Here is a 55,315-nt window from a genome sequence, read left to right on the forward strand (position 1 = left end):
CTTCAGCAAAAAGTGTTCTGTCGCAAGTCCAATTTTCGCTGAAAAGATGGGCATTTCGTGTTTAAAACGCCGGAGACGACCCAAGCCTCATCGGTGGATCAAGGCTAAGCCTGGCCCGTGGGGGCCGGCCCTGCCGACCGGCATGGCCTATATCGCACGCCGTGCGGCGCGCCGGGGAAGGCGCGCCGGACCACACTGGCGCAATGAGGAGGCGTACGGCACAATAAGAAGCGCGCCCGGCAACTTTCACGTGTCGCTTGATGCTCTTGAGCATTGAGCTCCACCGAGGAACCGGGCACTAGCTTAATAGTCTGGCAAGGACCACCCGTATCACGGCGGACCTGCGCAACAGACGGACATCCAGGCAGAGGTCGTTGGGGAAGACGTACCTACAGCTATGGAGGATGGAATGTCTGTTGCACTGACCCGCGGTGTGTTGTTCGTTCACTCGGCCCCAACTGCCCTGTGCCCCCACGTTGAGTGGGCCATAGGTTCTGTTGTGGACAAGCGGACGGATCTTGAGTGGACTGCTCAGCCTGCTGCGCCCGGAATGTTCCGGGCCGAGCTGTCGTGGACCGGAAACCCGGGCACGGGGGCCCAATTGGCGTCCGCTCTCCGGGGCTGGGCGCACTTGCGCTACGAGGTCACGGAAGAGCCCAGCCAGGGCGTTGACGGCGGCCGCTGGTCGCACACGCCGGAGCTGGGTATTTTCCACGCTGCCACGGACGTGCACGGCAACATCATGGTCTCCGAGGACCGTATCCGCTACGCCTACGAATCCGGTGCCGGCGACGCCTCAGCGGTCTACCACGAGCTCTCCCTCGCCCTCGGCGAGGCCTGGGACGAGGAACTCGAGCCCTTCCGGCACGCCGCCGAAGGCGCACCGGTGCGCTGGCTCCACCAGGTCGGCTAGAACACCAGGTCGGCTAGGCCGCAGCGTCCCGCTGCAGCACATTCCATGGCGGTGCCAAACGACAGATGGCGGCAATGTTCACGAAGAACATTGCCGCCATCTGTCATTCCGGCGTGGACGGGGTGGCGGGAGCTAGATGCTCCGCACCGCGATCACGGCATTGTGGCCGCCGAAGCCGAAGGAGTTGCTCAGCGCCGAAATGCTGCCGGACGGCAGTTCACGGGCCGTCGTGACGACGTCGAGCGGGATCTCCGGATCCTGGTTCTCAAGGTTGATGGTCACGGGCGCCTTGCGGTCGTAGATGGCCATGACGGTCAGGACGGCTTCGACCGCACCGGAAGCGCCCAGCAGGTGCCCCATCTGCGACTTGGTGGCTGAGACTGCGACGCTGTCCAGCTGCTTGCCCAGGGCGGCCTTGAGGGCCGCGTACTCGGGCTTGTCGCCGACCGGCGTGGAGGTGGCGTGCGCGTTGACGTGCACGACGTCCTCCGGCTGCATCCGGCCGTCGAACATGGCAGCCTTCAGCGCCCGGGTGGCGCCCAGGCCCTGGGGGTCCGGGGCGGTGATGTGGTAGGCGTCGGCGGTGACCGACGTGCCGGCAAGTTCGGCGTAAATCCGGGCGCCGCGGGCCAGGGCGTGCTCCTCGGCCTCCAGCACCAAGGCGCCGGCGCCCTCGCCCATGACAAAGCCGTCGCGGCCAAGGTCGTAGGGCCGTGAGGCGTGTTCGGGATCGTCGTTGCGGCGCGAGAGTGCGTGCATGGAGGCGAACGCGGCGATCGGCATCGGGTGGATGGCGGCTTCGGCGCCACCACAGACGACGACGTCGGCCTTGCCGGAGCGGATCAGGTCCAGGCCCATGTGAACGGCCTCGGTGCCGGACGCGCAGGCGGAGACGGGGGTATGGGCGCCGGCGCGGGCACCCAGGTCAAGGCTGACTGCCGCAGCCGGGCCGTTGGGCATCAGCATGGGCACGGTCATGGGCAGGACGCGGCGGGGGCCCTTTTCGCGCAGGGTGTCCCAGGCGTCCAGGAGGGTCCAGACGCCGCCGATGCCGGTGGCGAAAGCCACGGCCAGGCGGTCGTGGTCGACCTCGGTGATGCCGGCGTCGGCCCAGGCCTCGCGGGCGGCGACAACGGCGAACTGCGTGGACGGGTCCATGCGCTTGGCTTCGACCCGGCTCAGGACCTCGGTCGCGGGGGTGGAAGCGCGGGCGGCAAAGTGGACGGGCAGTTCGTACTTGGCCACCCAGTCGTCCTCGAGCGTATGCGCTCCGGAGACGCCCTTCAGCGCATTCTTCCACATTGTGGGGACATCGCCGCCGATGGGTGTGGTGGCACCCAGACCGGTAATGACTACTTTGCGTGCCATGGGATCACTCTCTGTCGGTGCGCCTGCCGTGTCCGGGACTTGGGAAAGGTTGCCGGGGCCTGCGTTTGAAAAACTCTAAGGTGGTGCGCTGGATGGTGCTGCACATGGCGCGGTCCGGAGGTGCGATTGCGCCCCCGGACCGGCCGGGGCCGAAATTAGGCCTGTGCGCTGGAGATGAAGCTGACGGCATCGCCGACGGTCTTGAGGTTCTTGACCTCTTCGTCCGGGATGCGCACACCGAACTTCTCTTCGGCGTTGACGACGATCGTCATCATCGAGATGGAGTCGATGTCCAGGTCCTCGGTGAAGGACTTGTCCATTTCGACCGCCTCGGTGGCCAGACCAGTCTCTTCGTTGACGATTTCAGCCAGGCCGGCCAGGATCTCTTCGTTGCTAGCCATTGATGGCTCCTTTTCTTGTGATTGCCGTGGGCTGCCGGTGTGCCGGCAGCTTCGGGCGTAAATGGTTCAAACCGAGGGTTCGGTTTGCTGTGGGATTTAAAGCTGGGGGAGATGAGGACGCCTACGGAAGCACGATCACCTGGGCACCGAAGACCAGCCCGGCACCGAAGCCGATCTGCAGGGCAAGCCCGCCGCTGAGCTGCGGGTTTTCCTGCAGCAGGCGGTGGGTGGCCAGGGGGATGGAGGCTGCGGAGGTGTTGCCGGCGTCGGCAATGTCCCGCGCGACGATGACGTGCTCGGGCAGTTTCAGCTTCTTGGCCATCTCGTCGATGATCCGCATGTTTGCCTGGTGCGGGATAAAGGCTGCGAGGTCATCGGCGCTGATGCCGGCAACGTCGAGAGCCTGCTGGGCGACTTTGGCCATCTCCCAGACGGCCCAGCGGAACACTGTCTGGCCGTCCTGGCGCAGGGTCGGCCAGAGCGCCGCGTCGGTGACGGCGGCTTCCTCGGCGCTCAGCCCGCCGCCCTGCTTGCCCGCAGTAGTGAGCTCGCGGAGGTCCAGCATGGAGTTGGTCATGCCGATCGCGTTCCACTTGCTGCCGTCCGAGCCCCACACCGACGGTCCGATGCCCGGGGTGTCGGAGGGGCCGATCACCACGGCGCCGGCGCCGTCGCCGAGCAGGAAGGAGATGCTGCGCTCGGTGTTGTCGATGACGTCGGAGAGCTTTTCCGCACCGACCACGAGGACGTAGTCGGCCGCGCCGGAGCGGACCAGCGCGTCGGCCTGGGCGATGCCGTAGCAGTACCCGGCGCACGCCGCGGAGATATCAAAGGCCGGAGCCGGCGTCGCGCCGAGCCGGTCGGCGAGGCTGGAAGCGGCAGACGGGGTCGCGTAGGGGTGCGTCACTGTGGAGATGATGACGGCGCCGAGCTGGGAGGCCTCGATGCCGGCCTTCTGCAGGGCCTCGCGGGCAGCGCCCTCGGCCATGTCGATCACGCTGACGTCGGCGGGGGCGCGGTGCCGGGTGATGATGCCGGTGCGCTGGCGGATCCACTCGTCAGAGGAGTCGATCCACTGGCAGACGTCATCGTTGGTGACGATCACGTCGGGCCGGTAGGCGCCGACTCCCATGATGCGGGTGTTCTCGTGCAGGGGGGCCTGCTTCAACGTGGGCACACTCATGCCTGTCCTTCCAGTTCTGCGAATAGGGCCAGGGCGGCGGACAGGTCATCCGGAGTCTTGACAGTTACGGTTTTCACACCCGGCATGCCGCGCTTGGCGAGGCCGGCAAGCGTCCCGGCCGGAGCCAGTTCAATCACGCCGGTCACGCCGCGTTTCACAAGCGATTCCATGCAGAGGTCCCAGCGGACCGGGCGGGACACCTGGGCGATCAGGCTCTCGACGGCGGCGGCACCATCGGTGACTTCCGCGCCGTCGAAGTTGGAGAGCAGGGGGACCTGCGGGTTCCGCGGGTGCAGCGTGGGCCGGAGGGCCTGCAGCGCCGCGACGGCGGGGGACATGTGCCGGGTGTGGAACGCTCCGGCGACCTTCAGCGGGATGACGCGCGCCTTGGCCGGAGGGTTCTCCGCGAGGGCCTTGAGCTGGTCCAGGGTTCCGGCCGCGACGGTCTGGCCGGCGCCGTTGACGTTGGCTGCCGTGGCACCGCAGGCCTCGATCGCCGCCAGGACCTCCGCCGGGTCGCCGCCGACAACGGCGCTCATGCCGGTCGGAGTGGCCGCAGCGGCAGCCGCCATACTGTTGGCGCGTTCGCGGACGAAGGTCATCGCTTCGGTTTCCGTCAGTACACCGGCCAGGGCTGAGGCCGTGATTTCGCCGACGGAGTGGCCGGCGAGGATGACCGGCAGGGTGCCGAGCTCGACGTCGAACAGGGACGCCGCCGCCACCAGTCCGGCCGCGACGATCAGCGGCTGCGCAACCGCGGTGTCCTTGATGGTCTCCTCATCGGAGGTTGTTCCGTGGGCAGCGAGGTCGATACCTGCGATTTCGCTGAGGGCGGCCAGTCGGCCCGCGACGGGAGGCAGTTCCAGCCAGGGGGCGAGGAAACCAGGGGTCTGGGAGCCCTGTCCAGGGCAGACGATTGCAAGCACGTATCCAGCTTTCCAAACTACGGCGAGAATATCGGTGCATTCATGCACCAAGCTCACAGGGTCAATTTGTAGGAAGTCTACAACTTTTCAGGAGCTGTTCCGCGAAGGCTGCCGTTCCGTGGCGGGCTTCGGCGGGGCCGCAAGCCGGCCGACGACGAGGGCGGTCTGGAGCACAAAGGCCTCCCGCGGCAACAGCGGATCCCAGCCTGTGACGTCACAGACGCGCTTGAGCCTGTAGCGCACGGTGTTGGCATGGACGAAGAGTTCGCGGGCCGTTGCCTCGAGCGAATGGCCCAGTTCGAGGTAGGCGCCAAGGGTCTCGACCAGGCCGTTCGAGGCCGCGAGCAGGGGCCGGTAGATGTTCTTGACGAGGCAGCGCCGGGCGGCATCGTCACCGGAGATCACACGCTCCGGCAGGAGGTCATCGGCCGCGACCGGGCGCGGTGCGGCGGGCCAGGCGCGGGCGGCGGTCAGCCCGGCGAACGCGGACTGGGCGGAGCCGCTGGCCTCCAGCAGGGAACCCGCTTCGGCGCCGTAGACCACCGGGCCCGGCGCGAAGAGCTCGGCAAGCTTCAGGTAGGCGGTTTCGCGGTCGTGGACCCCGCCGAGGATGAGGATGAGCCGGTCGCCCTGGATCCCGACGAGGGCGTCTTCGGCGAACCGGCCGGCCGTGCGGCGCAGTTCGCTGACGTAGCTGGCGTTCGGTTCCGACGGTGAATTGCCGACCATAACGGTGAAGCGCTCCTGCGCCTTCCAGCCGAGCGCGGCAATCCGGGACCGCAGGGCATCGGTGTTTTCGCCCCGCAGGATTGCATCCACAATCAGCGCCTCCAGCCGGGTGTCCCACGAACCGCGGGTTTCGGCAGCACGGGCGTACACGTCAGCGGCAGCGAAAGCCACCTCCCGGGAGTACCGCAACACCGCCTCGCGCAGCGCGCCCTGGTCCGCTTCCGGAGCGATCACGGGTACCTGGTCCTCCACCACCTCCACGACGATCCGGATCAGCTGGAGGGCCTTTTGCAGGCTGATGGAGCGGGTGAGTTCAGTCGGTGCCGTGCCGAAAACGTCGGACAGAATCCACGACGGCGAACTGGGGCGCTCGTACCAGGTGACGAAGGCGGCGATGCCGTTCTGGGCCACCATGCCCAGGGCTGAGCGCTCGTCGGAATTAAGCCGGCTGTACCACGGCAAGGATTTCTCGAGCTGGCGCAGTGTCGTCGTGGAGAGCTGGCCGACGCTCGCCCGTAGCTTCTTGAGGGTGTCAACCTTCTCCGGAGACATCGCCGCCTTGGCGGGCTTGCGTATTGCGGGCGTGGTGATCGGCTCGGCCATGCATCGAGCATACGGGGCCTGCCGCCCAAGCTCCATTTGTGCGAAGGCTACAACGCACTTTGTGCTGGATCACAGTGCTGAAACGGGACCGGGGCTTAAACGCCGACGGCGGCCCCCGCCTCTCGGTGGGGACCGCCGTCGTATTTGCCGGGATGACCCTAGGAGTCGCCGCCGGCGTTGCCGGTGGTGCCGGCGTTGACGTTGTGCAGGCGGTACTTCTCGATCGCCTGGGCCGGAGCCTGGGCATCCACCTCGCCGCGGCGGGCCAGCATCTGCAGCGAACGGACAACCACGGAGTGGATGTCGTTTTTGAAGAAGCGGCGGGCTGCGGCGCGGGTGTCGGAGAAGCCGAAGCCGTCGGCGCCGAGCGAGGCGAACTCGTTCGGCAGGAACTGGCGGATCTGGTCCGGCACGGCCTTCATGTAGTCCGTCACGGCCACAATCGGTCCGGTTGCGCCGGCGAGCTGTTCGGTGACGAACGGGACGCGGGCCGGCTGGCCGGGGTTGAGGAAGGCCTCTTCCTCCGCGGCCATGGCGTCGCGGCGCAGTTCTGTCCAGGACGTCACCGACCAGACGTCGGCGGAAACGCCCCAGTCCTCGGCCAGGACCCGCTGGGCCTGCAGGGCCCACGGAACGGACACACCGGAGGCAAGGATCTGCGTGCGCGGGCCGTCAATCTTGGCCGGCGCCAGCAGGTAGATGCCCTTGATGATGCCCTCAACGTCCAGCTCCGCCGGTGCTGGCGGCTGGGAGATCGGCTCGTTGTAGACGGTGATGTAGTACATCACGTTCCGCGAAGGGTCGTTGTCCGCCAGGCCCGGACCATACATGCGGTTGAGGCCGTCGCGCATGATGACGCCGATCTCATAGCCGTAGGCCGGGTCGTACGTGACGACGGCCGGGTTGGTTGCGGCCAGGATCGGGGAGTGCCCGTCGGCGTGCTGCAGGCCCTCTCCGGTCAGGGTGGTGCGGCCGGCGGTGGCGCCGATGATGAACCCGCGGGTCATCTGGTCCGCGGCGGCCCAGAAGGAATCACCCGTGCGCTGGAAACCGAACATCGAGTAGAAGACGTAGATCGGGATCAGCGGTTCGCCGTGGGTGGAGTAGGACGTGCCCGCGGCGGTGAAGGCCGCCACCGAACCGGCCTCATTGATACCGGCGTGCACAATCTGGCCGGAGATGGACTCCTTGTACGCCAGGACGAGCTCGCGGTCCACGGACAGGTAGTTCTGGCCGTTCGGGTTGTAGATCTTCGCCGTCGGGAAGAACGCGTCCATACCGAAGGTGCGGGCCTCGTCGGGGATGATCGGAACGATCCGCTGGCCGAATTCCTTGTCCCGCATGAGGTCCTTGAGCAGGCGGACGAAGGCCATGGTGGTGGCTGCCAGCTGCTTGCCGGAGCCGCGGTTCGCGACTTCGTAGACCTTCTCGCCCGGGAGGGTGACGTCGGTGTGCTTGGAGCGGCGTTCGGGGACGAAGCCGCCGAGGGCGCGGCGGCGTTCCATGAGGTACTGGATCTCGGGGGAGTCCATGCCGGGGTGGTAGTACGGGGGCCGGTAGAGGTCCGCTTCGAGCTGGTCGTCGGTGATGGGGATGCGCAGGTGGTCGCGGAAGGCCTTGAGATCCGCGAGGGTGAGCTTCTTCATCTGGTGTGTGGCGTTGCGGGCCTCGAAGTGGGTGCCCAGGCCGTAGCCCTTGACCGTGTGGGCCAGGATGACGGTGGGTTTGCCCTTGAATTCGGACGCTGCCTTGTACGCGGCGAAGACCTTGTTGTAGTCGTGGCCGCCGCGCTTGAGGTTCCAGATCTGGTCGTCGGTCAGGTCCTGGACCATTTCCTTGGTCTGCGGGGTCTGCCCGAAGAAGTGCTCGCGGACAAACGCGCCGGACTCGGCCTTGTAGGTCTGGTAGTCGCCGTCGACGGTTTCGTTCATGATCTTCACGAGCGAGCCGTCCTCGTCCCTGGCCAGCAACTCGTCCCACTCCCGGCCCCAGACGACCTTGATGACGTTCCAGCCCGCGCCGCGGAAGAACGCCTCGAGTTCCTGCATGATCTTGCCGTTGCCGCGCACGGGCCCGTCGAGGCGCTGGAGGTTGCAGTTGATCACGAAGTTGAGGTTGTCGAGCTTGTCGTTCGCGGCGAGCTGGAGCAGGCCGCGGGACTCGGGCTCGTCCATTTCCCCGTCGCCCAGGAACGCCCAGACCTGCTGGTCGGAGGTGTCCTTGATCCCGCGGTTGTGCAGGTACCGGTTGGACTGGGCCTGGTAGATCGCGTTCATCGGCCCGATGCCCATCGAGACTGTGGGGAACTCCCAGAACTCGGGCATCAGCCGCGGGTGCGGGTAGGAGGAAAGGGCGTGGCCTTCCTTGGATTTCTCCTGCCGGAACCCGTCCAGGTCCTCCTCGGTCAGCCGGCCTTCCATGAACGCCCGGGCGTACATGCCGGGGGAGGCATGGCCCTGGAAGAAGATCTGGTCACCGCCACCGGGGTGGTCCTTGCCGCGGAAGAAGTGGTTGAACCCGACCTCGTACAGGGTCGCGGCCCCGGCGTAGGTGGAGATGTGGCCGCCGACGCCGATATCGGCCCGCTGCGCCCGGTGCACCATGACCGCGGCATTCCAGCGCAGCCACGCCCGGTACTTCCGCTCGATCTCCTCGTTCCCGGGGAACGGGGCTTCCTGGTCCACCGGGATCGTGTTGACGTAGTCCGTGGTCGTGACCATCGGAACACCCACGGACTGCGCGCCGGCCCGCTGGAGCAGGCTGCGCATTATGTACTGGGCACGCTCGGTGCCCTGTTCCTGAATCAGCGTATCCAGGGACTCCAGCCACTCGGCGGTCTCTTCCGGATCACGATCAGGCAGCTGGTTAGTCAACCCGCTAAGGATATGGGAGGTCTCTTCTCCTGCAGCCACGTCCAACCTCTCTTTGAGCGCATTCATCGGCGCCCTCAGCCCCGGCAGGGTTGCTGCCTGGCGTGAACGCGACGTGTGCGACGTCTCGGTTACAACTGCCCGGTCATGTGCGCCGGGCAAGGTCCATTCACGACTGTGCCCGCCAGCGTCAGCGGAGCGTTCGCCCTCGCGGGCGCAGTCGTCATCAGCCACTCTAGCTGTGACAGCTCGGGGATGCGTAGCGCTCGCATGGGGGTCCAGCCGTATTTGACCGGCATACTGGACGTGTGACGACGTGCCGCCCGGCGGTGCCCGGATTGCCGTGTGTGACGCAGAATATGGCGGATCGCGGGGCCAACAGCTTGAAGCGCAGGCGCAAAGGGTGTTGGCTTGGAGTAATGGAAATCACTAGAGGTTTTGAAAACATCAAGCATAGGAGCAACACGTGAGCGAGGCCGACGCCGCCACTTCGGTAAATGTGGCGGAAAAACTGGGTTTCAAAACCGGGGACCTGATTCAGGAATTCGGTTATGACGATGACGTCGACTTCGATTTGCGTGATGACATCGAAGATCTCACCGGCTCGGAACTCTTCGATGAGGACGATCACGAGGTAGTCGACGCCGTCATTCTTTGGTGGCGGACCGGCGATGGCGACCTCGTGGACACCCTGGTCGACTCGCTGACCACACTGGCTGAGGGCGGCGTTATCTGGGTGCTGACCCCCAAATCCGGCCGCGTGGGCTACGTTTCACCGGCGGACATCCAGGATGCCGCACCCACCGCAGGCCTGCACTACACCACCTCCGCGGGCGTCTCCAAGGACTGGAGCGCCACCCGGGTCACTCGGAAGAACAAGTGACCCAAGCCGGAGCGGTTCGCACCACCGCGGACCAGGCAACTGACCTGCGGGGCGGGCCCGCCGTCGGGGAGGCAGCACCGGATTTCGAGCTGCTGAACCAGTACGGCGAACCCGTGAGGCTTTCAGAACTCCGGGGACGCAACGTCGTCCTGGTGTTCTTCCCGTTCGCCTTCTCCGGCATCTGCACGGGAGAGCTGTGTGAAATCCGGGACAATCTGGCGCTGTTCGAGGATGCCAACGCCGTCGTGCTGGGTGTCTCAGTGGACAGCAAGTTCGCCCAGCGGGCCTACGCGGAGAAGGAAGGCTATGCCTTCGACCTGCTGGCAGACTTCTGGCCGCATGGTGCCGTCGCCGAGCAATACGGGGTGTTCGATCCCGGAAGCGGCATGGCAAAGCGTGGAACCTTCATCATCGACGCGGGTGGAACCGTGCGTTACGTGGTGGTGAACCCCCGCGGCCAGGCCCGGGAGTTCGCCGCCTACCGCGCCGCCCTGGCGGGACTCGCAGGGAACTGACGCGGTGAGGACGCGGCGGCCCGGGATCGGCATGACTGGCTTTGCCAGCCTGCCCCCGGTCCCTGCCGCGGAACCGGCCGGTGATGATCTTGAGGTCCTGCAGGAAATCCACGGCATTCTGGCGGGGGAGCGGTTCGCGCTGCTGACCGGTGCCGGCCTGAGCACCGACTCCGGCATCCCCGATTACCGCGGACCGGGCGCCGCGCCCCGGGCGCCCATGACGTACCAGGAATTCATCGGCGAGCCGGACAACCGCCGCCGTTACTGGGCCCGCAACCACATCGGCTGGTCCCAGCTGCGCCGGGCCGACCCCAACGACGGCCACGCCGCCGTCGCCCGGCTGGAGCACCGCGGGCTGCTGACCGGACTCATCACCCAGAACGTGGACCGGCTGCATGAGGACGCCGGCAGCGTCAATGTGGTGGACCTGCACGGCCGTTTTGACCAGGTGGTCTGCCTCGCCTGCCACCGGCGTTACAGCCGGACGCTGCTGGCGGGGGTGCTGGCGGAACTCAACCCCGGCTTCCTGGAACGGGCCCTGGCCGCCGGTGTGGTCGAAATGGCTCCGGACGCCGACGCCACAGTCGAGGACGAGGACCTGATCGAGAGTTTTGTCGTGGCCCACTGCCCGGCCTGCGGCGGCACGCTCAAACCGGATTTCGTCTACTTCGGCGAGAATGTCCCCAAAGACCGGGTGGAACGCTCCTACGCGATGGTGGATGAGGCCGGTGCCCTCGTGGTTGCCGGCTCCTCGCTGACGGTGATGAGTGGACTGCGGTTCGCCCGGCACGCGGCCAAACACGGGAAGCCCGTTGTCATCATCAACCGGGGCCAGACCCGCGGGGACGAGCTCGCCACCATCAAGCTCCACGCCGGCGTCAGCGAAGCCCTCACCTGGCTCGCCGCCGAGCTCCCGCCGCTCTGAGCCGTCCGGGGGTCGATTGGCGCTCCGCCGGGTTCATCCGGTACAGTAACTGTTCGTTGGTTCAAGCGCGGAAGCGCGGAATCCGCGCTTTGGGTCTTTAGCTCAGCTGGTAGAGCGCCACGTTTACACCGTGGATGTCATCGGTTCGATCCCGGTAGGACCCACCAGCAAAACCCTGCCAGTGCAGGCCGGAAGGCCTCATGGCAGGGTTTTTTGCTTTGTTCTTCCAGGTTACAGGCCCCGTTATCTGCAGTGGCAGGCCATGGCGACCGTGATGGGCTACTTCTGGATTGCCACGGCATCTTCTTTCGACATTTCGATCATTGCGAACTCCGGATCGTCTTCGTACGACTTCACGCGAGCAACGTGGAAGATGATGAGCCCGTAGACCGCCTTCGCCGCAATGTCAGCGACGGAGTAGCCAACCTGCTTGAACACCCAGGCCTCCGCGCCCGCGATGTTCAGTAATGGGAGAAAATACGCGATGGGGTACACAATCCAACTCGCAAGGAGGAGGAAGCGCAGTCGGCTGAGGTATCCCCGTACCGCGACGGGCTGATTGCCCAGGGACTTAGTGAGTTGCACGAACAGGACGTAAAGGATGTACACGAACGGGATGGTCGAGAGCAGACCGAAGAGTACGCGGATGCTGTTGTCGCCGCTGATTTCGCCCGGGTAGCCGAGGATGATCATGAGTGCGGCAGCCGGGATGAGTTGCCGGATGAGCCGTTTCTGTGCCGATCGCGCGAGCGCAAGAACTGCAATGAGTTCAAATAGCAGCAGCGGCACTGTCAGCAGCCAGTCGACGTAGCGGTATCCCTCGTTGAACGATTGGCCGACTGCCTGCGTGTAGTCACCCTTGCCGCCCACTGCGTCGGTCACGAACGATGCCCGGAAGGAGTCAAAGATCCTGAAGTAGTGGTAGGTGGCGATGCCGCAGATCACGATGGCCACCGTAATAGCCTGCCGGTAACGCGGCAGGATCCGCGGCAACGCGATGAGCAGAAATAGTGCCGTGAACAGCTGTGACGCGATGACCAGTGACAGAAAATTGTAGACGGTGTCGTATTGGCCATTTGTTAGAGAGTCGGGAATCACGGATCCTCCATCGTTGTGGTGTCCGGGCGTGGTCTTCGAGGAACCCGGCCGGATTTGAAGTATAGTTGACTTAGTGGGTAAGTTACTAGATGGCCTAGGGGATCTGTGCTTAGGACTGAACTAGAGACTCTCACAACTGAGGTATGTGCACCTCAAGCGGGAGCGGGAGGGGGTTGGAGTGGAAACACCACGCACAACGCACTCCCTCGCTGGCTTTCCCCATGCAGCCGTCAGGTTCGTTCGAGCACTTGAGCGGAACCGCGAGAAGATCGCCATGGACTATGGTCTGTCGCCTAGTGAACTGCGGGCGCTGTTCTGGATTGCTGAGCAGGCCAGCGTTACACCCAAGCAACTTGCGGAACACATGGAACTCACCACCGGAGCCATTACGGCGATCTCAACTCGACTGGTAAATCTGGGGTGGCTGGAACGGCTTGCCCATCCCAATGACCGTCGGAGCCTCTACCTTGAGCTGACTGTCGACGGGCATTCGGTGGTGGCGGACATGCACACCCAGTTCAACGCGATGATCACGGCATCCACCACGGGCCTCTCCAAGAAGGAAATGGCAGCGTTCGAAGCAGCCCTCCTGACCGTCGCCGAAGAGGTATCGCGGCGCACAAGAATGTAGTGCTTCATCCAGCAGTGCGTGCCGTTCCGGCCCGTTAGAAATCGCAACCGTCCCTTGCCGAGACACGACCTCGACCCCGTGCCGCCAGGCAGAGTTCCGGTGCCCTTTGTGCCGCGAGCACGCCGGGACAGGTGACCTCGAACACCGTGGCGGACACGGCCGGGGCGAGCAGCATCGCCCAGCGCGACTCGGGAACCCGACCCGAGACGAGTCCCGCGCTGAGTGCGAGGGCCATGGTTGCGTGGGGCTCAAAGCTGGGTCAGAGGTCCCCGGCGGATCCACCAGCCCGCCGCGAGCCCCCGCGGCCCGCTCACCGCAACGACGATGGCGGGCCGGGCCAGCGCCGTCGGCGGTTCAAGCGCTCTGGCGGGAGGCAAGTCCGTTCGTCCCGGCCGGCTGCGTTTTTGGCCACCGGGCCATCTTGTCCGCCTCCCGCCGGTACTCCCGCCTGCTGGACCCAGAGATGGGTGCCATCGATTAGGACTTGTCCATTCGGACTACCCGGTGGCTGGGGTCCACACCTCGCGTTCCCGGTGGGCGAATTCAGCGAAGGTGATCGGTTCTCGGCCCAGGACGTGCTCCACGGTATCGGTGAGGCCCGCAGCCATCCCGAGCCGGGCGGTGGCGTAGGTGGCCGCAGTGACTGCGGCCCTGCCCGGGCGACCTGTTCGTGCGTCAGCGCTTCGTTCCCGGTCCCGGTCCAGGCGGCGTGGAGGTGCGCGGCGGGGTCGAGCAGGGCGGCGGCTGCGCCGACGCCGACGTCTTCGCCGTCAACGAACGCGGTTGCGCCCCGGCCCGCGGGGACCACGATCTCGTCGCGGTCCCTGATGTCAGTAGCGAGGGTGGTTGCCAGGTTTGGGTGGAAGAAAGAGGCCCGCACGATGGTCCAGGCGGCACGGGAGGAGCGCAGCCAGGCTTCGATGGAAGCGTGCGGGACAGCCTTGTTATTCTCCGCGACCTGGGGGGAAAGAAACACCAGCTGGTCGACGCCGTGGGTGCGGGCGCAGGCCAGGGCGGGGATGATCTGTGTTTTCGGCCTGCCCAGGTGCGGCGGGCGCATCAGGAATACCTGACGGACCCCCTCGAATGCGGCGGGCCAGGTCGTCTCATCGGTGAAGTCGAGGGCCACGGCCTCACCCCGCTGCCCAAAGACGCGCCTCACCGAGTCCGTGCTGCGGCCAGCAGCACGGACTCTTCGCCCCCGGCCCAGCAATTGGGCCACAACGACCCCGCCGATGTTTCCCGTGGCCCCGGTGACCAGGACTGCCGCCTCATCCGACATCAGGAGCCGTCTTTCTGCTGGTCCCGAGGCTAACAAAAGGACACCGCGGTGGCGACCGGGCCAACCCCTGGAAAGCCTTGCTGCCCGCGGCTGATCACGGGCGGGGAAGCAGCGCCGCGGATATTGTCGGAGCCCCGCCCTAGTGTTGCGGGCATGGAACACGTCATGGTGAAATCGGGCCCGGATGGAAGGCCCCAAACGGTGCTGCGCGCAGGCCGCGAATGGATTGTCGGCGCGGAACCTGTCCGCTGGTTCGAGCGGGTGAGCTGGTGGGAGGCAGAGCGGCGGATGCCCAAAGGGCTGAGCCGGGTCGACGTCGAGGTTTGGCAGGTCCAGGCGAGACTGGGCCGTAATTCGGGGTCTGCCCTCACCACAATGGAAATCATCCGGGACGGCCTGGGCGGCGGCTGGCGGCTCCGGGAGGCGGTCGCGGACGCGGCATAGCCGCCGCATATCCGGCACCGCGTGCCGCAGGTGCCGGGGGATTGGAAAAGCCTTCCACCGCGACTATTGGGGGATGCCGCGGTGGAAGGCTTGATATGAATATACCGTGAATAATTGGAAAATGCGAAACACGCGGCGGCGTGTCCGGGCTGCAGGGCTGCCCATTCGATGGCGTAACCGCGGCTATGTGAAGGCATGGCCCGATGTTGGCCCGGAGGGTCCGGCGGTCCTAGGGCCGCTGGACCGGAACAAACATCCTGGGCTGGTCCTTCCATTCGGGTTCCATTTCCGAGATGGTGTCCCGCATGATCTTCTCCGAGGCCTCGCGGGCTGCTGCGGGGTTTCCGGCGGCGATCGCCTCAGCCACGTCCACATGCCACTGCAGCGCCGCGTCGCGGGGGTGGTCCGGCATCAGGCCGTGCACCGTACGCCCGGTCAGCGTTTCAGTCACCTGGCCCACCATGTTGGCGAACATCTCGTTCCCGGAGCCGGTGAGCAGCAGCGAATGGAAGTGAATGTCCAGCTCCAGGAACCGCGGCACGTCCCCGGCCTGGCCGGCGTCGCGCATTGCATGCGAGACCTCCACGAGTTCGCGGCGGATCTCCTCCGGGGCGTTCATGGCGGCCAGCTCGGCGGCCACGGGTTCGACGGCCGTGCGCAGCTCCGCGAGGGAGCGCAGCTGCGCGCCGCGGCCTTCGCCGGCGAGGCGCCAGCGGATCACCTGTGGGTCGAAGGGGTTCCAGCGGCTGGCCGGCAGCACCCGGATACCCACCCGCTTGGTGGTTTCGACCAGCCCGAGCGACTGAAGCACACGCACCGCCTCGCGGACCACCGAACGGGACACCTTGAGTTCGTCTTCGAGGTGCTCGGCCAGCATGATGTGGCCGGGCGGGAGCTCGCCCGCGACGATGCGGGTGCCGAGGTGCTCGATCGCGAGGTGGTGGAGGGACGGTGACATAGTCGCAAGCATAGTGGGGCGGACGCGGATCCAGCCTCCGTTCCGGCCCGGACAGGCGCCGGCACGCCGGAAATCATAGACTGTTTGTGACGCGCCATATTCCGCCACGTGGGCACTGCTTTCCAGCAACCGGCGGAAATACATATGGTTTATTGACAGCCACTGATCCCAAGAAGACAGTTCCGCCTTCCGCGCGGGACGAACCGCACCTGTCGCACAGAAATGAATTGGAGTTTTGATGTCAGCACACATCGGTGTCACCGGCCTTGCGGTGATGGGGGCCAACCTCGCCCGCAACCTGGCCCGGAACGGCTTCACCGTTGCCCTGCACAACCGGTCCGTCGAGAAGACCGATGCCCTGCTGGCCAAGCACGGCCAGGACGGCGACTTCGTCCGCACGGAAACCCTGCAGGAACTCGTCAACTCCCTGGAGAAGCCGCGCCGCGTGCTCATCATGGTCAAGGCCGGCAAACCGGTCGACTCCGTGATCGAGCAGCTCGAGCCGCTCCTGGAACCGGGCGACATCATCATCGACGCCGGCAACTCCCACTATGAGGACACCCGCCGCCGCGAAGCCGCGCTCGCGGCGAAGGACCTGCACTTCGTCGGCATCGGCGTCTCCGGCGGCGAGGAAGGCGCCCTCAACGGCCCCTCGATCATGCCCGGCGGCTCCAAGGAGTCCTACAACGCCCTGGGTCCGCTGCTGGAAAAGATCGCCGCCCACGTCGACGGCAAGCCCTGCTGCGCCTGGATCGGCACCGACGGCGCCGGCCACTTCGTCAAGATGGTCCACAACGGCATCGAATACGCCGACATGCAGGTCATCGGCGAAGCCTTCGACCTGCTGCGCTCCGGCGCGGGGATCGAACCTGCCGAGCAGTCCAGGATTTTCCAGGAGTGGAACAAAGGCGACCTCGCCTCCTTCCTGATCGAAATCTCCGCCGAGGTCCTCGGCCACGTGGACGCGAAGACCGGCAAGCCGTTCGTCGACGTAGTCGTGGACGCCGCCGGCCAGAAGGGCACCGGCCGCTGGACCGTCATCTCCGCCCTCGAGCTGGGTTCCCCGACGTCCGGGATCGCCGAATCAGTCTTCGCCCGGGCGCTGTCCTCCCAGACGGAACAGCGCAAGCTCGCCCAGGACCTGCTCGCCGGCGGCGAAGCCGACGTCGAGATCCCCGAGAGCTTCGTCGAGGATGTCCGCCAGGCGCTCTACGCCTCCAAGCTGGTCTCCTATGCCCAGGGGCTGGACATGCTCACCTCGGCCGCCACGGAATACGGCTGGGACCTCAAGCTCGACGAGATCGCCTCCCTGTGGCGCGGCGGCTGCATCATCCGCGCCGAACTGCTCAAGGAGATCACCAAGGCCTACGCCGCGGCGGAGAAGCCTGCGAACCTGCTGTTCGCCCCGGCCTTCACCCAGGCGATCGCCGACGTCCTCCCGGCCTGGCGCCGGGTGGTCTCGACCGCGGTCCAGCTCGGCATCCCGGTGCCGGTGTTCTCCTCCTCGCTGGCCTACTACGACGGCCTGCGCCGCAAGCGCCTGCCGGCCGCCGTGATCCAGGGCCAGCGCGACCTCTTCGGCGCGCACACCTATGGCCGCGTCGACGCCGTAGGAACTTTCCATACCCTCTGGGGCGAGGACAAGTCTGAAATTGAGGCAGTGGACACCCACTAGTTCCCCCACCCACGCCGGCGGCCGGGGCTCCCCGTTACTCTGGGAGCACCGGCCGTTGGCGGTATCCCCGGATTCCGTCCCGGCGCTCACGCAGTGTCAGTCACAGCAACCGTTCCCGTCAGCGTCCCAGGAGTGCAGCAGATGACCCAGCCCGTAGCATTTGTCACCGGAGCCTCCACCGGAATCGGTTACGAGACCGCCTGGAAGCTCGCGGCCCGCGGTTTCACCGTCTACGCCGGTGCCCGCCGCGTCGAGAAAATGGAGCCCCTGAAGGCCCACGGAGTGACGGTCGTGGCGCTGGACGTCACCAGCGAGGAATCCATGACAGCCGCCGTCGAACAGGTCCTTGCCGCCCACGGCCGGGTCGACGTCCTGGTGAACAACGCCGGCTACGGTTCCTACGGCTCGCTGGAGGAAGTGGAGCTGGCCGAGGGGCGGCGGCAGTTCGACGTCAATCTCTTCGGACTGGCGCGGATGACCCAGCTGGTGCTCCCCGGAATGCGGACCGCCGGGCGGGGGAGGATCATCAATGTGTCCTCTATCGGCGGACAGATGTATGAGCCGCTGGGTGCCTGGTACCACGCCACGAAGTTCGCCGTCGAGGGCCTGAGCGATTCACTGCGGATCGAACTCAAGCCGCACGGCATCGACGTGTCCATCATCGAGCCGTCCGGAACCGCCTCGGAGTGGGGCGCCATCTCCGGCGACAGCCTGCTGGCCACGTCCGGCCGCGGGCCCTACATGGACCAGGCGAAGGTGGTGGCCGCGGCGCTGGCGTCCACCGTGGACTCAAGCATGTCCACGTCCCCGGACGTCATTGCCGATGCCATCGTCCACGCCGCGACGTCCCCGAAGCCCAAGACGCGCTATCCGGTGGGCAAGGGCGCCCGGGGCATCCTGCTGCTGCGGCGGCTGTTGCCGGACCGGGCCTTCGACGTCGTGATCTGGAACATCTACAAGCGGTTCCCCTCGTAGCGTCCAGCGTCCGCCGGGTGCCGGTTCCGCTCAGATCCGGTATTCGATCAGGTATTCGGCCGGGTCGACGGCGGGCTTGGTCTCCCGCTGGGCGTCCCGGTGCCGCCACGTGGCCGGCACGCCCGTCAGGATCGACTCTGCCGGCGCGTCCTTGACCACCACGGCGTTGGCGCCCACGGCGCTGTCCCGCCCGATGGTGATGGGGCCCAGGACCTTGGCTCCGGCGCCGATCACGACGCGGTCCTCAAGAGTGGGGTGGCGCTTGACCTTGGCCAGGGAGCGGCCGCCGAGGGTCACTCCGTGGTAGATCATGACGTCCTCGCCGATTTCGGCGGTCTCGCCGATGACAACGCCCATGCCGTGGTCGATGAAGAAGCGGCGGCCGATCGTGGCGCCGGGGTGGATCTCGATCCCGGTGCAGAACCTGGCCAGCTGGGAGAGCAGCCGGGCCGGGAAGCGCAGCGCCGGATTCTGCCACAGCCGGTGCGTCAGGCGGTGCGCCCAGATCGCGTGCAGGCCGGGGTAGGCGAAGAAGTTCTCGAAAGAACCCCGGGCCGCAGGGTCGTGCGACCGGGCGGCCTCGAGGTCTTCCTTCAGTCTTGCGAAAAAGCTCACAAAGACCTTTCTACGTAATCTTGGGACAGGGCTGGACTCAGCCGCGGATGTCGTCGTACAGCACGGTGGAGATGTAACGCTCACCGAAGTCGCAGACAATAGCAACAATCAGCTTACCGGCGTTCTCCGGGCGCTTGGCGAGTTCCAAGGCTGCCCAGACGATAGCGCCGGAGGAGATGCCGCCGAGGATGCCTTCCTTGACGCCGAGTTCGCGGGCCACGCGGACTGAGTCCTCGAGGGTGGCGTCGATGACCTCGTCATAGACGTTGGTGTCCAGGATCTCCGGGATGAAGTTCGCGCCGAGGCCCTGGATTTTGTGCGGGCCAGGAGCGCCGCCATTGAGGATGGCGGAGTCCTTTGGCTCGACGGCGATGATCTGGACCTCGGGCTTGCGCTCCTTGAGCACCTGCCCGACGCCGGTGACGGTTCCGCCGGTGCCGACCCCGGCGACGAAGATGTCCACCTTGCCGTCGGTGTCGGACCAGACTTCCTCGGCCGTGGTCTGGCGGTGGACCTCGGGGTTGGCCTCGTTGGCGAACTGCTGGGCCCAGATGGAGTTCTCCGTGTTGGCGACGATCTCCTGGGCCTTTTCCACGGCGCCCCGCATGCCCTCGGAACCGGGCGTGAGGACGATCTCGGCACCGTAGGCGCGCAGCATGACACGGCGCTCGGTGGACATGGTCTCCGGCATCGTCAGGATGACCCTGTAGCCGCGGGCCGCACCCACCATGGCCAGGGCAATGCCGGTGTTGCCGGACGTGCCTTCGACGATGGTGCCGCCGGGCTTAAGGGCACCGGACTTCTCCGCGGCGTCCACGATGGCGACGCCGATGCGGTCCTTGACGCTGTTGGCCGGGTTGTAGAACTCCAGCTTGACGGCCACGGTGGCGTCCAGGCCTTCGGTCAGCCGGTTGAGCCGGACCAGCGGCGTGCCGCCGACCAGCTGGGTAACATCGTCATAGATCCGTGCCATGGGTGTCTGTGCCTGTCTGTTGAAGAGGGAATGCTGAGGTCAGCCTAACGAGGGCCCGCGGGCCCCCGTTAAGAATTAAGCCATGCAGAGTAATATTTCCTGGCCTTGGCCAGCTTCGGATTGATGATCACCTGGCAGTAGCCCTGCTCCGGGAACTTGCCGTAGTAGTCCTGGTGGATTTCCTCCGCCCGGTGGAACACCGGCAGCCGGCTGACCTCCGTCACGATCGGATGCGCCCAGAGCGGCTGGTTCCGTTCGATCGCCTCCTCGAAGAAAATCTTCTCCTCGGTCGTTTCATAGAACATCGAGGAGCGGTACTGCGTTCCGACGTCGTAGCCCTGACGGTTCAACGTGGTGGGGTCGTGGAGGACAAAGAACATGTCCAGGATGACCTCCGCGGGGACGACCTCCTCATCGAACGACACCGCCACCACCTCGGCATGGCCGGTGGTTCCGGAGCAGACTGCGTAGTAGTCGGGGTTGCGGTCATGGCCTCCGGTGTAGCCCGAAACGACCGCGCTGACACCCTTGGTTTTCTGGTAAACGGCGTCGAGGCACCAGAAGCAGCCTCCGCCGAGGACAAAAGTTCTCATGCTCTCTTCAATGGTTGAAGGGCCCCGATGATTCCCGACGTCTGCGGGGCAGACCTGCCTATAGGGTAAAAATGGGGGTATGGAACCTGTAAACACCGACGTTTCAGCTGGCCCTTCCGAAGGAAACGACGCCACCGGCACACGATCCGGCGGCACGCCCGGGACACCCACCCTGGGCATGATCCTGTTGGCCGCCGAGGAGCTCTGGCCCGAATCGCTCGCCGAGGACTGGGACGAAGTGGGCCTCGTGGCCGGCCGCCCCTCCGCCGGAGTGAACAGGATCCTCTTCGCCGTCGATCCCACCCTTGAAGTGATCGAGGAGGCCATCGAATTCGGCGCGGAACTGCTGATCACCCATCATCCGCTGCTGCTCAAGGGAGTCACCTCGGTCGCGGCAACCACCGCCAAGGGCCGGGCCGTGCACCGCCTGATTGAGTCGGGGACCGGGCTGTTGACGGTGCACACCAACGGTGATTCCGCCGTCGGCGGCGTCTCGGATGTCCTGGCCGACGCGCTCGGCCTGCAGAACGTGGCCCCGCTGACCCCGGCCGCCAACGGGCTGCCGGAAGAAGGCATCGGGCGGGTCGGCGACCTGCCGGACGCCCTGACCCTGGGCGAATTTGCTGCCCGCGTCTTCGGCATCCTGCCCTCGGTCGCCGGCGGGGTGCGCGTGTCCGGGGACCGGGACGGGCTGGTCCGCCGCGTGGCGGTCTGCGGCGGCGCCGGGGATTCCCTCTTCGGCGAGGTCCGGGCGAGCGACGCCGACGTCTACGTGACGGCGGATCTGCGCCACCATCCGGCGTCGGAAGCCCGGGAGTCGGCCGTCAACGACAGGCCGTACCTGGTCGACGTTTCCCACTTCGCCAGCGAGTGGCTGTGGCTGCCGGCCGCGGCGGGGGCTCTGGGCAATGTGCTCAGCGACCATGGGCATGACGTCGAGATCCGGGTCAGTACCACCAACAGCGATCCGTGGGACTTCATTCTGACTCCGGGCTAAGCCTGGCGTGCGAGGGGCCCCGGGTGAGCGCAGCGAGGCTGGGGAGTACGCTAGGCGCTAGAGTCTAGGGAGCGCCGAATAGGTGCCCGGCTCCGGCCGGCAGGGAACAAGCGGAGGTAAATAGTGGCCAAGGCAGCACCGGCGGAACAGTTGAAGTTGCTCGAATTGCAGGGACTTGATGCGAAGCTCAAATCCCTGTCCAACCGCCGCCGAAGCCTTGAAAGCGACTCCCGGATCACCGATCTTGAAGCAGCCCTGGGCGTGGCCACCGGTGAACTGGGTGCCGCGAAGGTGGCGGTCCACGACGCCGAACTTGAGCTCAAGCGCGCCGAGGCGGACGTGGAGCAGGTCGCGTCGCGGATTGAACGCGACGAGGCGAGGCTCAACAGCGGCACCGGCCTGTCCAAGGACCTCGTGGCCCTGCAGCGCGACCTGGTGTCCCTGAACAAGCGCCGCTCCGACCTTGAGGACGTGGAGCTGGAAGTCCTGGAGCGGCTGGATTTGCTCCGGCTGCGCCAGGGAAGCCAGCAGCAGATTGTTGACGACATCCAGGGCTCGTTCGGCTCCATCCGCGCCGGGCTGGACGAACAGATCGCGGAGATCGCCGCCGAGGCCACGGTGGTCCGCGGCAAGCGTGCCGCGTTCGCCGAGGGGCTGGATGCCGGATTGCTGGCGATCTACGAGAAGACCCTGGCCAAGCGCGGAGTCGGTGCGGCCCGCCTCTTCCACGGAACCTCTGAGGGCTCGGGCATGCAGCTGAGCCCCGGTGACCTCGCCGAAATCAAGGCTGCGGCCGAGGACGACATCGTGTTCTGCCCGGATTCCGGCTGCATCCTGGTCCGCTCCGCCGAGTGGGCCTAACCACCCACCCGGCTCGCAGTTGTGGCCGTTTGGGCGGGCGTTGTCAGAACGGCCGGAACTGCGAGTTAGTTGGGCAGGATCAGGTTGAGGGTGTGCGGCTTCCGGGCCGTGCCGTCAAGCAGTTCGGCGGTCCACTTCTCGGCAGCCGCCTGCTGCAGCTGGGCGGGAGTCTGCGGCGCCTTGCCCCGGCGGGCCAGCAGGTGCCGGGCGAGTTCGCCCCGGGTGTGCTTCGCGAAGTGGCTGACCACCTTCCGCGCGCCGTTGACCTCGGTGAACACGTTGACGGCGACGGTCTGCGCCGGCGGGGGAGTCCACGCGGCGGCGTAGGTGCTGGAGCGGCAGTCCACCAGCAGTTCGCCTTCCGTGGCGGCCGCGAGGGCCACATTGAGTTGCGGCTTCCAGAAGGACGCCAGGCGTCCGACGTCGGGCAGTGCGGTGCCCATCGACAGCCGGTAGGCGGGCACACGGTCGCCGAAGCGGATGGCACCCCAGAGCGCTGAAATGACCAGTACGCACCCGTCCGCTTTCCTCCGCTGCGCGGGCGTCAGGGAGTTGTAGTCCAGGGCGTCGTACAGCACCCCGGAGTAGACCTGGTGGGCGGGCGCCGCCGGCTCGGCGTGCAGCCGCGTGTTGCGTTCGACGTCGGCCCGCAGCGTGGCGCCGACGCCCAGGAGCGCCAGGGCGTCTTCGTGGGCGCTGACCGTTCCGAGGCCCTCCAGCACCTTGGCCCGGCAGGTGTTCAGCCCGGGGAAACTCAGGGTGGTCCAGTCGACGGCGTCGCCGGCCGTGGCGGGGGTCTTGCCTTCGGAGGGCGGCAGCAGAATCAGCACTGTCCAATCCTAGCGGCGGCCCGCTGCCGGAAGAGCGCAGCCCCGGTGCCCAGGGCCGCGGACTCAGCCGAGGTTGCGGCCGAGGAAGGACAACACCTCGGGCAGGATGGAACGCCAGTAACTGTCGTCGTGACCTCCGGGCTGGAAGCCGCCCTCGGCGGAGCCCGGAAGGTCCGCCCGGTACTCACGGACGGTCGCGGCAAGCCCGTCCCCGGTGCCGCAGTCGATCCGCTTGGGCAGCGCCGCGAGGCGGGGCCGGAGCGCGAACACATCGTGGGCCGCGAAGTCGCCCGGGCTGTCGAAGGCGGTGTCCATGCAGGAGTCGTAGTTCTCCCAGACCGCCGGGCTCATGGCCGCCACGGCCCGGACCCCGGGCAGGTGGCCCTGGGACGCGAGCAGGAGCGAGCCGAAGCCTCCCATCGAGAGGCCGAAGAGGCCGATCCTGCCGAGGTCATAACCCTTGCTGCCGAGGAACGGAACAAATTCCTGTACCAGCATCGCCTGGGTGTCGCTGCCGTCGGCGCGGGGGTGCCACCAGGTGTTTCCGCCGTCCACGGCGGCGAGGGCAAACGGTGCGCCCCCGGCGTCGAGGTGCCGCTGGAGGGCCTTGTGGGCTGCCAATCCATCCAGCAGGGCGGTGTGGCTGCTGCCGAGTCCATGAAGGAACACCGCCACCGGAAGTTCGGGCTGCGTGCCGCCGGGCGGCATTGCAGGTGCGGCCAGCGACCAGTGGCTGGCGATCCCTGGGCGGAAGGCCGAGACGAATGATCCTGTGCTGGTCCGGACCGTCACCGGGCCGGCGGGAGAGGCATGGGACGCCCCCGGCGCGGGCGGGGCCGGTGGCATGGCGCTGTCGGTGCAGGCCGCGAGCGCTGAGGCGCCAAGCCCGATTCCTGCCAGCTCAAGCAGCCGGCGCCGGCTGAGAACGGAATCCTCCATTCCCCGATCATAGGCTCGGCAGCCGGAGGTGTACCCGGACGGGTCCGCGCTGACCGTAGAATGGACAGCGGATGGGTTGACCAGGCGGCCGCGCGTCACGCAAGTGGCTCGAGGAACGTCCGGGCTCCGCAGGGCAGGGTGGTGGGTAACGCCCACTCGGGGTAACCCGCAGGCCAGTGCCACAGAGAACAGACCGCCTGCATGCGGCGCGTGCGTGCACGGGCCGCAGGGCAGGTAAGGGTGAAACGGTGGTGTAAGAGACCACCAGCTTCCCGGGTGACCGGGAAGGCTAGGTAAACCCCACCCGGAGCAAGGCCAGACAGGGCACGTTTGAGGGCTGCCCGCCCGAGTGTCCGGGTAGGCTGCTGGAGGGCGCCGGCAACGGCGTTCGTAGATGGATGGCCGCTACTCCCGCGCTGGCAACGGTACGGGAACACAGAACCCGGCGTATCGGTCAACCCATCCATTCACACCGCAGGGATTGCCCTGCCACCGTTTTCCGCTGCCGAGGGCCTTCTGCCATCGCGGATACGGGCTGACCCGAATGCTTGACATAAACCCTGCGGGACCCGAGACTGCAGGGAGCGTTTCAAGCAACGGTGCAATCAGCGAAATGTTTAGGGGTAACTGTGTCGGACGAGGCAGCATACGACTACGTAATTGCCGGGGGTGGCAGCGGCGGCAGCGTCCTTGCCGGCAGGCTCAGCGAAGACCCCTCCGTCCGCGTCCTTCTGCTCGAGGCGGGCAGATCCGACCGCCATCCGTTCATCCACGTCCCTGCCGGCTTCCCGAAGCTCAAGGGCGGACCGTACCAGTGGGACTACGCGAGCGTCCCGCAAAAGCACAGCAACGGCCGGCGCATCCCACTCGCCCAGGGCCGCGTGCTGGGCGGCGGGGGGTCCATCAATTCCCAGGTCTTCACCCGCGGGGTGGCAGAGGACTATGACAGCTGGGTCACGGACTATGGCTGCGAGGGCTGGTCCGCTGACGAGGTGAACAAGTACTTTGTCCGCTCGGAGTCCAACAGCCGGCTCTCGGCGCCGCACCACGGTACCACCGGGCCGCTCGGAGTCTCCGACCTGCTGCGCCCGCACAAGCTCTCGGCGGCCTTCGTCAAAGCGGGCCAGGAGTTCGGGCTGCCCTACAACAGCGACTTCAACGGAGCCGAGCAGTACGGCGTCGGCTTCTACCAGACCACCACGAAGAACGGCCGCCGGTGCAGCGCGGCCGTCGCCTACCTCCGGCCCGCCCGCAAGCGGCGCAACCTCACAGTCCGCGCCAACGTCACCGTCTCCAAAGTGATCATCAGCAACGGCCGCGCCGTCGGAGTCCAGGCGATCGAAGGCGGCAGCGTGCGGACGTACAGCGCCAGGCGCGAGGTGATTATCTCGGCCGGCGCCTTCGGTTCACCCAAGCTGCTGCAGCTCTCGGGCATCGGCGACCCGGCGGATCTCGCCGCTGCCGGCATTGAGACCGTCCACGCCCTGCCGGGCGTCGGCAAGAACCTGCAGGACCACTGCGACGTCGACATCGTCTACGAACTCACGGACCGCCACAGCCTGGACCGGTTTAGTCAGGTGCGCCCGGCCACGGCCCTGGCCGGCGTCGAATACCTTGCCTTCCGTTCGGGACCGTTCGCATCAACCCTGGTCGAGGCCGGCGGTTTCAGTTACGCGAACAAGGAGGAAAAGACCCCCGACCTGCAGTTCCACTTCCTGCCCGCCGCGCGGGTGGGGACGGCCGCCACGGCATTGAAGCCCGGATTCGGTGCCACGCTAAACTCGTACTTCCTGCGGCCGCGGAGCCGGGGTACCGTCCGTCCGGTGTCCTCGGATCCCAGCAAGGCACCGCTGATCGATCCGAACTATCTCGCCGACGACTACGACCTTGAGATGGCCATCGCCGGGGTGCAGCAGAGCCGCGAGATCATGGAGCAGTCGTCGATGGCGGCGCTCACCAAGGCGGAGCACATCGGCGACGGCAGCCGGGTGGAAACCCGCGACGAGTATGTGAAATTCGTGCGTTCCTTCGGGCGGACCTCCTACCACCCGGTCGGTACCTGCTCCATGGGAACCACCGATGAATCCGTGGTCTCGCCGCGGCTGAAGGTCCACGGACTCGAGGGACTGCGCGTGGTGGACTCCTCGATCATGCCGCGGCTCATAAGTGCCAACACGCAGGCGCCCACGATCATGATCGCGGAAAAGGCCGTCGATATGATCCTCCAGGACGCCCGGTAGGTGGACTAGAGACCGCTGCCGCGAGAGCCCCAATCGTGGACATCGCCCCGGCTCAGCCGGCCCCCAAATCCGTGTGAGTCATTTCACGCACCGCCGGGGGCCGGACCGTGCGGGGCCGCCGGTAGACTGGTGGTGAACGTAGAAGTTCTGCCGCCGGGTCTGCGTTCGCAGCCGGTGGTTTTTCTTTGCTCGACACAGGCGCCCGGGGTGGACCGAATCCCTGCCGGCGCCGAGGTTCCGGACACCCTCCGGCAGCCGACATCCGCATACGACGCCGTATGTGGTGGATTCTAGGAAGGTATTTCTGTGAGCCAGACGTCAGATTCTTGTCTTGATACGTGGATGGGCCGGGAGGCGCTCGCCGAGGCCATGATCCCGGTGATCGGCCGGCTGTACCGCGAGAACAACGTGGTCACGTCCATCCACGGCCGCAGCCTGATCAACAAGTCCACCATGAACATCCTCAAGGCACACCGTTTTGCCCGCCGGATGAGCAAGGAAGAACTGCGTCTTGAGGAGACCGCCCCGCTGCTGGACGCCCTGACCAAACTGGAGCTCGGCGCCGCAGCCATCGACATTGCGCGCCTCAGCGAGAAGTACCGCCTCGAGGGCAACGGCGCCACCCTGGACGCGTTCCTCCGCGAGGAGCTCGCCGACGTTGTCGGCAAGCACGGCCGCGACGACCGCACCAGCACCGACGTCGTCCTCTACGGCTTCGGACGCATCGGCCGGCTCCTGGCCCGCCTCCTGATCGAAAAGGCCGGTGGCGGGCACGGACTGCGCCTGCGCGCCGTTGTGGTCCGGCGCGGCTCGGACAACGACCTCGCCAAGCGCGCCAGCCTGCTGCGCCGTGACTCGGTCCACGGCTCGTTCGAAGGCACCATCACGGTGGACCTCGAGAACGACACCATCACCGCCAACGGCGTCCAGATCCAGGTCATCTACTCGGACAACCCCGCCACGGTTGACTACACAGCCTACGGAATCCACGACGCCCTCCTCGTCGACAACACGGGACGCTGGCGCGACGCCGAGGGCCTGTCCCAGCACCTGTCGAGCAAGGGCGTCTCCCGCGTGCTGCTCACCGCTCCGGGCAAGGGCGACATCAAGAACATCGTGCACGGCATCAACCACGGCACCATCCCCGACTCGGACAGGATCGTCTCCGCGGCCTCCTGCACCACCAACGCCATCACCCCGGTGCTCAAGGCGATCAACGACCGCTACGGAGTGGTGCACGGCCACGTGGAGACGGTCCACTCCTTCACCAACGACCAGAACCTCATCGACAACTTCCACAAGGGCGACCGCCGCGGCCGCTCCGCCGCGTTGAACATGGTGATCACCGAGACCGGTGCCGCCAAGGCCGTGGCGAAGGCCCTGCCGGAACTGCTGGGCAAGCTCACCGGCAGCTCCATCCGCGTCCCCACCCCGGACGTGTCCCTGGCCATCCTGAACCTGAGCCTGGAAAACGGCACCACCAAGGACGAGGTCAACGACTACCTGCGGGAAATGTCGCTGCACTCGGAACTGCGGAAGCAGATCGACTACATCGATTCGCCCGAGGTTGTCTCCACGGACTTCGTCGGCTCGCGCCGCGCAGGGATTGTCGACGGCCTGGCCACCATCTCCAACGATAAAAACCTTGTGCTCTACGTCTGGTACGACAACGAGTTCGGTTACAGCTGCCAGGTGGTCCGCGTCATGGAGGAAATGGCCGGCGTGAACCCGCCGTCGTTCCCCGCCAAGGACGCGGCCGCAATCCTGGAGGCAGCCGGCCTGCCCGTCGAGGTCACGGCCTGACGCGACCTCTGTTAATCTGTTCCATCTTTCCCGGCCGATCCTCTGGAATCGGCCGGGAAAGGGCACCACAATGGTGCAATGGAACAGAACTCGGCTGTGGAGCACGAAACCACACTGGAACACGCCCTGGACGTTGCGCGGCGGAACGTCAAAGAAGCCAAAAGGCTCCTCGACGACGCCCGCGCCAAACACGCGGTCGGTGAGGTCGACGAGGCACGGGTCCAGCAACTCGAATCCCTGATGGCCCTCGCCAACGAAGACCTGGTGCGGGTGACCAGGGAGAACTAGCGGACCCCTTGTCCTCCACACTGTGGACAACGCCTCCGGCGCCGGCTGCCGGTCCTAGGCTTCAGGAGTGGACACAATTTTCCCCGACCCGGGACGCACGGGACCACATCACGCTTCCCGGGCGCCGGGTTGACGCACACATGGCCGGAGTTCCGGCGGGACCGGCGGCGGTCCCGCCAGGCGTGGGCCCTGCTGGCCGCCGCGGCACTCGCTGTCGTCGCGGGTCTCGGTTGGTTTTTCACCGCCGGGCAGTTTGCCGCCGTCGAGCCGCCCGCAGACGGACCCCGAGAAGCGCCGGTGCTGGCGGCCGGCTGGATGAACCCCGTCCCTGCGGTGCGGCACGTGCCACGGGACGCCGCGGCGGCGCTGCTGGACACACTCCCGGTCAAGGGCCGGGCGGGCCGGGACAACTACGACCGCAGCGCCTTCGGCCAGGCCTGGCTGGACGTGGACCGCAACGGCTGCGACACGCGCAACGACATCCTCCGCCGCGACCTTGCGGGCACCGAGTTCGACGCGGACTCCAGCTGCCGGGTGGCCGGCGGAACCTTCCGGGAACCCTACACCGGCCGCCAGCTCACGTTCCGCAGGGGAGCCGGGAGCAGCAAGGCGGTGCAGATCGATCATGTTGTGGCGCTGGGGGATGCCTGGCAAAAGGGTGCCCAGCAGTTGACCGCCGCACAGCGGACGTCCCTGGCGAACGATCCGTTAAATCTGATCGCCGTCGACGGCCCGGCCAACCAGGACAAGAGCGCCTCTGACGCAGCCACCTGGCTTCCCCCGAACAAGGCCTTCCGCTGCCACTACGTCGCCCGGCAGATCTCCGTCAAGGCCGCCTACTGGCTGTGGGTCACTCCGGCGGAGAAGGATGCGATGCACCGGATCCTCGCCACCTGCCCCGGGCAGCAGACGATCGTCGCGGCTGCCCAGTAGCGTCCAGCCGCGGATTTCCACGGGAGCTGGATTCTGCTCGCGCGCGGATGCCCAGGAGCATACGGCGGGACATCACAAAGTCGCCGGCATCCATCAGCGCCGCCCAAACGAGCGCCGCCGGCGTCGGCCGAACCCGGAACCGGACCCGGTGCAACAGGCGGCGCCGGCCGGCACCGGAGGCAAGCAGCACAAAGGCGGCGGTCACCGTGCCGTTCCGCTCCCGGTAGGCGAACACGATCGACCGGCCCGGATCGATCGACTCCACCCGGAAACCGGCGGGCGAGCCGGCGGTCAGGCGCGCGGTGTCACCTTCCTTGAGACGCCAGTCAGGGCGGATTTCGGTGGCGCTGGGCACGCAGCCATTGTCGATGACGTCGTACCTGTACCAGCCGGCGCGGTCCCCGGCCCCCATCTGCTCCAGCCAGGGCCAGACGTCCTCAACAGGGGCTCCGATCGTCACGGCCCGGGTGGCCGACCACTGCGGCCGGGGCAGGATGCCGTCCCCGGGAACCGGGCGCTGACCTCGCCCGCCGTCGCTCCCCAGCGCAGCTGACACGGCCGATAGCCCGCCAGATGCGCCAGCGGTGAGAGCGCGACGATAGCGCCAATGATGTCCGCGTCGACACCATCTGCACCGGCCCATAGTCCCACCGGGGGCGGAGCCGGACAAGGGATCCGTGTCCGCTCAGATGACGGGCCTGACGGGGCCGGCGGTCTCCGGGCCGCCGCGGTCCGCGCCGCCGCCCACCCGGGTCCAGCCCACCCGGGTCCAGCCCAGCTCCACGTCGTGCCGGGCCAGGACCGCCAGGGTTGTGGCCGGCGCCGGTTTCACCGTCCGGGGCCCACGTCGAGGGCCTGGGCCGTGAGCTGCGCCTCCAGCCGTTCGACGTCCTCGCGGCTGCAGAGTTCGGTGGCCACGGTCGTCACCGTGGCGCTTCCGGCGGCGACGGCGGCCCGGAGCGCCTCCTCGAGGGTGCGGCCCTGCGCCAGTCGGAGCACGAAGGCGGCCAGGAAACTGTCGCCGGCTCCCACGGTGCTTCGAACCTGCACCTGCGGCACGGCCAGCCGCATAATCCCGGATTTCGAGGCGAGTACGGCACCCCCGCCGCCCAGGGTCAGGGCGACATGCTCCGCGGAGCCGTCCGCAACCAGTCCGGCGGCAGCCTCGACCTGGCTTTCATCGCTCTCCAGCGTCGTTCCGAAGTGCAGGCCCAGCTCCCGTCGGCTCGGCTTGACCAGGAACACCCCTTCGGCGAGGGCTTCGGCGAGGGCGGGCCCGTAGGCGTCCACGATGCAGCGCGCATCCTGCAGCCGTGCCAGCCGGGCCACCTGGGCGTAAAAATCGTCCGGAACCCCCGGCGGAAGGCTCCCGCTGGCCACGACGTACCCGCCAACCGGAATCGAATCCGCTACGGCCGCCAGGCACAGGCGCCATTCGGGCTCGCTCAACTCGGGGCCCTGAAGGACGAAGCGGAACTGCTTGCCCGTCGCCGCCTCATCGACCGTGAAGTCCTCGCGGGTACTCCCCTGGATCGGCACGGCCAGGGTGGGGACCCGTTCGGCCTCGATGAGCCGGCGGTACGCCTCGCCGGTGGGTCCGCCGGCGGTGTAGACCGCCAGGGTGCGGCCACCGAGGCGCTGCACCACCCGGGACACGTTCACGCCGCCGCCTCCCGGGTCGAACCGGCTGGTGCTGCAGCGGAGCTTGTGGCCGCTGCTGACGTGCTCCGTGGTGGTGCTGACGTCCAGGGCGGGGTTTATGGTGAGCGTGAGGATGGGCTGCATCGGTATCGGTCTGGGGGCTTCCATGGCCCAAGCATAGGAGCATGGCGCTGCCGGTGTCCGGCATGACGCCCCCTTGTGGGCAGCCGGCCGCTCCGGGAGAATGGGCGCGGCAGGACTGGCGACACGTGAGTCCGCCGCAACGAGTGGAACGGGAACCATGGCACATGGCAGGGACGGCGCCGGCAAGTCCGGCTCCGGCAAGGAGAAGTCTGGCGGTAAGGGCGCCAAGAAGAACGCCTCGAAACGCGGCGGGCGGATGCCCCTGAGCGTTTATGAGGCGGAGCTCTTCCGGCTCCAGGCTGAGCTCGTCGCGCTGCAGGAATGGGTCCGCAGCACCGGGGCGCGTGTGCTGGTGATTTTTGAGGGACGCGACGCCGCCGGCAAGGGCAGCGCGATCAAGCGGCTCACGGAGTACCTGAATCCGCGCGTTGCCCGCATTGTCGCGCTTCCGGCACCAACGGATCGGCAGCGGGGTGAATGGTATTTCCAGCGTTACGTGCAGCATCTGCCCGCCGCGGGGGAGATCGTCCTGATGGACCGCTCCTGGTACAACCGGGCCGGCGTCGAACATGTGATGGGATTCTGCACTCCCGCGGACCACAAGCGTTTTATGGCCCAGTGCCCGGTCTTTGAGCGTCTCCTGGTCCAGGACGGCATCCTGCTGTTCAAATACTGGTTTTCGATCAGCCATGCCGAACAGGAACGGCGCTTCAAGTCCCGGCTGGATGATCCGATGCGGCAATGGAAACTCTCCCCGATGGACCGGGAAGCGATTCTCCGCTGGGAAGACTATTCCCGGGCCAAGGACGACATGTTCATGCAGACAGATACTGCCGAATCACCCTGGTACGTGGTCGAGGCGGAGGATAAGCGCCGGGCCCGGATCAACATGATCGCCCATCTGCTCTCCAGTATTGACTACACCGAAGTCCGGACGGAGCAGGTGACCTTGCCGGAAAGGCCCAAGGCCGTCAACTACACGCGCCCGCCGCGGGAGTTGTTCCGGTACGTTCCGGATCACGCCTCGATCCTGCTCAAAGGCAGCGAGGACTAACCCGCCGGGCGGGAATTCCCCCCGACCTCGGCGAGCAGCTGCGGGCCATGTTCCGGGCCCGCGCTGTCCCGGAGCCGAAGGGTGTGGCCCCAGTTCACCAGGCGGGCGAACCGGGGGCGGCGATCCTGGCCGCCGTCGACCGGGAGAAATGAACCGGGGCCCTAGTGTCCGAAGGGGTCCGGGTCCACGCCCGGCATCCATGTCAGGCCGGGGACGCCCCAGCCGCTCTTCCGGGCCTGTTTCCTGGCCTTGCGGGCGTAGCGGTCGATCAGCCGGTTGACGTAGAGCTTGCCGTCGAGGTGGTCGTATTCGTGCTGGATCACCCGGGCGAACCATCCCGTCGCCTCGAAATCAACCGGCTTGCCGTCCCCGTCGAAGCCCTGCACCCGGGCCCACTCCGCGCGCTTGAGCGGGTACTGCCCGCCCGGGAAGGACAGGCAGCCTTCCTCTTCCTCGTCCGGATCCGGCAGCGCCCCGGAAATCTTGGAGAGGGTCAGCACCGGGTTGACGACGGCGCCGGACGGCGGGGCGCCGTCGTCGTTGTCATATTTGTAGATGAACAGCCGTTTGCCCACCCCGACCTGGGGTGCGGCGAGACCGACGCCGTTGGCGGCGTCGTTGGTCTCGACCATGTCGGCGATCAGGGTCCGGAGCTCGTCGTCGAAGGCTTCGACCTCGGCGGCCCGGCGGTGCAGAACGGGCTCGCCCCAGATGGTGATGGGCAGAACGGTCATGTCAGTAAAGTTCCTCTGGTGCTGTGGTGAGCGGCGGGTCAGCCGGCGATGGTGCGGCCGACGACGTCGCGCATGATTTCGTTGGTGCCGCCGAAGATGGTCAGCAGCCGGGCCGCCAGGAAGGCCTGCGCCACGGGGTACTCCAGGATGTAGCCGTAGCCGCCGTGCAGTTGGAGGCAGCGGTCGGTGACGGTTTTGGCGCGTTCGGACGCCCACAGCTTCGCGCGGGCGGCGGAGGCGGCGTCGAGCTCTCCGGCGTTGAAGGCCCGGATGGCCTGGTCCACGTAGGTTTCGGTGACCTCGACCTCGGTGAGGATGTCGGCGAGTTCGAAACGGCTGTTCTGGAAGTCGATGATCCGCTCCCCGAAGGCGTTGCGGTCCTTCGTGTACCGGACGGTGGCCTCGTAGCTGGCGCGGACGACGGCGGAACTTGCCACCGCGATCGCGAGCCGGCCCTGGGGGAGCTGCTCGGCGGCGTACTGCAGGCCCTTGCCCTCCTCGCCGATGAGGTCCGTGTGCGGAACCCGGACATTGTCGAAGAACAGTTCCGCGGTGTCCGAGGCCTTGAGGCCCATCTTGTCCAGCTGCTTGCCGGTGTTGTAGCCCTCGCCCTTGCCGACCATGAACAGGGAGAAGGAGTTGTGGTTCCCGCGGCCGGTGCTGCCGTCGGTGCGGGCCAGGACCAGGGAGGCGTCGCCGGAGACGCCGTTGCCGATGAAGGTCTTCTGGCCGCTGATCAGCCAGTCGTCGCCGTCGCGCACCGCCTTGGTGCGGATGCCGCGGAGGTCCGAACCCGCGCCGGGCTCGGTCCAGGCGATCGAGGTGACTGTCTCTCCCGAGGCCATGCCGGGAAGCCAGCGGCTCTTGAGGTCCTCGGAGCCGTAGGCCAGCAGGTGGGGGAGGACCATGTCATCGTGCAGGTGGAAGGCCAGGCCCACCGCGAGGTGGTTGCTCCTGGCGAATTCCTCGTCCAGCACGGCGCGGAAGCGGTAGTCGTTCATGCCCATGCCGCCGAATTCCTCCGGCACGGCCAGGCCCAGCAGGCCCTGTTCGCCGGCCGCCGTCCACAGCCCGCGGGACATCAGGTGTTCCTCGTCCCACTGGGCGTAGTGCGGTGCCACGGCGCGTGTGTTGAATTCGGCGGCCATCTCACGGAACATTTCGTGGTCTTCTTCAAAAAGCGTGCGCTTCATGGCGTTTCCTTCCGTTCACGGTTCCATGGACCGACAACAAAGGCCGCACCGGATATCCGGTACGGCCTTCGTCCAAGGTCGGTCAATTACTGCCGTCCTTCGTGAGGGTGAGCGACGGGGGTTGAACCCGCGACCTCCTGGACCACAACCAGGCGCTCTGCCAACTGAGCTACGCCCACCATGTGCCCTGCCATGCCCTCCGGCGGACCGGCTGGCTGAAAAGGCAACGACAAACAGCTTACCTGCTCTTCGGGGCTGCTTTTGCCACTTTTCGGGTTTTCGCCAAAATTTTTCCGCAAACGTGGCGCAGATTACTCCCGGCGGCCAGCCGCGGGGCTGGCTGCGGGGTGAGCTGCGAGGTCAGTACAGGCGCTACGGCGCCGGCGTCCCGGAGGGAGCCTCGGAGGTAGCCCCGGCGGTTTCCGGTTCGGCCGCCGCCCCCATGACTTTCCTGGCGATCTGCTGCGCCGTGGCACTGTCCGGCCCCGGTGCGGGGACGAAAACGGCCTCGCGGTAGTACCGCAGCTCGTCGATGGAGTCCTGGATGTCGCCGAGGGCCCGGTGGCCGCCGAGCTTGGCGGGGGACTGGAAGTAGGCCCGCGCGTACCAGCGGCGGGACAGTTCCTTGATGGTGCTCACGTCGATGACCCGGTAGTGCAGGTGCTCCACGACTTCCGGCATTTCACGGACCAAAAAGACACGGTCAGTTCCCACCGAATTGCCGCCGAGCGGGGCCTTCTTGGGCTCAGGCACCCACTTCCGGATGTAGTCCAGGACGATGGTCTGGGCCTCCGCCATGGTCTTGCCGCGGGGGAGCTCCGCCAGCAGCCCGGAGCGGGTGTGCATGTCGCGGACGAAGTCGTTCATCTGCGCCAGCGCGGCGTCATCGGGCTTAATGACGACGTCGACCCCGTCGCCGAGGATATTGAGCTCCGAGTCCGTCACCAGCGCGGCCACCTCGATGAGGGCGTCGTTGATGGAGTCCAGGCCGGTCATTTCGCAGTCGATCCAGACGATGCGTTCATTAGATATAGGCACGCGCCCAGCCTACCGTTTCGTCGCGGCAGGGCGGCCCGATGTTAGGATTTCGGGTACGCGGGCGTTGAAATTTTTTCGTCATCGCGGCGTGCCCCGGGCCGGTTTTACACGGCCGGCAGAGCGCGCAGAAAAGCCCCACAAGAGATTGGACGATCCTGAGATGACGGTGCCTGTGCCTGCGGCGGGGAAAACGGCTGCCGGCACGTCCCCGGCGGCAACTGCTGCTGACGTGGACAACGCCCGTTCACCGCTGCTGGCGGGATTCGTCGGCTCTCTCTTGATGGCGATCGGTTCGTTGGGGGTGGGCTGGCTCGCGCCGGCTTCCGGGCTCCGACGCATACCGCTGTTCATTTGGATGCGTACCGAAGCTGTCGGCGTCGCCCTGTGCATTGTGCTCCTGGCCGTCGGCGGGATGCTGCTCGTCCGCGCCTGGCTCAGGCTCGGCCAGCGCGTGCGGGTCTGGGGGGCGGAGGCCCGCAAAGCCACGCTGCAGGCGGTCGTCCTGTGGGGGCTGCCCCTGATGTTCTCCGTGCCGCTGTTCAGCCGCGACGTCTACGCCTACATCGGGCAGGGCCGCCTGATGGTGGAGGGCTTCAACCCGTACGAAAACGGCATCTCCGCGCTGTCGAACTACTTCCAGCTCGGCGCCGACAAGATGTGGACCGAGGCGCCGGTGCCGTATGGACAGCTTTTCCTTTGGATCGAGCAGTTCGTTGTCTGGTCCACCAACGTGCACCCGGAAGCCAGCATCATGCTGTTCCGCCTCGCCGCGCTGGTGGGAATCGTGCTGTGCATCATCTACGTGCCCAAGCTCGCCGAACTGCACGGCGTCAACCCGCACCGCGCCCTGTGGCTGACCGCCGCCAACCCGCTCTTCCTCACCAACTTCATCGCCAGCGTCCACAACGACGCCCTCATGATCGGGCTGGCCCTGGCCGGGCTGTACTACTGCGCCACCCGCCGGGTCATCCTCGGCCTGGTCCTGGTGACCCTGTCCATCTCGGTCAAGCCCATCACCATCGTCTTCCTGCCCTTCATCGGCCTGCTCTGGGCTGGAAAGAACGCCAGCTGGCCGCGGAAGTTCGTGTTCTGGGGGCTGACCGCCGGGATCAGCCTGGCCCTGCTGTACGCCATGAGCCTGGTCAACGGCTTCGGTTTCGGCTGGATCAACGGCTTCTCCGCCCCGGGCAGCATCTGGATCTGGTACGCCCCGGTCGGGCTGCTGGGCCTGGTGGTCGCTTCCATCTTCAACGCATTCGGGCTCGACGGCTGGGGGCTGGCGAAGTGGGTGTACGACGCCGGCAAGCTGCTGGCGCTCGGCATCATTGGCTGGCAGGTCTTCCGCGGTGACTACGACCGGCTGATACGCCGCCTCACACTGGCGTTCGCGGCCGTCGTCGTCCTGGCCCCGATGATCCAGTCCTGGTACGTCGTCTGGCTTATTCCGCTCTTCGCGGTCACAGGCATCCGCGACGACTGGCAGGTCAAGGCCCTGTACTTCATCGTGTCGTTCTTTATGGTGTACGCGATCTCGGACCAGCTGGAAGTGTTCCCCTATCTGCAGGCAGCGGATCTCGGCCTGGCACTGGCCCTGGCCCGCAACGCCGCCGCGATCATTGCCCTGCTCTTCGCTCTTTACCTGATCTTCCTGGACCCCAAGACCAAGCTGCTGTTCAGCAAGTCCGAGGAACCAGTCACCACCCGCCCGGTTATCTAAGGTTCCGCACGGCTTCGCGGCGGGAGAGCGGGCTGAGCGCCCCGCCGTGCCGCGCCGCGAAGTTCCGGACCCAGTCCGGATCCGTGGCGGAGTAGTCACGCAGGGCCCAGCCGATCGCCTTCCTGATAAAGAACTCGCGGTCGGCCAGGTTCGGTTCGATGACGGCTGCGAGCAGTGCAGGATCCGTCGCGGATTTGGCGCCCAGCTGCGCGGTGATGGCTGCCCTCCGGATCCAGAAATCGGTGTCGGTGCTCCAGCGGCGGAGCACGATGGACATCTCCTCCCGGTGCGTCTGCAGCAGCCCGCAGAGCCGGTGCGAGACCCCGTCCACCAGGTCCCACCAGGCGCCGCTGCGGATGATTTCCTCGTATAGCGGCAGCATGCTCATCTCACCGGCGGCCAGCCTCAGGCCTGTGAGGTCGATGGCCGCGTAGCGTTCCTCCCGCCAGCTGGCGCCGCGCCACAGTTCCAGCACGGTGGACTGCAACTCGTGGAGGGAACCGGGAGGAAGCTCTCTGGCGGCGGCCTTCGCGATCCGCCGGACCTCAGGAACCCGGACCCCCAGCGAGGGCATCTCGGACTTCAGGTAGGCCTGCGCCCCCGCGGCCCGGGCCGGATCGGCGGCAGCCCGCAGCCCCGATCGGATTGCGGACATGAGCTCAGCGTTGGCCATGGGGCAACTTTAGCCACGCTCCGGCTGGCCCTAAAGTTGAAGGTATGTCGATGATCAAGAGTCCCGCCGAGATTGCCCTGATGCGCGAAGCCGGCAGGGTGGTGGCAAACACGCTGGAACGCGTCCGGGAGGCCTCCGCCGTCGGCGTGTCCCTGAAGGAACTGGACGGGCTGGCCGCGGCGACCATTGCCGCCGCCGGGGCGACGCCGGCCTTCCTGGGTTACAAGCCGCGGTGGGCTTCGGTGCCTTTTCCCGGGGTGATCTGCACGTCCGTCAACGATGCCGTGGTGCACGGCATCCCCACCGACTACCGGCTCCAGGACGGCGACCTCCTGAGCGTGGACTGCGGGGCGTTCCTCGAAGGCTGGTGCGGGGACGCTGCGATCAGCTTCATTGTGGGCACGGCCGACCCCGCGGACCAGGCCCTGATCGACGCCACCGACGCCGCCCTGGCCCGCGGCATCGAGGCTGCCCGGATCGGGAACAAGATGGGGGACCTGGGCTACGCGATCGGCGGGGCGTCACGCCGCGCCGGCTACGGGCTGCTGGCGGACCACGGCGGCCACGGGATCGGCAAGACCATGCACGCCGAGCCGCACGTTCCCAACGAGGGCCGGCCCGGCCGAGGCATCAAGCTGACAGAGGGGCTGGTCATCGCGATCGAGCCGATGCTGATTCTGGGCGGCAAGGACGACTACTTCCACGACGACGACGAGTGGACCCTCCGCTCGGACAGCGGCCGCCGCGCGGCCCACAGCGAGCACACCGTGGCCATCACGAAGGACGGGCCGGTCATCCTGACCCTGCCGTAGGGGCCTGACCCTGCCGTACGGGACGGTGGCGGCGCCGCGCCGGAATGCACCGGAGGGACTGGACTGGACTGGACGGACGGCACCGGACGGACGGGGCAGTGCCGCTGTTCCGGGTGCCGTCACGCGGACGACGGAACGGCCGGGCACCGCGTCGCTGACCACGTCGAAGCCGGCCGCCAGGAAAAGACCCAGGATCCTGGATAGCAGCCGCGGGGACCGACGGCGCACCAGGGCGAAGAACCGGCTCCAGCCGCGCGACGGCTCGCCGCGGATGCCGAAGGGACGCTCAACGTCGGGCCAGTCCGCCGCGGCGGTGGTCAGGGCTCCCTGCCCCCGGAGGTGCGCATCACCCCTCGGTAAGCGGTCAGCTCCTGCCGATGTCAGCGCGTGCGCGTCCCCGCTCCGGCCGGCCGGCTGACGCGCTGACGATGCGCGGCGAGCCGGAGCTGAATGATGCGGACGGCCCCGGCGATGGCGACGAGCACCCCGCCGCCGACAGCCGCGATGAACAGGGCAATGCCCAGCGGAACGGAGCCTTCGAGGCCAAAGAATTTCACCAGCACATAATCCTGGTTCTGCAGGATGAAGGCGATCAGCAGGATCAGCACCACCAGTCCGCTGGCAACTGCGGCCCAGACCATACCGGCACGGGTCACCTGGCGCGGTTCCGGGGCAGGTGCCGGCGTTTCGGGCGCCTCAGCAAGGGGAGTTTCCCCGTTCGGTGCCGGCGTTGCGGCTGCTGGAGCTCTGGAAACCATAGCGGTGCCCCCTGCCGGGCCTGCGTTCTGGTAGTCCCCCTCGGCGGAGCCGGACGGGACGTCAGCCGCCCCCGGGTGCTGGTCGGACGCCCCGGGGTACTGGTCGGAGAGCGACGCGTCGTTGGGATCGCGGGGGTCAAATCCGCGGGGTGTCTGGGTCATGGCGGCCGTACCTTTCAGTTGCGGGCAGGGCGCGCAGGCTGCCCCTGGTGTCCTGCCTGTCCACTCCATCCTAAGAGTTCTGACGGCGAACGGGCTCATGCGGGCGGAGGGCGCGCTGCAGCAACCTTGAGGACCAGGAAAAGGTTGAGTCCGGCGGCATCCATGTGTTCCGCGGGTCAGGCTTCGAGCCTCTGTCGGTCGAGGTCGCGGCTCCGGCCTGCGGAAAGTTCCGGCAGGCCAGAGCCGCGCTCTGGTGCCCCAGGAGGGAATCGAACCCCCGACCGGCGGATTAGAAGGCCGCTGCTCTATCCCCTGAGCTACTGGGGCGTACCGGCGTATTCGCCCGGCTGCTGCCGGGGGACGCCTCGAAAAGCTTACCGTGCCCTGCGGCTGTTCGGCGTCAGGAACACCTGCCGGCCTGGGGCCCGCAGTCAACAGCACCCTGCTCTTCACGGGCCTGCCCAGGTGTGGTTATCCACATGGCGGGCCCGGCCTCTCGCGGACAGCCGCCCCCGGAGTGAAGCTGAAGGAGCCTGCTAGGGCACGACATTTCGAGACAGGACATGAGAATGAGTGACAACATCACGGTCCGCGGCTTCGTCGCCACGGAGGTCAAGACTTCGACGACACCGGGCGGGGTGGCGACGGCGTGGTTCCGGATCGGATCCACCGACCGGCGCTACGACCGCGCCACGAACACGTGGGTTAACGGGACCACCAACTGGTTCGCGGTCCAGGCCTACCGGCAGTTGGCAGGCAACATCGGCTGCAGCATCAAGAAGGGCCAGCCGGTCGTTGTCACGGGACGGCTGAAGATAAGGAGCTGGGAAAAGGACGGCCGGATTCACCACGTGGTGGAAATCGACGCCGAGTCCGTCGGCCACGACCTCATGTGGGGTTCCGCCAACTTCATCCGCGCCGCCGCAAATGGTGCGCAGGCAGCGGCCAGCCCGTCCGGTCCGGCGGCCCTCCCTCCGGACGACAACCGTGAGGAGGACGAGGAGGACGACCAGGACTACGAGGTGAACAACGACGACGACGTGCCCGCCGCCCACGGTGTCTTCGTCGACGACGTCAGCGGCGAGGTGGAGGAGCTCGATGAGGAAACGGGCGAACTGAAAGGGGCGGCCGCCTGAATGCCCGGCTACGCCGGGGCCGTGCACCGGCCAGCCCCGGCGTTGGGCCTTGCCGGGCTGGCTCCGGGCCGCGGCAGGGGTGGATGGGGAGGCCTGAATGTGAGTTATCCCGGCGGAACCACTAGATTTGTAGGCATGGCGGAATTTATCTACACAATGACCAAGGCCCGCAAGGCCGTTGGCGAAAAACTTATCCTCGATGACGTAAGCATGTCCTTCTTCCCGGGGGCCAAGATTGGCGTTGTCGGTCCGAATGGTGCAGGTAAGTCCACCATTCTCAAGATCATGGCCGGACTGGACACTCCCTCAAACGGTGAGGCCCGGCTCAGCCCCGGCTACACGGTTGGCATCCTGCTGCAGGAACCGCCGCTGAACGAGGACAAAACCGTCCTGGGCAATGTCCAGGAAGGCGTCGGCGAGATCATCGGCAAGATCCAGCGCTTCAACGCGATCTCCGAAGAGATGGCCAGCCCCGATGCTGACTACGATGTCCTCCTGGAGGAAATGGGCCAGCTGCAGGAAGCGATCGACGCCGCCGATGCCTGGGACCTTGATTCCCAGCTCGAGCAGGCCATGGATGCCCTCCGCTGCCCGCCGCCGGAGGCCGACGTCACTCTGCTCTCCGGTGGTGAGCGCCGCCGCGTCGCACTCTGCAAGCTCCTGCTCCAGAAGCCGGACCTGCTGCTCCTCGACGAGCCCACCAACCACCTCGACGCCGAAAGCGTGCTCTGGCTCGAGCAGCACCTTTCCAGCTACCCCGGCGCGGTCCTCGCCGTGACCCACGACCGGTACTTCCTCGACCACGTTGCCGAGTGGATCGCCGAAGTGGACCGCGGCCACCTGTACCCGTACGAGGGCAACTACTCCACGTACCTCGAAAAGAAGCGCGCCCGCCTGGAAGTCCAGGGCAAGAAGGACGCCAAGCAGGCCAAGCGCCTCACCGAAGAACTCGAGTGGGTCCGGTCCAACGCCAAGGGCCGCCAGACCAAGTCCAAGGCCCGTCTGGCCCGCTACGAGGAAATGGCTGCCGAAGCCGACCGCACCCGCAAGCTGGACTTCGAAGAGATCCAGATCCCGCCGGGCCCGCGCCTGGGTGGCCTCGTCCTCGAGGCGAAGAACCTGCAGAAGGGCTTCGAGGACCGCACCCTGATCGACGGGCTGTCCTTTACCCTGCCGCGCAACGGCATCGTTGGAGTCATCGGCCCGAACGGCGTCGGCAAGACCACCCTGTTCAAGACCATCGTCGGGCTTGAGCCCCTCGACGGCGGCGAGCTGAAAATCGGCGACTCGGTCAAGATTTCCTACGCGGACCAGAGCCGTGGCGGCATCGACCCGAACAAGACCCTGTGGGAGGTTGTCTCCGACGGCCTCGACTACATCCAGGTCGGCCACGTGGAAATGCCGTCCCGTGCCTACGTCGCCGCTTTCGGCTTCAAGGGCCCGGACCAGCAGAAGAAGGCCGGGGTGCTCTCCGGTGGAGAGCGCAACCGCCTGAACCTCGCGCTGACCCTCAAGCAGGGCGGAAACCTGCTGCTCCTCGATGAACCGACTAACGACCTCGACGTCGAGACCCTCAGCAGCCTCGAAAACGCCCTGCTCGAATTCCCGGGCTGCGCCGTGGTGGTCTCGCACGACCGCTGGTTCCTGGACCGGGTGGCCACCCACATCCTCTCCTACGAAGGCGACGAGGAGAACCCGTCGAAGTGGTACTGGTTCGAGGGCAACTTCGAAGCCTACGAGGAGAACAAAGTCGAGCGCCTGGGCCCGGATGCAGCGAAGCCGCACCGCGTGACCCACCGCCGCCTCACCCGCGACTAAGCCCGCGAGACACAGAGCGGAAAAGTGAAGGCCGGCTCCCCAGTGGGGGAGCCGGCCTTCACTTTTCACCGGTGACCGGTGACCGGCGACCGGCAACCGGTCTCCGGAGCCCGGAGGATCAGCCGCGTTCGGCCTTACGCATCTGGTGCTGCAGGACCTTGGACTGGACGGCGCCCTTGACCTTGTTCCTGAGGTCCGTTGGAACCCGGATCATGCCTTCCTGCGCCACCGTGGCCACAAGCCGGCCGTCGCGGCTGAAGATCTTGCCGGTGGCCAGCCCGCGGGCCCCCTGGGCGCTGGGGGACTCCTGCACGTAGAGCAGCCATTCGTCCACCCGGACCGGCCGGTGCCACCACATGGCATGGTCCAGGCTGGCCACCGACATCCCCGGGGTAATCCAGCTCATCCCGTGCTTGCGGAGGATGGATTCCAGCAGGGTGTAGTCGCTGGCATAGGCCAGGGCGGCACGGTGCAGGTCCGGATCGTCCGGCATGGGTCCGAAGGTCTTCATCCAGACGGCGTTGCGCGGTTCCTTGCGGCCCTTGGCCGAGACGTACAGTGCCGGGTCGACGTGCCGGATGTCGAAGGGCCGCTCGTAGGCCCAGTGCCGTGCCACGGGGTGGTCGAACTTGCCCAGCAGGTCCGCCGTGCTGGGCAGCGACTCCGGCGCGGGGATGCCGGCCGGCATCTGGGTCTGGTGTTCGATTCCCTCGTCCTCGTCCTGGAACGACGCGATCATGGACAGGATGGGCATGCCCTCCTGGTATGCGTGGACACGCCGTGCCGAGAACGAGCGGCCGTCCCGCAGCCGCTGCACGCCAAAAGTGATCGGCTTGTTGGCATCCCCCGGCCGCAGGAAGTATCCGTGCATGGAATGCACGCCCCGCCCTTCGGGAACCGTCCGGCTCCCGGCGATCAGCGACTGGGCCAGCACCTGGCCCCCGAACACGCGGTGCCGGGGCTGCTGCTGCGAGGGGCCCATAAAGATGTCCTCATCCGTCCGGGCACCCTCCAGCTCACCGAGGTTCAGCAGTTGGAGGAGCGAGGAGGTGGGGTCCTGTGTCGGCGGGCCCTGCAATCGGGCTTCGGCTTCAGTCATGGTTCGACTCTAGACGTCCCTCCTGTAAGGCCCCAGCGGGACACAGCCGGTAGAGTCGATATTGTGTCTGACGTCCTCACCCAGTCCCTGCAGTTCACCGATCCCCGCGACCTCGCCGATCTGCGCACCTTCGCCACCCGCGCCAGGACCGTCGATGACGGAGCCATCCGCCTTCAGGCGTCCGGCCCGGTGCTCGCCGCCTATGTGTGTGTGTTGCGGCCGCGGCTGCTGGGGGAGTCGACACCGACAATCCTCGGGCTGCGGACCATCGCCCTGGCGAAGCCGGCGGACACCGATGTCACCGTTCCGATCTCCGCGGTGCTGGACCGGCTGGCGCGTGCGGGGGAGAATGACGTCGACCTGCCGCTGCCGCCGGTGACCGTCACCGAGTCCTGGGCCGGCGTCGGCGCTCCCCGCGCAGGCTGGGAGGCCGTGGCCACGCTGCCGGACTCCGCTTTGCGCCGGTCCGCCGAAGCCGGCATCACCGAGATTGCCGCCATCATCCCGGACAAACCCGGCGCCCTGATCGTCAACAACGCCCGCGCCACGGTCTGGGGGCGGGACCTGGCGGGTGCCGGCGGGCTCCCGCTGGGCGCCGCCTTCGCGGCCCTCACCCTCGGCTTCCTCGCAGATGGTGAACAGCAGCTCTACCGGGCCGGCCGCTGGTTCCGGCTCAGCGGAGCCCGCGGGCATGTCCTGGCCCGAACAGGTACGGGCCTTTAGCGCCTCCTGCCTTGGCGGCCGGTTTCCAGGACGGCTGTTTCTCCCGTTCCGGCCAAGACGACTCTGACATCAAAACGAGTCTGACATACTGAGCGCATGAGCGGCGTACCGGTGCTGGACCCCCCGATCGAGCGACATCTCAGCTTCAACGATGCGCTGCATCCGGACCGCGGCTGGATCCGCCTGCTCCGCTTCGCGGTCGGCGTTTTCGTGCTCGTCGCCCTCGCCCAAAAGACCTGCGACGCGACGCTCCCTGGCACCGACGTGGACATCTTCCAGCTCTACTCGGAATTCACGGTCCAGTCCAACCTCGTCCTCGGGCTCGTCCTCATCGCGTCCGCCGCCCGGACGCGGACCCGGCTGCCGGAGTGGTGGGACCACCTGTTCGGGGCCCTGGTCTTCTATCTGGTGATGACCGGCATCATCTACGCCGTGCTGGTGGCCCCGCCGGATGAGCCGTGGTGGAGCTGGGACATGTACTGGCCCCAGCTCGCGCACCACCGGCTGGCGCCGCTGTTCGTTACGCTCGACTGGCTCCTCGTCACCAGGACGGTGCGCGGCACGTGGTGGCGGCCGATCGTGTGGCTCAGCTACCCCGTCGCGTTTCTCGTCTTCTCGTGGGCGCGCGGTGCGATCGACGGCTGGTACGTCTATGACTTCCTCGATCCCACGCTCGACGGCGGCTGGCCGGCCGCGCTGACGACGACGGCGCAGGTCCTCGTAGCATTCCTGGTGATCGCGTTCCTCGTGCACGTTGCCGGCAACGGGCGCGCCGCGCTGGCCACAGGCCACGGCCGGCGCTGACTACGGGTCCACTAGGGACCGCACCGAACCAGTGGGGTCCGGCCTCAGGCTTCGGACGGGCTGTTCACCATGGAAAGGGCCGCCCGCTCCATGTAGTCCCAGAGTGTCCCCTCGTGCAGCGGGGGCAGCTCCAGGGCATCCACCGCGGTGCGCATGTGGAACAGCCAGCGGTCCTTGGCCTCCGGGGTGACCCGGAAGGGCTGGTGCCGCATCCGCAGCCGGGGGTGCCCGCGCTCCTCGCCGTACGTCGTCGGGCCGCCCCAGTACTGCTCGAGGAACATCAGGAAGCGCCGCTTGGCGGGGCCCAGGTCCTCCTCCGGATACATCGGCCGCAGCAGCGGATCGGCCGCCACGCCGTCGTAAAACACATCGATCAGCTTCACGAAGGTCTCGTGGCCGCCCACGGCGTCGTAGAAGTTGTCCGTGTAGCCGGGCCGGCTGAAGGGATCGTTCTGCAGCAACTGCTGGGGCTGGCGGGATTCGCCGGCGCTGGGAATCGTCATGGTGCTATTCACTGGCCTTCTGCTGGGTTGCATTGTCGGCGTCGTCCGCCGGCGGCGTGACGGGGGGAAGGTAGGTGCCCTGGGAGCGGTTGCCCACGCGCAGGATTTCGCCGTTGCGCAGGTACCAGATGGCGCCGTCCTCCGCCCGGACCCGGGTGATCCGCAGGTTCATGGCCTCGACGGTGCCCACCACTTCGGAGGTCTCGATGATGTCGCCGATCCCGTACTGGTCCTCCATGGTGATGAAGATGCCGGCCAGGAAGTCGCGGATCAGCTGCTGGGCGCCGAAGCCGATGGCGATACCGAGGATTCCCACGCTGGTCAGGATCGGCGTCACGTCCACGTTCAGGTTCTTGAGCACGTACACGCTCGTGAGCACGGACAACAGGACGCCCACCACGCTTCTGAGCAGTGCACCGACGGTGTGGGCCCGCTGGACCCGGCGCTCGTGGTCCAGCGCACGGAAGGCGGGGGCCACCCAGCGGAAGTGCGGCTTCTTGAGCATGGTGCTGCCCGCGGCGACGCGCTTGGTGATTCCGGCGATCACGAAGGACGCCACCAGCCACACGGCGACGCCGACACCCAGGCTGATCAGAACACCCGGCACGTTGATGGCCGAGATGTCCGGAGGCGTGAAGGGTTCGGTCGTGGTCATGCTGTACATCGGCGGGCTTACTCCTCGTTGCTGCGTTGCTGCTGCCGGCCGGTATCGCCGGCTGCATCACGCTCTGGTCTCATTCAACATTAGCGCCGTAGCGTGGCACCCTGCGCATCCGGGTGGCGGAGGGGACGCCGGCCGGCTCCGGCGGGCCGTTCAGCCCGCCGGGCCCTCGAGTACCGCGCCCGGTTCGTGCAGCACCGGGAAATTGACGCTCCGGGCGATGAAGCAGACCCTGTTCGCCCCGGCATGCAGTTCCTCCAGGAGGTCCTCCGCCACCGGCGCCGCCAGGATCACCACGGGCTTGAGCGTGACCGATTCAAACTGTCCGCTGCCGTCCCGGTTGGTCCGCATCAGCCCCTCGGCCCGGTCTTCATACCCGGTGACCACCACGCCGTGCTTCACGGCCACGTGCAGGAAGGACAGCATGTGGCACTGGGACAGGGCGGCCAGCAGCAGCTGTTCCGGGTTGTAGCGGGTCCGGTCGCCGTGGAACGCCGGATCCGCGGAACCCCGCAGGACGGGCAGCCCGGGGATCTCGATGTCGTGCGCACGTGAATAGCCGCGGTAGGACGCCGTCCCCTCGCCAAGGTTCCCGGTCCAGCGGACCGTCAGCGCATAGCGGTGCTCATCGAGGCTCATGGCTCCAGCCTAGGACAACGGTGGTCCTAGCCGACGTCGGCCTGCCGGGCGCGCAGCGCGCGGGCCACGCCGTCGCGGTTCTCGAGCATCATCCGCCGCAGGGCCCCGCTGTCCTCCGGCAGCGAGGCCAGGAACTCATCCGTGCGGTCCACGGTCGCCTGCGTGGTCAGCTGCGCCGGGTAGAGCCCGACGACGATTTGCTGGGCCAGTGCGTGCGTGCGGTCCCTGACGATGCCAAGGACGGCCTCGAAGTACTTCTCTGCGTACGGCCCCAGCAGGGCGCTATCCAGCACCCGGGTGAAGCCGCTGACGACTGAACCCTGGAGCGCATTGGACAGTTCGCCCTTGACCACAATCGAGTCCCAGGCCGCGGCCTTCGCTTCGGGCGTCGGAATGGCGGCCTTGGCGAGGGCCGCCGCGTTCTGCCCGGTGGCGGTGTTGTCGCGCCCGAGTTCGGCGTCGATCTTCTCCTGCCCGGCGCGGCCGCCGGCGACGAGGGAGGTCAGCAGTTCCCAGCGCAGATCCTGGTCCACGGCCAGGCCCTCCAGCGTCAGGGTGCCCTCCAGCAGGCCGGAGACAGTGTCCAGTTGTCCGGCGCTGCGGGCCAGCAGGGCATAGGACTTGACGAACTGCAGCTGCGCGTCAGAGCCCGCCGGGACACCGGATGCGAGCTCCCAGAGCCGGTCGGCGGCGGCCACCGCGGTGGCCTCCTTGTGTTCGGGGGCCACATAGAAGTTCAGGGTGGTTGCCAGCTGGCGCAGCTGGACCTGGATCACCGAGGAGTCGGATTCCTCGGCGATGTTGGCCAGGATCAGTTCCACGTAGCCGCGGGCGGGGGTTTCCCCGTCGCGCGCCGCATCCCAGGCCGAACCCCAGACCAGGGTCCGGGGCAGGCTCTGGCTGAAGTCCTTGAGGTGGGCTGTGGCCGTGGCGAGGGATTTCGGATCGAGGCGGACCTTGGCGTAGGCGAGGTCGTCGTCATTGAGCAGGATCAGGTCCGGCCGGGCCAGCCCGGACAGGGACGGCACCTCCGTGCGCCCGCCGTCGACGTCGAGCTCCTCGCGGTGGACGCGTTCGAGCTTCCCGGCGGCGGTGAGGTTGTAGAAGCCGACGGCGAGCCGGTGCGGGCGGATGGTGGGCTGGGCTTCGGTGGCGGACTGCAGGATCGCGAAGGAGGAGATCGTCCCGTCCGCACCGACGGCGAGCTCGGGCGTGAGCGTGTTGACGCCGGCGGTCTCCAGCCAGAGCTGGCCCCACTGGTCCAGGTCACGGCCGCTGGCCTGTTCAAGTTCAGCCATCAGATCGCTGAGTTCGGTGTTCCGCCAGGCGTGCTTGCGGAAGTATTCGCGGACGCCGGCCATGAACTCCTCCGGCCCCACCCACGCCACCAGCTGGCGGAGCACCGAGGCGCCCTTGGCATAGGTGATGCCGTCGAAGTTCACCTCGACGTCTTCCAGATCGTTGATCTCGGCGAAGATCGGGTGCGTGGTGGGAAGCTGGTCCTGGCGGTACGCCCAGGACTTCTCCACCGAGGCGAAGGTGGTCCAGGCGCGGTCGAACCTGGTGTTTTCCACGGCGGCCAGATGGGACATGTACTCGGCGAACGACTCGTTCAGCCAGAGGTCGTTCCACCAGCGCATCGTCACGAGGTCCCCGAACCACATGTGGGCGAGCTCGTGGAGCACGGTGATGGCGCGGCGCTCCACCTGGGCGTCCGTGACCTTGCTGCGGAAGACGTAGCCTTCCAGGATGGTCACGGCCCCGGCGTTCTCCATGGCCCCGGCGTTGAACTCCGGCACGAAGAGCTGGTCGTACTTCTCAAACGGGTACGGGCAGCCGAACTGGGCCTCGAAAAACTCGAAACCCTGGCGGGTGAGTTCGAAGATGTTGTCCGCGTCGAGGTACTGCATGAGGGACTTGCGGGCGAAGACGCCCAGCGGCGTGACCTTCCCGTCGGCGGAGACGACTTCGCTGCGGACGCACTGGTACGGCCCCGCGATCAGGGCGGTGACGTAGGAGGAGAGCCGCGGGGTGGGGGTGAACTCCCAGACGGAGCGGGCACCGCCGTCGGTGCCCGGGATGGTCTCGACCGGCGCCGGGGTGGGGGAGTTGGACACGATATCCCAGTGCGAGGGGGCAATGACCGTGAATGTGAAGCTGGCCTTGAGGTCGGGCTGCTCGAACACGGCGAACACCCGCCGGGAATCCGGAACCTCGAACTGGGTGTACAGGTAGACCTCATGGTCCACCGGGTCCACGAAGCGGTGCAGCCCCTCGCCGGTGTTCATGTACGGTGCCTCGGCGACGATTAGCAGCTCGTTGTCCGCCGCCAGATCCGGCAGCTGGATGCGGGTGCCGTCGGATACCTCGGCCGGGTCCAGCTCGCGCCCGTTCAGGGTCACACTCTGCACGGCGTCGGTGACGGCGTCGATGAATGTCGAGGACCCCGGCTTGGCTGTGAACGTCACGGCGGTGGTGGTGCCGAAGACTTTTGCCCCGCGGGTCAGGTCAAGCTCAACCTCGTAGGACTCGACGGCGATCAGTTCGGCGCGCTCGCGTGCTTCGGCGCGCGTCAGGTTCATTCCGGGCAAAGTTGGGCCTCCAGGGATGCGTCGGGATGGGGGAACTCGTTACTGTGAAATCATTCTTTCACTTCTGTGGCGCTTGGCAAGTTCCCTTGGGTCACGCCAAGGTACCTAAGGCCGAATCGCCGGGGGTAGCGTTGGGGACATGGGAAAGTTTCGGGATTCCGTAGACGTCAGGGCGCTGCGCTTCGCCGTGGGGTTCCCGCTGGTGCTCGCCGCCTCGTTTGTGGTGTGCGCTGTCCTGCTCCGCACGGACCTGCCCGAGCCGCTGGCCGTCCGCTGGGCCGAGGGCGCCGCCGCGGACTTCGCGCCGTTTGGGGCGGTCGTCAGCGTCGGTGCGGCGATGATCGTGCTGTTTGGCGGGGCCGTGCTCGTGCAGGCCGTGCCGCTCTCCCGTCCGGCGGTTATGCGCCGGATCATGATGGGTGCCGGGCTGTTCGTGAGCCTGTTCGTCACCACCGTCCTCGCCGCCGTGCTGGTCGGACAGCTCGGCCTGGCGAATGCGGGGGACGCCCAGGTGGATGTCGCGGTCCTCGCCATGGGCAGCGGCGCCGCCCTGGGACTGGGCGTCGTTCTGGGCTTTGTCTTCAAAGCCGATGAACGCTGGTCCACGGACGACGAACGGGCCATGGCCGACGCCCTGGCCCGCGAGCTCGACCCCGACCTGGCCCGGGATTCGGTGCGCCTGTGGGTCCATGCCCGCAGCTCGGTCTTCGTGATGCTCGGGATCGCCACCCTGCTTCCCGCAGCGCTCCTGGCCATCGCCGTGCCCTGGCTCGCTGCCCTGCTCGTCGCCCTGGCCCTGCTGGCTGCCGCGTGCCTGTTCGCCCGCATCCGGGTGGACCGGAGCGGGCTGCGGGTCTTCGCCGCCGGCTTCGTCAGGGTGATGGACGTGCCGGCCGCCGCCATCGAGGGGGTGACGCCGAAAGAGGTCAGGGCTGCCGACTACGGCGGCTGGGGATACCGCAGCCACGGCACCACGACGGCGCTGCTGGTCAGCAGCGGACCGGCCGTCGTCGTCGACCGTTCCGACGGGCGGACCCTGACCGTCAGCGGCGGGAGTGCCACGACGGCGGACAACGTCGCGCAGGTGATCTCACGGGTGGCGGCACGGGCGCACCGGCCCGGCGGCGCCGCCGGTGCGTAAAGCCCGCCTGTTGGCCGGGCCAGCCCGGCCGCCGAACCGGCCCGGCGGCCGGTGTCCGAGTAGGCTTGGAACAGCCCCCACCACCGCACCCGCAGCCCACGTGACGACACTGATCTGCCCAATCGAACGGATACACCGTGACCCCCTCTGACCTCCCGCGCGTGCACATCGCCACCGACCACGCCGGCATGGAACTCAGCGCCCACCTCGTCAGCCACCTCGGCGCCAAAGGCTACGAGGTACTCGACCACGGACCCAGGGTCTACGACGCCCTGGATGACTACCCGTCGTTCTGCATCAACGCCGCGCTCGCGGTGGTGGCGGACCAGGATGCCGGCACCAACGCCCTCGGGATCGTCCTCGGCGGATCCGGCAACGGCGAGCAGATCGCCGCCAACAAGGTCAAGGGCGTCCGCGCGGCGCTGGCCTGGAACCTGTCCACCGCGAAGCTGGCGCGCGAGCACAACGACGCCAACGTCGTCGCCGTCGGCGGCCGCCAGCACAGCGTTGCCGAGGCCACGGAAATCATCGAGGCCTTCCTGGCCGAACCCTTCAGCAACGACGAGCGCCACGTCCGCCGGATCGGCAAGATTGCCGCCTACGAGCGCACCGGCGAGGTCATCGACTAGTGCCGGAAGGGCATTCCGTCCACCGGCTGGCCCGCCAGTTCAGTGACGTTTTCACGGGGGAGCGGCTCGCCGTGTCCAGCCCGCAGGGCCGCTTCGTGCACGGCGCGGCGCTGCTGGACGGCCACACCCTCACCGGCTCCGCCGCGCACGGGAAACACCTCTTCCTGGAGTTCGAGCACGGGCTGGCGCTGCACGTCCACCTGGGCCTCTATGGCGCCTGGGACTTCGGCGGCGACGCCGGCTTCCGCGGCGCGTCCAGCATCGGCGCGCCCCGCAAAGTGGGGGAGCGGGAGGTCTACGACGACGCCGCCGGCCCTGGCGGTTACGGGGGGCCGCCCGCCCCGGTCGGTGCCGTCCGCGTCCGGCTCGCCAGCACCCACGGCTGGGCTGACCTCCGCGGCGCGACGACCTGCGAGACGGTCACGGAGGCGGAGGCGGCAGCCGTGCTGGCACGGCTTGGCCCCGACCCGCTGCGGAACCGTCCCGGCGACCGGGACGCCTTCGCCGCCGCGGTCCTGGCCCGACGCACGCCGCTCGCGGCCCTGCTGATGGACCAGAAGGTCATTGCCGGCGTCGGCAACGTGTACCGCGCCGAGCTGCTTTTCCGGCAGGGCCTAAACCCCTGGCTGCCGGGACGGGAACTGTCCGCCGCCGCAGCCGGACGGCTCTGGGACGACACCGTCGCGATGATGTCCGACGGCGTCCGCGACGGCCGGATCATCACCACACCCCCGCGCTACTGGAGCGTACCCGCAGGCGGCACCTCGCAGGGCGGCACATCCCGCCGCCTTCCCAGCCCGGCAGAGTCCCACTTTGTCTACCGGCGGCAGGGTCTCGAGTGCCGGGACTGCGGGACGCCGGTGGCCCTGACCGACCTCGTCGCCCGCAAACTCTACTGGTGCCCGACCTGCCAGGGGTGAGCGGCACCCGCCCCGGCACGAAAAAAGCCCCTCCGCGGAGGGGCTTTTCTCGTCATATTTCTGAGGGGACGACGGGAATCGAACCCGCGTAATCAGTTTGGAAGACTGAGGCTTTACCATTAAGCTACGTCCCCGGGGATGTGCAGGAACTTCCTGCCAATCTTCCGGGCGGCTGTTGAAGCCGGATACAACTAAACCTAATTCAGGGCCCCGGTGTCAAATGTGCAAATGACCGCAGTATGACCGTAGACTGTTCTGTGCACTTACGGGGTGTAGCTCAGCTTGGCTAGAGCACCTGCTTTGGGAGCAGGAAGTCGCAGGTTCAAATCCTGTCACCCCGACTCTGCAGATACCGCCAGACCCTTGGCGGCGCAGAACCCCACCCCCTAAAACCAGGAGTACTTAGACTGTGAAGAGCGCTGTCGAGAACCTCACCCCCACGCGGGTCAAGCTCAATGTTGAGGTCCCTTTTGAGGAATTGAAGCCCAGCATCGCAGAGGCATACAAGACTGTTGCTTCGCAGATCCAGGTCCCCGGCTTCCGCAAGGGCAAGATCCCCTCCAAGCTCATTGACCAGCGCGTTGGCCGCGGCTACGTGCTGGAGACTGCCATCAACGAAGGCCTCAACGGCTGGTACCAGGCAGCCGTTCAGGAAACCGGCATCCGGCCGCTGAGCCGTCCCGAGGTCGAAATCACCGAGGTCCCGGACCCGTCCGCCACCGACGGTGAACTGAAGTTCCACGCCGAGGTTGACGTCCGTCCCGAGATCGAACTGCCCGACTACGCCGGCATCAAGGTTGAGGTTGCCGCGACTGAGTCCACCGACGCCGACGTCGACAAGGCCCTGGACGAACTCCGCGGCCGCTTCGGCACGCTGAAGTCCCTGGACCGTCCGGCTGCCGACAAGGACTTCCTGACGATCGACATCACTGCCACCATCGACGGCGCCGAGGTTGATTCCGCCGCCGGCCTGTCCTACCAGGTCGGCGCCGGCACCATGCTCGAGGGCCTCGACGAAGCCGTCACCGGCCTGAGCGCCGACGAGGACGCCATCTTCGACACCACCCTCGTGGGCGGCGAGCACGCCGGCGAGTCGGCCCAGGTCAAGGTTGTCGTCAAGTCCGTCAAGGAACGCGAGCTTCCCGAGGCTGACGATGACTTCGCCCAGCTGGCCTCTGAATTCGACACCCTGGCCGAGCTGCGCGAGGACCTCGCCAAGCAGGCTGTCGAGTCCAAGGTCGTTGAGCAGGGCGTTGAAGCCCGCGACAAGGTCCTCGACAAGCTCGTTGAGCTCGTCGCGGTTCCCGTCCCGGATTCCGTCGTCGAAGAGCAGCTCGAGCAGCACTTCACTGCCGAGAACGCCCACGGTGAAGGCGAGCACGACACCGAGGAGCACCGCGCCGAGGTCAAGGCCAACACGGAGCGCGCCTTCCAGAACGAGATCATCCTTGACGCCATTGCGGAGAAGGAAGAAGTCAATGTCAGCCAGAACGAGCTGATTGACTACATCGTGACGACGGCCGGCCAGTACGGCATGGATCCGAACCAGTTCGCCCAGATCATCGATCAGTCCGGCCAGGTCCCCATGATGGTTTCCGAGGTCCGGCGCCGCAAGGCACTGGCTGTTGTCCTGGGCCAGGCCGAGGTCACCGACACTGAGGGCAACAAGGTTGACCTCAGTGACTTCGTCCGCCCCGGCGACGAAGCGGCACCGGTCGAGGCAGCAGCCGAGGCTGAGGCCGGTGTCGAGGACGCTGCTTCCGAGGAAGCAGCAACCGGGACCGCGAAGAACGATGACCCGGCAGCAGTGAAGTCCTAACGCTTCCTGTTCCCGCAGTTCCTGCCCGCACCCCCGGATCATTGATCCGGGGGTGCGGCTTTTTAAGCCGGTGATGAACCCTGCGGGGCAATCGTGCGCCGTCAGCGAACAGCCCCGCGCCTGAGCACAATGGGACCCGGAAAACCGTTAGTGTCCATGTAGGAAAGTTCAGTGATGTCGTCCAGTGGCGTCACCGTCGCCAGCGAGAGGTAAGTACATATGTCACAGCAAGCAGGGGCACCCCGGATGGCTACTGTCGATCCGGCAGCCCAGGATAACTACATTTACAACCGCCTGCTGAAAGAGCGCATCATCTGGCTCGGCTCCGAGGTCCGCGACGAGAACGCCAACGCGATCTGCTCGCAGTTGCTGCTGCTCTCGGCCGAGAACCCCGAGAAGGATATCTACCTCTACATCAACTCCCCGGGCGGTTCCGTCACCGCCGGCATGGCCATCTACGACACGATGCAGTTCATCCCGAACGACGTCGTCACCGTCGCCACCGGCCTTGCCGCCTCGATGGGACAGTTCCTGCTCTCCTCCGGCACCAAGGGCAAGCGTTACGCCACCCCCAACGCCCGCATCCTGATGCACCAGCCCTCCGGCGGCATCGGCGGCACGGCCTCGGACATCAAGATCCAGGCCGAGCTCATCCTGCACATGAAGAAGGTCATGGCCGAACTGACGGCCGACCAGACCGGGCAGAGCGTCGAGACGATCCTCAAGGACAACGACCGCGACAAGTGGTTCACGGCCAAGGACGCCCTCGAATACGGCTTCTTCGACAAGATCGCGGCGCACGCGGGATCGGTGGCCGGCGGCGGCGGAACCAACGCCGACTCCTCCGCTTCGGTTACCGACTCAACCGACGATGCCACCGAGAACTGACCGGCACGTAGACAGCAATGAATTCAGGAGCAATGAACATGACCTACAACTTCGGTTCGACTGCCGGTAACCTGCCGAGCAGCCGTTACGTGCTGCCGCAGTTCGAAGAGCGCACCCCCTACGGCTTCAAGCGGCAGGACCCGTACACCAAGCTGTTCGAGGACCGCATCATCTTCCTCGGCGTCCAGGTCGACGACGCCTCGGCCGATGACGTGATGGCGCAGCTGCTCGTGCTCGAGTCCACCGACCCGGACCGCGACATCACGCTCTACATCAACTCCCCGGGCGGCTCCTTCACCGCCATGACGGCGATCTACGACACCATGACGTACATCCGCCCGGAGATCCAGACCGTCTGCCTCGGCCAGGCCGCCAGTGCCGCCGCCGTGCTCCTCGCCGCCGGTACACCGGGCAAGCGCCTCGCGCTGCCGAACGCCCGCGTCCTGATCCACCAGCCCTCGCTCTCCGGCGGTCAGGGCGGCCAGGCCTCCGACCTGGAGATCCAGGCCGCTGAGGTCATGCGCATGCGGGCCTGGCTTGAGGACACGCTGGCCAAGCACTCCGGCC

Annotated in this window: 54 protein-coding genes, 5 tRNA genes and 1 other RNA gene (1 of these 60 cut by a window edge); 30 read left to right on the plus strand and 30 right to left on the minus strand. The window is 67.0% G+C overall.

What is annotated here, in order from left to right; translation table 11 throughout:
- The first annotated feature begins 409 nt into the window (after window positions 1-409).
- On the plus strand, window positions 410-913 hold the full coding sequence (locus ACZYX4_RS11275) for a DUF3145 domain-containing protein (RefSeq protein WP_463875869.1): 504 nt from the start codon (window positions 410-412) through the stop codon (window positions 911-913).
- A 132-nt stretch (window positions 914-1,045) separates the two neighbouring features.
- Here ACZYX4_RS11275 and fabF read toward each other — a convergent pair whose 3' ends face one another.
- The 6 genes from fabF to aceE form a co-directional block, all read right to left on the minus strand.
- Complete coding sequence (fabF, locus tag ACZYX4_RS11280; RefSeq protein ID WP_463875871.1) at window positions 1,046-2,281, minus strand: beta-ketoacyl-ACP synthase II; 1,236 nt, start codon at window positions 2,279-2,281, stop codon at window positions 1,046-1,048.
- A 155-nt stretch (window positions 2,282-2,436) separates the two neighbouring features.
- Window positions 2,437-2,682, minus strand: coding sequence for an acyl carrier protein (locus tag ACZYX4_RS11285; RefSeq protein WP_463875873.1), 246 nt, complete (start codon window positions 2,680-2,682; stop codon window positions 2,437-2,439).
- Between the two features lie 121 nt (window positions 2,683-2,803).
- Window positions 2,804-3,865: a beta-ketoacyl-ACP synthase III gene (locus ACZYX4_RS11290; protein ID WP_463875875.1), complete on the minus strand. Its 1,062-nt coding sequence runs from the start codon at window positions 3,863-3,865 to the stop codon at window positions 2,804-2,806.
- Complete coding sequence (locus ACZYX4_RS11295; protein WP_463875877.1) at window positions 3,862-4,791, minus strand: ACP S-malonyltransferase; 930 nt, start codon at window positions 4,789-4,791, stop codon at window positions 3,862-3,864. The genes ACZYX4_RS11290 and ACZYX4_RS11295 overlap by 4 nt, the downstream gene beginning before the upstream one ends.
- 87 nt (window positions 4,792-4,878) lie before the next feature.
- Complete coding sequence (locus tag ACZYX4_RS11300; RefSeq protein ID WP_463875879.1) at window positions 4,879-6,123, minus strand: PucR family transcriptional regulator; 1,245 nt, start codon at window positions 6,121-6,123, stop codon at window positions 4,879-4,881.
- Window positions 6,124-6,281: 158 nt separating this feature from the next.
- Complete coding sequence (aceE, locus tag ACZYX4_RS11305; protein WP_463875881.1) at window positions 6,282-9,062, minus strand: pyruvate dehydrogenase (acetyl-transferring), homodimeric type; 2,781 nt, start codon at window positions 9,060-9,062, stop codon at window positions 6,282-6,284.
- Window positions 9,063-9,459: 397 nt separating this feature from the next.
- Here aceE and ACZYX4_RS11310 point away from each other — a divergent pair, with 397 nt between their 5' ends.
- The 4 genes from ACZYX4_RS11310 to ACZYX4_RS11325 all read left to right on the plus strand — a co-directional run bounded on the left by ACZYX4_RS11310 (window position 9,460) and on the right by ACZYX4_RS11325 (window position 11,483).
- Window positions 9,460-9,876 (plus strand): DUF3052 domain-containing protein, encoded by a 417-nt coding sequence (locus tag ACZYX4_RS11310; RefSeq protein ID WP_459317609.1) that lies wholly within the window; start codon window positions 9,460-9,462, stop codon window positions 9,874-9,876.
- Entirely contained in the window at window positions 9,873-10,391 is a 519-nt protein-coding gene (locus ACZYX4_RS11315) for a peroxiredoxin (protein WP_463875883.1), read from the plus strand. The genes ACZYX4_RS11310 and ACZYX4_RS11315 overlap by 4 nt, the downstream gene beginning before the upstream one ends.
- Window positions 10,392-10,422: 31 nt before the next feature.
- Window positions 10,423-11,316, plus strand: coding sequence for an NAD-dependent protein deacetylase (locus ACZYX4_RS11320; protein WP_463875885.1), 894 nt, complete (start codon window positions 10,423-10,425; stop codon window positions 11,314-11,316).
- A gap of 91 nt (window positions 11,317-11,407) precedes the next feature.
- Window positions 11,408-11,483: transfer RNA gene (locus ACZYX4_RS11325), tRNA-Val, on the plus strand.
- Between the two features lie 112 nt (window positions 11,484-11,595).
- Here the strand turns inward: ACZYX4_RS11325 and ACZYX4_RS11330 are convergent.
- The gene (locus ACZYX4_RS11330; protein ID WP_463875887.1) at window positions 11,596-12,414 is read right to left on the minus strand and encodes a bacteriorhodopsin-like; all 819 of its coding nucleotides are present in this window, start codon (window positions 12,412-12,414) and stop codon (window positions 11,596-11,598) included.
- 178 nt (window positions 12,415-12,592) lie between these two features.
- On the opposite strand from ACZYX4_RS11330, the gene ACZYX4_RS11335 reads away from it, so the two are divergent.
- A complete protein-coding gene (locus ACZYX4_RS11335) occupies window positions 12,593-13,045 on the plus strand; it encodes a MarR family winged helix-turn-helix transcriptional regulator (RefSeq protein ID WP_463875889.1) in 453 nt (150 codons plus the stop codon).
- Window positions 13,046-13,355: 310 nt separating this feature from the next.
- On the opposite strand, the gene ACZYX4_RS11340 is transcribed toward ACZYX4_RS11335, so the two are convergent.
- Complete coding sequence (locus ACZYX4_RS11340) at window positions 13,356-14,327, minus strand: SDR family oxidoreductase (RefSeq protein WP_463875891.1); 972 nt, start codon at window positions 14,325-14,327, stop codon at window positions 13,356-13,358.
- 153 nt (window positions 14,328-14,480) lie between these two features.
- On the opposite strand from ACZYX4_RS11340, the gene ACZYX4_RS11345 reads away from it, so the two are divergent.
- The gene (locus tag ACZYX4_RS11345) at window positions 14,481-14,771 is read left to right on the plus strand and encodes a hypothetical protein (protein WP_463875893.1); all 291 of its coding nucleotides are present in this window, start codon (window positions 14,481-14,483) and stop codon (window positions 14,769-14,771) included.
- 229 nt (window positions 14,772-15,000) lie between these two features.
- Here ACZYX4_RS11345 and ACZYX4_RS11350 read toward each other — a convergent pair whose 3' ends face one another.
- Window positions 15,001-15,729: a FadR/GntR family transcriptional regulator gene (locus ACZYX4_RS11350; RefSeq protein WP_463875895.1), complete on the minus strand. Its 729-nt coding sequence runs from the start codon at window positions 15,727-15,729 to the stop codon at window positions 15,001-15,003.
- Window positions 15,730-15,967: 238 nt separating this feature from the next.
- Here ACZYX4_RS11350 and gndA point away from each other — a divergent pair, with 238 nt between their 5' ends.
- Entirely contained in the window at window positions 15,968-17,404 is a 1,437-nt protein-coding gene (gndA, locus tag ACZYX4_RS11355; RefSeq protein WP_463875897.1) for an NADP-dependent phosphogluconate dehydrogenase, read from the plus strand.
- A 141-nt stretch (window positions 17,405-17,545) separates the two neighbouring features.
- Window positions 17,546-18,379: an oxidoreductase gene (locus ACZYX4_RS11360; protein ID WP_463875899.1), complete on the plus strand. Its 834-nt coding sequence runs from the start codon at window positions 17,546-17,548 to the stop codon at window positions 18,377-18,379.
- 30 nt (window positions 18,380-18,409) lie between these two features.
- Here the strand turns inward: ACZYX4_RS11360 and epsC are convergent, their stop codons facing one another.
- The 3 genes from epsC to msrA all read right to left on the minus strand — a co-directional run bounded on the left by epsC (window position 18,410) and on the right by msrA (window position 20,560).
- On the minus strand, window positions 18,410-18,994 hold the full coding sequence (gene epsC, locus ACZYX4_RS11365) for a serine O-acetyltransferase EpsC (RefSeq protein ID WP_463875901.1): 585 nt from the start codon (window positions 18,992-18,994) through the stop codon (window positions 18,410-18,412).
- A 37-nt stretch (window positions 18,995-19,031) separates the two neighbouring features.
- On the minus strand, window positions 19,032-19,967 hold the full coding sequence (cysK, locus tag ACZYX4_RS11370; RefSeq protein WP_463875903.1) for a cysteine synthase A: 936 nt from the start codon (window positions 19,965-19,967) through the stop codon (window positions 19,032-19,034).
- Window positions 19,968-20,035: 68 nt separating this feature from the next.
- On the minus strand, window positions 20,036-20,560 hold the full coding sequence (gene msrA, locus ACZYX4_RS11375; protein ID WP_463875905.1) for a peptide-methionine (S)-S-oxide reductase MsrA: 525 nt from the start codon (window positions 20,558-20,560) through the stop codon (window positions 20,036-20,038).
- A gap of 79 nt (window positions 20,561-20,639) precedes the next feature.
- Between msrA and ACZYX4_RS11380 the strand changes: the two genes are divergently transcribed.
- Both ACZYX4_RS11380 and ACZYX4_RS11385 read left to right on the plus strand, forming a co-directional pair.
- Window positions 20,640-21,557: a Nif3-like dinuclear metal center hexameric protein gene (locus ACZYX4_RS11380; protein ID WP_463875907.1), complete on the plus strand. Its 918-nt coding sequence runs from the start codon at window positions 20,640-20,642 to the stop codon at window positions 21,555-21,557.
- A 123-nt stretch (window positions 21,558-21,680) separates the two neighbouring features.
- Window positions 21,681-22,418, plus strand: coding sequence for a zinc ribbon domain-containing protein (locus ACZYX4_RS11385; protein WP_463875909.1), 738 nt, complete (start codon window positions 21,681-21,683; stop codon window positions 22,416-22,418).
- A gap of 65 nt (window positions 22,419-22,483) precedes the next feature.
- On the opposite strand, the gene ACZYX4_RS11390 is transcribed toward ACZYX4_RS11385, so the two are convergent.
- Window positions 22,484-23,248 carry a YaaA family protein gene (locus ACZYX4_RS11390; protein WP_463875911.1) on the minus strand — a complete coding sequence of 255 codons (765 nt, stop codon included), beginning with the start codon at window positions 23,246-23,248 and terminating at the stop codon, window positions 22,484-22,486.
- Window positions 23,249-23,311: 63 nt separating this feature from the next.
- Window positions 23,312-24,187 carry an alpha/beta hydrolase gene (locus tag ACZYX4_RS11395; protein ID WP_463875913.1) on the minus strand — a complete coding sequence of 292 codons (876 nt, stop codon included), beginning with the start codon at window positions 24,185-24,187 and terminating at the stop codon, window positions 23,312-23,314.
- A 72-nt stretch (window positions 24,188-24,259) separates the two neighbouring features.
- Between ACZYX4_RS11395 and rnpB the strand changes: the two genes are divergently transcribed.
- The 5 genes from rnpB to ACZYX4_RS11420 all read left to right on the plus strand — a co-directional run bounded on the left by rnpB (window position 24,260) and on the right by ACZYX4_RS11420 (window position 29,451).
- Window positions 24,260-24,653, plus strand: an RNA gene (rnpB, locus tag ACZYX4_RS11400) — RNase P RNA component class A.
- Between the two features lie 163 nt (window positions 24,654-24,816).
- On the plus strand, window positions 24,817-26,427 hold the full coding sequence (locus ACZYX4_RS11405; protein ID WP_463875914.1) for a GMC family oxidoreductase: 1,611 nt from the start codon (window positions 24,817-24,819) through the stop codon (window positions 26,425-26,427).
- A gap of 306 nt (window positions 26,428-26,733) precedes the next feature.
- On the plus strand, window positions 26,734-28,230 hold the full coding sequence (locus ACZYX4_RS11410) for a glyceraldehyde-3-phosphate dehydrogenase (protein WP_463875915.1): 1,497 nt from the start codon (window positions 26,734-26,736) through the stop codon (window positions 28,228-28,230).
- A 78-nt stretch (window positions 28,231-28,308) separates the two neighbouring features.
- Entirely contained in the window at window positions 28,309-28,518 is a 210-nt protein-coding gene (locus tag ACZYX4_RS11415; RefSeq protein WP_463875916.1) for a hypothetical protein, read from the plus strand.
- A 129-nt stretch (window positions 28,519-28,647) separates the two neighbouring features.
- Entirely contained in the window at window positions 28,648-29,451 is an 804-nt protein-coding gene (locus ACZYX4_RS11420; RefSeq protein ID WP_463875918.1) for an HNH endonuclease family protein, read from the plus strand.
- On the opposite strand, the gene ACZYX4_RS11425 is transcribed toward ACZYX4_RS11420, so the two are convergent.
- The 3 genes from ACZYX4_RS11425 to ACZYX4_RS11435 all read right to left on the minus strand — a co-directional run bounded on the left by ACZYX4_RS11425 (window position 29,369) and on the right by ACZYX4_RS11435 (window position 31,260).
- Window positions 29,369-30,007, minus strand: a complete 639-nt coding sequence (locus ACZYX4_RS11425) for a hypothetical protein (protein ID WP_463875920.1) — start codon at window positions 30,005-30,007, stop codon at window positions 29,369-29,371. The two genes, ACZYX4_RS11420 and ACZYX4_RS11425, sit on opposite strands and share 83 nt — an antisense overlap.
- A gap of 129 nt (window positions 30,008-30,136) precedes the next feature.
- The gene (locus tag ACZYX4_RS11430) at window positions 30,137-30,283 is read right to left on the minus strand and encodes a hypothetical protein (RefSeq protein ID WP_463875922.1); all 147 of its coding nucleotides are present in this window, start codon (window positions 30,281-30,283) and stop codon (window positions 30,137-30,139) included.
- On the minus strand, window positions 30,280-31,260 hold the full coding sequence (locus ACZYX4_RS11435) for a 1-phosphofructokinase family hexose kinase (protein WP_463875924.1): 981 nt from the start codon (window positions 31,258-31,260) through the stop codon (window positions 30,280-30,282). The genes ACZYX4_RS11430 and ACZYX4_RS11435 overlap by 4 nt, the downstream gene beginning before the upstream one ends.
- 133 nt (window positions 31,261-31,393) lie before the next feature.
- Here ACZYX4_RS11435 and ppk2 point away from each other — a divergent pair, with 133 nt between their 5' ends.
- Window positions 31,394-32,290 carry a polyphosphate kinase 2 gene (ppk2, locus tag ACZYX4_RS11440; protein WP_463875926.1) on the plus strand — a complete coding sequence of 299 codons (897 nt, stop codon included), beginning with the start codon at window positions 31,394-31,396 and terminating at the stop codon, window positions 32,288-32,290.
- 161 nt (window positions 32,291-32,451) lie between these two features.
- Here ppk2 and def read toward each other — a convergent pair whose 3' ends face one another.
- The 4 genes from def to orn form a co-directional block, all read right to left on the minus strand.
- Window positions 32,452-33,024 carry a peptide deformylase gene (gene def / locus ACZYX4_RS11445; RefSeq protein WP_463875928.1) on the minus strand — a complete coding sequence of 191 codons (573 nt, stop codon included), beginning with the start codon at window positions 33,022-33,024 and terminating at the stop codon, window positions 32,452-32,454.
- A gap of 38 nt (window positions 33,025-33,062) precedes the next feature.
- Window positions 33,063-34,217 carry an acyl-CoA dehydrogenase family protein gene (locus ACZYX4_RS11450; RefSeq protein ID WP_463875930.1) on the minus strand — a complete coding sequence of 385 codons (1,155 nt, stop codon included), beginning with the start codon at window positions 34,215-34,217 and terminating at the stop codon, window positions 33,063-33,065.
- Window positions 34,218-34,323: 106 nt separating this feature from the next.
- Window positions 34,324-34,396: transfer RNA gene (locus ACZYX4_RS11455), tRNA-His, on the minus strand.
- A gap of 193 nt (window positions 34,397-34,589) precedes the next feature.
- Window positions 34,590-35,213: an oligoribonuclease gene (orn, locus tag ACZYX4_RS11460; protein WP_463876163.1), complete on the minus strand. Its 624-nt coding sequence runs from the start codon at window positions 35,211-35,213 to the stop codon at window positions 34,590-34,592.
- Window positions 35,214-35,415: 202 nt separating this feature from the next.
- On the opposite strand from orn, the gene mptB reads away from it, so the two are divergent.
- Window positions 35,416-36,972, plus strand: a complete 1,557-nt coding sequence (gene mptB, locus ACZYX4_RS11465) for a polyprenol phosphomannose-dependent alpha 1,6 mannosyltransferase MptB (protein WP_463875932.1) — start codon at window positions 35,416-35,418, stop codon at window positions 36,970-36,972.
- On the opposite strand, the gene ACZYX4_RS11470 is transcribed toward mptB, so the two are convergent.
- On the minus strand, window positions 36,965-37,645 hold the full coding sequence (locus tag ACZYX4_RS11470) for a DNA alkylation repair protein (protein ID WP_463875934.1): 681 nt from the start codon (window positions 37,643-37,645) through the stop codon (window positions 36,965-36,967). The genes mptB and ACZYX4_RS11470 overlap by 8 nt on opposite strands.
- Window positions 37,646-37,689: 44 nt before the next feature.
- Between ACZYX4_RS11470 and map the strand changes: the two genes are divergently transcribed.
- Window positions 37,690-38,457: a type I methionyl aminopeptidase gene (gene map, locus ACZYX4_RS11475; RefSeq protein ID WP_463875936.1), complete on the plus strand. Its 768-nt coding sequence runs from the start codon at window positions 37,690-37,692 to the stop codon at window positions 38,455-38,457.
- Window positions 38,458-38,837: 380 nt separating this feature from the next.
- Here map and ACZYX4_RS11480 read toward each other — a convergent pair whose 3' ends face one another.
- Together ACZYX4_RS11480 and ACZYX4_RS11485 are read right to left on the minus strand one after the other, a co-directional pair.
- Complete coding sequence (locus ACZYX4_RS11480; RefSeq protein ID WP_463875938.1) at window positions 38,838-39,377, minus strand: LapA family protein; 540 nt, start codon at window positions 39,375-39,377, stop codon at window positions 38,838-38,840.
- A gap of 251 nt (window positions 39,378-39,628) precedes the next feature.
- A tRNA-Arg gene (locus tag ACZYX4_RS11485) sits at window positions 39,629-39,704 on the minus strand.
- Between the two features lie 242 nt (window positions 39,705-39,946).
- Between ACZYX4_RS11485 and ssb the strand changes: the two genes are divergently transcribed.
- Together ssb and ettA are read left to right on the plus strand one after the other, a co-directional pair.
- Entirely contained in the window at window positions 39,947-40,513 is a 567-nt protein-coding gene (ssb, locus tag ACZYX4_RS11490) for a single-stranded DNA-binding protein (RefSeq protein WP_463875940.1), read from the plus strand.
- Window positions 40,514-40,648: 135 nt separating this feature from the next.
- Window positions 40,649-42,331, plus strand: coding sequence for an energy-dependent translational throttle protein EttA (ettA, locus tag ACZYX4_RS11495; RefSeq protein ID WP_463875942.1), 1,683 nt, complete (start codon window positions 40,649-40,651; stop codon window positions 42,329-42,331).
- A gap of 118 nt (window positions 42,332-42,449) precedes the next feature.
- On the opposite strand, the gene tesB is transcribed toward ettA, so the two are convergent.
- A complete protein-coding gene (tesB, locus tag ACZYX4_RS11500; protein ID WP_463875944.1) occupies window positions 42,450-43,430 on the minus strand; it encodes an acyl-CoA thioesterase II in 981 nt (326 codons plus the stop codon).
- Between the two features lie 63 nt (window positions 43,431-43,493).
- On the opposite strand from tesB, the gene ACZYX4_RS11505 reads away from it, so the two are divergent.
- Entirely contained in the window at window positions 43,494-44,153 is a 660-nt protein-coding gene (locus ACZYX4_RS11505) for a DUF8185 domain-containing protein (RefSeq protein ID WP_463875946.1), read from the plus strand.
- Window positions 44,154-44,249: 96 nt separating this feature from the next.
- Window positions 44,250-44,957, plus strand: a complete 708-nt coding sequence (locus tag ACZYX4_RS11510) for a Pr6Pr family membrane protein (RefSeq protein WP_463875948.1) — start codon at window positions 44,250-44,252, stop codon at window positions 44,955-44,957.
- Between the two features lie 44 nt (window positions 44,958-45,001).
- Here the strand turns inward: ACZYX4_RS11510 and ACZYX4_RS11515 are convergent, their stop codons facing one another.
- From ACZYX4_RS11515 to pepN, 4 genes are all read right to left on the minus strand, one after another.
- Complete coding sequence (locus tag ACZYX4_RS11515; RefSeq protein WP_463875950.1) at window positions 45,002-45,460, minus strand: globin; 459 nt, start codon at window positions 45,458-45,460, stop codon at window positions 45,002-45,004.
- A 4-nt stretch (window positions 45,461-45,464) separates the two neighbouring features.
- Window positions 45,465-46,124: a mechanosensitive ion channel family protein gene (locus tag ACZYX4_RS11520; protein WP_463875952.1), complete on the minus strand. Its 660-nt coding sequence runs from the start codon at window positions 46,122-46,124 to the stop codon at window positions 45,465-45,467.
- A gap of 150 nt (window positions 46,125-46,274) precedes the next feature.
- Window positions 46,275-46,760, minus strand: coding sequence for an OsmC family protein (locus tag ACZYX4_RS11525; protein ID WP_463875954.1), 486 nt, complete (start codon window positions 46,758-46,760; stop codon window positions 46,275-46,277).
- A gap of 26 nt (window positions 46,761-46,786) precedes the next feature.
- Window positions 46,787-49,342, minus strand: a complete 2,556-nt coding sequence (gene pepN, locus ACZYX4_RS11530; protein WP_463875956.1) for an aminopeptidase N — start codon at window positions 49,340-49,342, stop codon at window positions 46,787-46,789.
- A gap of 148 nt (window positions 49,343-49,490) precedes the next feature.
- Here pepN and ACZYX4_RS11535 point away from each other — a divergent pair, with 148 nt between their 5' ends.
- The 3 genes from ACZYX4_RS11535 (at window position 49,491) to ACZYX4_RS11545 (ending at window position 52,041) form a co-directional block, all read left to right on the plus strand.
- Entirely contained in the window at window positions 49,491-50,492 is a 1,002-nt protein-coding gene (locus tag ACZYX4_RS11535; RefSeq protein WP_463875958.1) for a hypothetical protein, read from the plus strand.
- A 137-nt stretch (window positions 50,493-50,629) separates the two neighbouring features.
- Window positions 50,630-51,121: a ribose-5-phosphate isomerase gene (locus ACZYX4_RS11540; protein ID WP_463875960.1), complete on the plus strand. Its 492-nt coding sequence runs from the start codon at window positions 50,630-50,632 to the stop codon at window positions 51,119-51,121.
- Window positions 51,121-52,041: an Fpg/Nei family DNA glycosylase gene (locus tag ACZYX4_RS11545; RefSeq protein WP_463875962.1), complete on the plus strand. Its 921-nt coding sequence runs from the start codon at window positions 51,121-51,123 to the stop codon at window positions 52,039-52,041. The genes ACZYX4_RS11540 and ACZYX4_RS11545 overlap by 1 nt, the downstream gene beginning before the upstream one ends.
- 63 nt (window positions 52,042-52,104) lie before the next feature.
- Here ACZYX4_RS11545 and ACZYX4_RS11550 read toward each other — a convergent pair.
- A tRNA-Gly gene (locus tag ACZYX4_RS11550) sits at window positions 52,105-52,175 on the minus strand.
- A gap of 132 nt (window positions 52,176-52,307) precedes the next feature.
- Between ACZYX4_RS11550 and ACZYX4_RS11555 the strand changes: the two genes are divergently transcribed.
- The 4 genes from ACZYX4_RS11555 to ACZYX4_RS11570 form a co-directional block, all read left to right on the plus strand.
- Window positions 52,308-52,382, plus strand: a tRNA-Pro gene (locus ACZYX4_RS11555).
- A 68-nt stretch (window positions 52,383-52,450) separates the two neighbouring features.
- Complete coding sequence (gene tig / locus ACZYX4_RS11560; RefSeq protein ID WP_463875964.1) at window positions 52,451-53,860, plus strand: trigger factor; 1,410 nt, start codon at window positions 52,451-52,453, stop codon at window positions 53,858-53,860.
- Window positions 53,861-54,106: 246 nt separating this feature from the next.
- Complete coding sequence (locus ACZYX4_RS11565; protein ID WP_463875966.1) at window positions 54,107-54,748, plus strand: ATP-dependent Clp protease proteolytic subunit; 642 nt, start codon at window positions 54,107-54,109, stop codon at window positions 54,746-54,748.
- A 38-nt stretch (window positions 54,749-54,786) separates the two neighbouring features.
- Window positions 54,787-55,315, plus strand: the 5' portion of a protein-coding gene (locus ACZYX4_RS11570; RefSeq protein WP_463876166.1) for an ATP-dependent Clp protease proteolytic subunit. Its footprint extends 131 nt past the window's final position; the window shows 529 of its 660 coding nt (coding positions 1-529); the start codon lies at window positions 54,787-54,789; its stop codon lies beyond the right edge, outside the window.

It is taken from the genome of Pseudarthrobacter leeuwenhoeki (assembly GCF_055412885.1).

What these genes read in the sequence shown, in the direction of transcription:
- ACZYX4_RS11275 (WP_463875869.1), top strand. Translation starts at nt 410, where the DNA reads ATGTCTGTTGCACTGACCCGCGGTGTGTTGTTCGTTCACTCGGCCCCA.
- fabF (WP_463875871.1), bottom strand. Translation starts at nt 2,281, where the DNA reads ATGGCACGCAAAGTAGTCATTACCGGTCTGGGTGCCACCACACCCATC.
- ACZYX4_RS11285 (WP_463875873.1), bottom strand. Translation starts at nt 2,682, where the DNA reads ATGGCTAGCAACGAAGAGATCCTGGCCGGCCTGGCTGAAATCGTCAAC.
- ACZYX4_RS11290 (WP_463875875.1), bottom strand. Translation starts at nt 3,865, where the DNA reads ATGAGTGTGCCCACGTTGAAGCAGGCCCCCCTGCACGAGAACACCCGC.
- ACZYX4_RS11300 (WP_463875879.1), bottom strand. Translation starts at nt 6,123, where the DNA reads ATGGCCGAGCCGATCACCACGCCCGCAATACGCAAGCCCGCCAAGGCG.
- aceE (WP_463875881.1), bottom strand. Translation starts at nt 9,062, where the DNA reads ATGAATGCGCTCAAAGAGAGGTTGGACGTGGCTGCAGGAGAAGAGACC.
- ACZYX4_RS11320 (WP_463875885.1), top strand. Translation starts at nt 10,423, where the DNA reads ATGACTGGCTTTGCCAGCCTGCCCCCGGTCCCTGCCGCGGAACCGGCC.
- ACZYX4_RS11340 (WP_463875891.1), bottom strand. Translation starts at nt 14,327, where the DNA reads ATGTCGGATGAGGCGGCAGTCCTGGTCACCGGGGCCACGGGAAACATC.
- ACZYX4_RS11345 (WP_463875893.1), top strand. Translation starts at nt 14,481, where the DNA reads ATGGAACACGTCATGGTGAAATCGGGCCCGGATGGAAGGCCCCAAACG.
- ACZYX4_RS11350 (WP_463875895.1), bottom strand. Translation starts at nt 15,729, where the DNA reads ATGTCACCGTCCCTCCACCACCTCGCGATCGAGCACCTCGGCACCCGC.
- gndA (WP_463875897.1), top strand. Translation starts at nt 15,968, where the DNA reads ATGTCAGCACACATCGGTGTCACCGGCCTTGCGGTGATGGGGGCCAAC.
- ACZYX4_RS11360 (WP_463875899.1), top strand. Translation starts at nt 17,546, where the DNA reads ATGACCCAGCCCGTAGCATTTGTCACCGGAGCCTCCACCGGAATCGGT.
- cysK (WP_463875903.1), bottom strand. Translation starts at nt 19,967, where the DNA reads ATGGCACGGATCTATGACGATGTTACCCAGCTGGTCGGCGGCACGCCG.
- msrA (WP_463875905.1), bottom strand. Translation starts at nt 20,560, where the DNA reads ATGAGAACTTTTGTCCTCGGCGGAGGCTGCTTCTGGTGCCTCGACGCC.
- ACZYX4_RS11380 (WP_463875907.1), top strand. Translation starts at nt 20,640, where the DNA reads ATGGAACCTGTAAACACCGACGTTTCAGCTGGCCCTTCCGAAGGAAAC.
- ACZYX4_RS11395 (WP_463875913.1), bottom strand. Translation starts at nt 24,187, where the DNA reads ATGGAGGATTCCGTTCTCAGCCGGCGCCGGCTGCTTGAGCTGGCAGGA.
- ACZYX4_RS11415 (WP_463875916.1), top strand. Translation starts at nt 28,309, where the DNA reads ATGGAACAGAACTCGGCTGTGGAGCACGAAACCACACTGGAACACGCC.
- ACZYX4_RS11435 (WP_463875924.1), bottom strand. Translation starts at nt 31,260, where the DNA reads ATGGAAGCCCCCAGACCGATACCGATGCAGCCCATCCTCACGCTCACC.
- ppk2 (WP_463875926.1), top strand. Translation starts at nt 31,394, where the DNA reads ATGGCACATGGCAGGGACGGCGCCGGCAAGTCCGGCTCCGGCAAGGAG.
- def (WP_463875928.1), bottom strand. Translation starts at nt 33,024, where the DNA reads ATGACCGTTCTGCCCATCACCATCTGGGGCGAGCCCGTTCTGCACCGC.
- ACZYX4_RS11450 (WP_463875930.1), bottom strand. Translation starts at nt 34,217, where the DNA reads ATGAAGCGCACGCTTTTTGAAGAAGACCACGAAATGTTCCGTGAGATG.
- orn (WP_463876163.1), bottom strand. Translation starts at nt 35,213, where the DNA reads ATGACCGGCCTGGACTCCATCAACGACGCCCTCATCGAGGTGGCCGCG.
- mptB (WP_463875932.1), top strand. Translation starts at nt 35,416, where the DNA reads ATGACGGTGCCTGTGCCTGCGGCGGGGAAAACGGCTGCCGGCACGTCC.
- ACZYX4_RS11470 (WP_463875934.1), bottom strand. Translation starts at nt 37,645, where the DNA reads ATGGCCAACGCTGAGCTCATGTCCGCAATCCGATCGGGGCTGCGGGCT.
- map (WP_463875936.1), top strand. Translation starts at nt 37,690, where the DNA reads ATGTCGATGATCAAGAGTCCCGCCGAGATTGCCCTGATGCGCGAAGCC.
- ACZYX4_RS11480 (WP_463875938.1), bottom strand. Translation starts at nt 39,377, where the DNA reads ATGACCCAGACACCCCGCGGATTTGACCCCCGCGATCCCAACGACGCG.
- ssb (WP_463875940.1), top strand. Translation starts at nt 39,947, where the DNA reads ATGAGTGACAACATCACGGTCCGCGGCTTCGTCGCCACGGAGGTCAAG.
- ettA (WP_463875942.1), top strand. Translation starts at nt 40,649, where the DNA reads ATGGCGGAATTTATCTACACAATGACCAAGGCCCGCAAGGCCGTTGGC.
- tesB (WP_463875944.1), bottom strand. Translation starts at nt 43,430, where the DNA reads ATGACTGAAGCCGAAGCCCGATTGCAGGGCCCGCCGACACAGGACCCC.
- ACZYX4_RS11510 (WP_463875948.1), top strand. Translation starts at nt 44,250, where the DNA reads ATGAGCGGCGTACCGGTGCTGGACCCCCCGATCGAGCGACATCTCAGC.
- ACZYX4_RS11515 (WP_463875950.1), bottom strand. Translation starts at nt 45,460, where the DNA reads ATGACGATTCCCAGCGCCGGCGAATCCCGCCAGCCCCAGCAGTTGCTG.
- ACZYX4_RS11520 (WP_463875952.1), bottom strand. Translation starts at nt 46,124, where the DNA reads ATGTACAGCATGACCACGACCGAACCCTTCACGCCTCCGGACATCTCG.
- ACZYX4_RS11525 (WP_463875954.1), bottom strand. Translation starts at nt 46,760, where the DNA reads ATGAGCCTCGATGAGCACCGCTATGCGCTGACGGTCCGCTGGACCGGG.
- pepN (WP_463875956.1), bottom strand. Translation starts at nt 49,342, where the DNA reads ATGAACCTGACGCGCGCCGAAGCACGCGAGCGCGCCGAACTGATCGCC.
- ACZYX4_RS11535 (WP_463875958.1), top strand. Translation starts at nt 49,491, where the DNA reads ATGGGAAAGTTTCGGGATTCCGTAGACGTCAGGGCGCTGCGCTTCGCC.
- ACZYX4_RS11565 (WP_463875966.1), top strand. Translation starts at nt 54,107, where the DNA reads ATGGCTACTGTCGATCCGGCAGCCCAGGATAACTACATTTACAACCGC.